Source organism: Adlercreutzia sp. ZJ154 (assembly GCF_011039055.1).
Taxonomy (GTDB): domain Bacteria; phylum Actinomycetota; class Coriobacteriia; order Coriobacteriales; family Eggerthellaceae; genus Adlercreutzia_A.
Genome location: NZ_JAAKEF010000008.1, coordinates 1 through 57671 on the forward strand (window position 1 = coordinate 1; position 57671 = coordinate 57671).

At 48.3% G+C, this 57671-nt stretch carries 57 protein-coding genes, 1 tRNA gene and 1 pseudogene (1 of these 59 running past the window's edge); 46 read left to right on the forward strand and 13 right to left on the reverse strand.

The features are described 5' to 3' along the window. Positions 1-149 precede the first annotated feature (149 nt). From G7Y37_RS04675 to G7Y37_RS04730, 12 genes are all read left to right on the forward strand, one after another. A complete protein-coding gene (locus G7Y37_RS04675) occupies positions 150-677 on the forward strand; it encodes a hypothetical protein (protein WP_206214098.1) in 528 nt (175 codons plus the stop codon). 187 nt (positions 678-864) lie between these two features. After that, complete coding sequence (locus tag G7Y37_RS04680) at positions 865-1077, forward strand: hypothetical protein (protein ID WP_165062316.1); 213 nt, start codon at positions 865-867, stop codon at positions 1075-1077. Positions 1078-1086: 9 nt separating this feature from the next. Continuing rightward, on the forward strand, positions 1087-1872 hold the full coding sequence (locus tag G7Y37_RS04685; protein ID WP_165062317.1) for a restriction endonuclease subunit S: 786 nt from the start codon (positions 1087-1089) through the stop codon (positions 1870-1872). Positions 1873-1874: 2 nt separating this feature from the next. Then, a complete protein-coding gene (locus G7Y37_RS04690) occupies positions 1875-2351 on the forward strand; it encodes a hypothetical protein (protein ID WP_165062318.1) in 477 nt (158 codons plus the stop codon). An 83-nt stretch (positions 2352-2434) separates the two neighbouring features. Beyond that, complete coding sequence (locus G7Y37_RS04695) at positions 2435-3394, forward strand: hypothetical protein (RefSeq protein WP_165062319.1); 960 nt, start codon at positions 2435-2437, stop codon at positions 3392-3394. A 20-nt stretch (positions 3395-3414) separates the two neighbouring features. Then, complete coding sequence (locus G7Y37_RS04700; RefSeq protein ID WP_165062320.1) at positions 3415-4455, forward strand: 3'-5' exonuclease; 1041 nt, start codon at positions 3415-3417, stop codon at positions 4453-4455. After that, positions 4452-5951, forward strand: a complete 1500-nt coding sequence (locus tag G7Y37_RS04705; RefSeq protein ID WP_165062321.1) for a hypothetical protein — start codon at positions 4452-4454, stop codon at positions 5949-5951. Before G7Y37_RS04700 ends, G7Y37_RS04705 begins: the two co-directional genes overlap by 4 nt. A gap of 13 nt (positions 5952-5964) precedes the next feature. After that, positions 5965-6930 carry a DUF1848 domain-containing protein gene (locus tag G7Y37_RS04710; RefSeq protein WP_165062322.1) on the forward strand — a complete coding sequence of 322 codons (966 nt, stop codon included), beginning with the start codon at positions 5965-5967 and terminating at the stop codon, positions 6928-6930. A 108-nt stretch (positions 6931-7038) separates the two neighbouring features. Continuing rightward, the gene (locus tag G7Y37_RS04715; RefSeq protein ID WP_206214099.1) at positions 7039-7284 is read left to right on the forward strand and encodes a hypothetical protein; all 246 of its coding nucleotides are present in this window, start codon (positions 7039-7041) and stop codon (positions 7282-7284) included. Between the two features lie 79 nt (positions 7285-7363). Continuing rightward, the gene (locus G7Y37_RS04720; RefSeq protein WP_165062323.1) at positions 7364-7636 is read left to right on the forward strand and encodes a hypothetical protein; all 273 of its coding nucleotides are present in this window, start codon (positions 7364-7366) and stop codon (positions 7634-7636) included. After that, entirely contained in the window at positions 7633-8124 is a 492-nt protein-coding gene (locus G7Y37_RS04725; protein WP_165062324.1) for a hypothetical protein, read from the forward strand. The genes G7Y37_RS04720 and G7Y37_RS04725 overlap by 4 nt, the downstream gene beginning before the upstream one ends. A 289-nt stretch (positions 8125-8413) precedes the next feature. Beyond that, positions 8414-8716 carry a hypothetical protein gene (locus G7Y37_RS04730; protein ID WP_255463933.1) on the forward strand — a complete coding sequence of 101 codons (303 nt, stop codon included), beginning with the start codon at positions 8414-8416 and terminating at the stop codon, positions 8714-8716. A 44-nt stretch (positions 8717-8760) separates the two neighbouring features. On the opposite strand, the gene G7Y37_RS04735 is transcribed toward G7Y37_RS04730, so the two are convergent. After that, positions 8761-9693, reverse strand: a complete 933-nt coding sequence (locus tag G7Y37_RS04735) for an ORF6N domain-containing protein (RefSeq protein WP_165062325.1) — start codon at positions 9691-9693, stop codon at positions 8761-8763. Positions 9694-9774: 81 nt separating this feature from the next. After that, positions 9775-10434 (reverse strand): phage integrase SAM-like domain-containing protein, encoded by a 660-nt coding sequence (locus G7Y37_RS04740; RefSeq protein WP_165062326.1) that lies wholly within the window; start codon positions 10432-10434, stop codon positions 9775-9777. A 553-nt stretch (positions 10435-10987) separates the two neighbouring features. Between G7Y37_RS04740 and rhuM the strand changes: the two genes are divergently transcribed. Continuing rightward, entirely contained in the window at positions 10988-11773 is a 786-nt protein-coding gene (gene rhuM / locus G7Y37_RS04745) for a RhuM family protein (RefSeq protein ID WP_165062327.1), read from the forward strand. A 325-nt stretch (positions 11774-12098) separates the two neighbouring features. Here the strand turns inward: rhuM and G7Y37_RS04750 are convergent, their stop codons facing one another. Beyond that, complete coding sequence (locus tag G7Y37_RS04750) at positions 12099-12707, reverse strand: CDP-alcohol phosphatidyltransferase family protein (RefSeq protein ID WP_206214101.1); 609 nt, start codon at positions 12705-12707, stop codon at positions 12099-12101. 184 nt (positions 12708-12891) lie between these two features. Here G7Y37_RS04750 and G7Y37_RS04755 point away from each other — a divergent pair, with 184 nt between their 5' ends. The 6 genes from G7Y37_RS04755 (at position 12892) to G7Y37_RS04780 (ending at position 17114) form a co-directional block, all read left to right on the forward strand. After that, positions 12892-13458 (forward strand): DUF6323 family protein, encoded by a 567-nt coding sequence (locus G7Y37_RS04755; RefSeq protein WP_165062328.1) that lies wholly within the window; start codon positions 12892-12894, stop codon positions 13456-13458. After that, on the forward strand, positions 13442-14086 hold the full coding sequence (locus tag G7Y37_RS04760; RefSeq protein WP_165062329.1) for a DUF6179 domain-containing protein: 645 nt from the start codon (positions 13442-13444) through the stop codon (positions 14084-14086). Before G7Y37_RS04755 ends, G7Y37_RS04760 begins: the two co-directional genes overlap by 17 nt. A 147-nt stretch (positions 14087-14233) precedes the next feature. Beyond that, on the forward strand, positions 14234-15235 hold the full coding sequence (locus G7Y37_RS04765) for a DNA cytosine methyltransferase (RefSeq protein WP_165062330.1): 1002 nt from the start codon (positions 14234-14236) through the stop codon (positions 15233-15235). Positions 15236-15237: 2 nt separating this feature from the next. Beyond that, positions 15238-16197 carry a HaeIII family restriction endonuclease gene (locus G7Y37_RS04770; protein ID WP_165062331.1) on the forward strand — a complete coding sequence of 320 codons (960 nt, stop codon included), beginning with the start codon at positions 15238-15240 and terminating at the stop codon, positions 16195-16197. A 266-nt stretch (positions 16198-16463) separates the two neighbouring features. Then, on the forward strand, positions 16464-16907 hold the full coding sequence (locus G7Y37_RS04775; RefSeq protein ID WP_165062332.1) for a helix-turn-helix domain-containing protein: 444 nt from the start codon (positions 16464-16466) through the stop codon (positions 16905-16907). Between the two features lie 21 nt (positions 16908-16928). Then, a complete protein-coding gene (locus tag G7Y37_RS04780; RefSeq protein ID WP_165062333.1) occupies positions 16929-17114 on the forward strand; it encodes a hypothetical protein in 186 nt (61 codons plus the stop codon). A 159-nt stretch (positions 17115-17273) separates the two neighbouring features. Here G7Y37_RS04780 and G7Y37_RS04785 read toward each other — a convergent pair whose 3' ends face one another. Both G7Y37_RS04785 and hdcA read right to left on the reverse strand, forming a co-directional pair. Continuing rightward, the gene (locus tag G7Y37_RS04785) at positions 17274-18857 is read right to left on the reverse strand and encodes a basic amino acid/polyamine antiporter (RefSeq protein WP_165062334.1); all 1584 of its coding nucleotides are present in this window, start codon (positions 18855-18857) and stop codon (positions 17274-17276) included. 63 nt (positions 18858-18920) lie between these two features. Next, a complete protein-coding gene (gene hdcA, locus G7Y37_RS04790) occupies positions 18921-19871 on the reverse strand; it encodes a histidine decarboxylase, pyruvoyl type (protein WP_165062335.1) in 951 nt (316 codons plus the stop codon). Between the two features lie 485 nt (positions 19872-20356). Here hdcA and G7Y37_RS04795 point away from each other — a divergent pair, with 485 nt between their 5' ends. After that, a complete protein-coding gene (locus tag G7Y37_RS04795) occupies positions 20357-22588 on the forward strand; it encodes a molybdopterin-dependent oxidoreductase (protein ID WP_165062336.1) in 2232 nt (743 codons plus the stop codon). Positions 22589-22603: 15 nt separating this feature from the next. After that, complete coding sequence (locus G7Y37_RS04800; protein WP_165062337.1) at positions 22604-22942, forward strand: oxidoreductase; 339 nt, start codon at positions 22604-22606, stop codon at positions 22940-22942. Between the two features lie 144 nt (positions 22943-23086). Here G7Y37_RS04800 and G7Y37_RS04805 read toward each other — a convergent pair whose 3' ends face one another. After that, the gene (locus G7Y37_RS04805) at positions 23087-23986 is read right to left on the reverse strand and encodes a LysR family transcriptional regulator (protein ID WP_165062338.1); all 900 of its coding nucleotides are present in this window, start codon (positions 23984-23986) and stop codon (positions 23087-23089) included. Positions 23987-24220: 234 nt separating this feature from the next. On the opposite strand from G7Y37_RS04805, the gene G7Y37_RS04810 reads away from it, so the two are divergent. The 8 genes from G7Y37_RS04810 (at position 24221) to G7Y37_RS04845 (ending at position 33466) form a co-directional block, all read left to right on the forward strand. Further along, the gene (locus tag G7Y37_RS04810) at positions 24221-24955 is read left to right on the forward strand and encodes an electron transfer flavoprotein subunit alpha (protein ID WP_165062339.1); all 735 of its coding nucleotides are present in this window, start codon (positions 24221-24223) and stop codon (positions 24953-24955) included. Positions 24956-25001: 46 nt separating this feature from the next. Then, a complete protein-coding gene (locus G7Y37_RS04815; RefSeq protein ID WP_165062340.1) occupies positions 25002-25907 on the forward strand; it encodes an electron transfer flavoprotein subunit alpha/FixB family protein in 906 nt (301 codons plus the stop codon). A 55-nt stretch (positions 25908-25962) separates the two neighbouring features. Continuing rightward, on the forward strand, positions 25963-27450 hold the full coding sequence (locus tag G7Y37_RS04820; protein WP_165062341.1) for an FAD-dependent oxidoreductase: 1488 nt from the start codon (positions 25963-25965) through the stop codon (positions 27448-27450). 122 nt (positions 27451-27572) lie between these two features. Next, positions 27573-28865, forward strand: coding sequence for an FAD-dependent oxidoreductase (locus G7Y37_RS04825; RefSeq protein ID WP_165062342.1), 1293 nt, complete (start codon positions 27573-27575; stop codon positions 28863-28865). Then, the gene (locus tag G7Y37_RS04830; protein WP_165062343.1) at positions 28862-29158 is read left to right on the forward strand and encodes a ferredoxin family protein; all 297 of its coding nucleotides are present in this window, start codon (positions 28862-28864) and stop codon (positions 29156-29158) included. Before G7Y37_RS04825 ends, G7Y37_RS04830 begins: the two co-directional genes overlap by 4 nt. 374 nt (positions 29159-29532) lie before the next feature. Next, entirely contained in the window at positions 29533-30756 is a 1224-nt protein-coding gene (locus G7Y37_RS04835; protein ID WP_255463938.1) for a CynX/NimT family MFS transporter, read from the forward strand. A gap of 112 nt (positions 30757-30868) precedes the next feature. Continuing rightward, on the forward strand, positions 30869-33115 hold the full coding sequence (locus G7Y37_RS04840) for a molybdopterin-dependent oxidoreductase (protein ID WP_165062345.1): 2247 nt from the start codon (positions 30869-30871) through the stop codon (positions 33113-33115). Positions 33116-33127: 12 nt separating this feature from the next. Next, positions 33128-33466, forward strand: coding sequence for a 4Fe-4S dicluster domain-containing protein (locus tag G7Y37_RS04845; RefSeq protein WP_165062346.1), 339 nt, complete (start codon positions 33128-33130; stop codon positions 33464-33466). Positions 33467-33733: 267 nt separating this feature from the next. Here G7Y37_RS04845 and G7Y37_RS04850 read toward each other — a convergent pair whose 3' ends face one another. The 3 genes from G7Y37_RS04850 to G7Y37_RS04860 form a co-directional block, all read right to left on the reverse strand. Continuing rightward, positions 33734-34096, reverse strand: a complete 363-nt coding sequence (locus tag G7Y37_RS04850) for a nitrous oxide-stimulated promoter family protein (RefSeq protein ID WP_165062347.1) — start codon at positions 34094-34096, stop codon at positions 33734-33736. A 63-nt stretch (positions 34097-34159) separates the two neighbouring features. Then, positions 34160-35074, reverse strand: coding sequence for a helix-turn-helix domain-containing protein (locus G7Y37_RS04855; protein WP_165062348.1), 915 nt, complete (start codon positions 35072-35074; stop codon positions 34160-34162). Positions 35075-35246: 172 nt separating this feature from the next. Continuing rightward, entirely contained in the window at positions 35247-35984 is a 738-nt protein-coding gene (locus G7Y37_RS04860) for a flavin reductase (protein ID WP_165062349.1), read from the reverse strand. Positions 35985-36105: 121 nt separating this feature from the next. Here G7Y37_RS04860 and G7Y37_RS04865 point away from each other — a divergent pair, with 121 nt between their 5' ends. Both G7Y37_RS04865 and hypF read left to right on the forward strand, forming a co-directional pair. Next, positions 36106-37902, forward strand: a complete 1797-nt coding sequence (locus tag G7Y37_RS04865; protein WP_165062350.1) for a glucose-6-phosphate isomerase — start codon at positions 36106-36108, stop codon at positions 37900-37902. Continuing rightward, positions 37859-40363, forward strand: a complete 2505-nt coding sequence (hypF, locus tag G7Y37_RS04870; RefSeq protein ID WP_370514602.1) for a carbamoyltransferase HypF — start codon at positions 37859-37861, stop codon at positions 40361-40363. The genes G7Y37_RS04865 and hypF overlap by 44 nt, the downstream gene beginning before the upstream one ends. A 3-nt stretch (positions 40364-40366) precedes the next feature. On the opposite strand, the gene hypD is transcribed toward hypF, so the two are convergent. Both hypD and G7Y37_RS09220 read right to left on the reverse strand, forming a co-directional pair. Then, the gene (hypD, locus tag G7Y37_RS04875; protein ID WP_165062351.1) at positions 40367-41461 is read right to left on the reverse strand and encodes a hydrogenase formation protein HypD; all 1095 of its coding nucleotides are present in this window, start codon (positions 41459-41461) and stop codon (positions 40367-40369) included. Between the two features lie 124 nt (positions 41462-41585). Next, positions 41586-41822, reverse strand: a pseudogene (locus G7Y37_RS09220) (HypC/HybG/HupF family hydrogenase formation chaperone); the annotation flags it as partial. Between the two features lie 103 nt (positions 41823-41925). On the opposite strand from G7Y37_RS09220, the gene coaD reads away from it, so the two are divergent. The 7 genes from coaD (at position 41926) to G7Y37_RS04915 (ending at position 47910) form a co-directional block, all read left to right on the forward strand. Further along, on the forward strand, positions 41926-42414 hold the full coding sequence (gene coaD / locus G7Y37_RS04885; RefSeq protein WP_165062353.1) for a pantetheine-phosphate adenylyltransferase: 489 nt from the start codon (positions 41926-41928) through the stop codon (positions 42412-42414). Positions 42415-42488: 74 nt separating this feature from the next. Further along, the gene (locus tag G7Y37_RS04890) at positions 42489-43760 is read left to right on the forward strand and encodes a glycosyltransferase (protein ID WP_370514603.1); all 1272 of its coding nucleotides are present in this window, start codon (positions 42489-42491) and stop codon (positions 43758-43760) included. Between the two features lie 33 nt (positions 43761-43793). Further along, positions 43794-44636, forward strand: coding sequence for a sulfite exporter TauE/SafE family protein (locus tag G7Y37_RS04895; protein WP_165062354.1), 843 nt, complete (start codon positions 43794-43796; stop codon positions 44634-44636). 14 nt (positions 44637-44650) lie between these two features. Further along, on the forward strand, positions 44651-46018 hold the full coding sequence (locus G7Y37_RS04900) for a histidine kinase (RefSeq protein WP_241156011.1): 1368 nt from the start codon (positions 44651-44653) through the stop codon (positions 46016-46018). 57 nt (positions 46019-46075) lie between these two features. Next, positions 46076-46723, forward strand: a complete 648-nt coding sequence (locus tag G7Y37_RS04905; RefSeq protein ID WP_165062355.1) for a hypothetical protein — start codon at positions 46076-46078, stop codon at positions 46721-46723. Between the two features lie 21 nt (positions 46724-46744). Further along, positions 46745-46972: a DUF6724 family protein gene (locus tag G7Y37_RS04910; RefSeq protein ID WP_241156012.1), complete on the forward strand. Its 228-nt coding sequence runs from the start codon at positions 46745-46747 to the stop codon at positions 46970-46972. A gap of 11 nt (positions 46973-46983) precedes the next feature. Beyond that, a complete protein-coding gene (locus G7Y37_RS04915) occupies positions 46984-47910 on the forward strand; it encodes a bifunctional hydroxymethylpyrimidine kinase/phosphomethylpyrimidine kinase (RefSeq protein WP_165062356.1) in 927 nt (308 codons plus the stop codon). Positions 47911-48214: 304 nt separating this feature from the next. On the opposite strand, the gene nagA is transcribed toward G7Y37_RS04915, so the two are convergent. Continuing rightward, positions 48215-49369: an N-acetylglucosamine-6-phosphate deacetylase gene (nagA, locus tag G7Y37_RS04920; RefSeq protein ID WP_165062357.1), complete on the reverse strand. Its 1155-nt coding sequence runs from the start codon at positions 49367-49369 to the stop codon at positions 48215-48217. Between the two features lie 112 nt (positions 49370-49481). Here nagA and G7Y37_RS04925 point away from each other — a divergent pair, with 112 nt between their 5' ends. Further along, on the forward strand, positions 49482-50135 hold the full coding sequence (locus tag G7Y37_RS04925) for a hypothetical protein (RefSeq protein WP_165062358.1): 654 nt from the start codon (positions 49482-49484) through the stop codon (positions 50133-50135). Between the two features lie 124 nt (positions 50136-50259). On the opposite strand, the gene G7Y37_RS04930 is transcribed toward G7Y37_RS04925, so the two are convergent. Beyond that, positions 50260-52023: an MFS transporter gene (locus G7Y37_RS04930; RefSeq protein ID WP_165062359.1), complete on the reverse strand. Its 1764-nt coding sequence runs from the start codon at positions 52021-52023 to the stop codon at positions 50260-50262. A 416-nt stretch (positions 52024-52439) separates the two neighbouring features. On the opposite strand from G7Y37_RS04930, the gene G7Y37_RS04935 reads away from it, so the two are divergent. The 7 genes from G7Y37_RS04935 to G7Y37_RS04965 all read left to right on the forward strand — a co-directional run. After that, positions 52440-52514: transfer RNA gene (locus G7Y37_RS04935), tRNA-Val, on the forward strand. Positions 52515-52549: 35 nt separating this feature from the next. Then, positions 52550-52693, forward strand: a complete 144-nt coding sequence (locus G7Y37_RS04940; protein WP_165062360.1) for a hypothetical protein — start codon at positions 52550-52552, stop codon at positions 52691-52693. A 310-nt stretch (positions 52694-53003) separates the two neighbouring features. Further along, positions 53004-53807: a Flp pilus assembly protein CpaB gene (gene cpaB, locus G7Y37_RS04945; RefSeq protein WP_165062361.1), complete on the forward strand. Its 804-nt coding sequence runs from the start codon at positions 53004-53006 to the stop codon at positions 53805-53807. A gap of 1 nt (position 53808) precedes the next feature. Beyond that, on the forward strand, positions 53809-55194 hold the full coding sequence (locus G7Y37_RS04950) for a P-loop NTPase (protein ID WP_165062362.1): 1386 nt from the start codon (positions 53809-53811) through the stop codon (positions 55192-55194). Beyond that, entirely contained in the window at positions 55191-56519 is a 1329-nt protein-coding gene (locus G7Y37_RS04955; RefSeq protein WP_165062363.1) for a CpaF family protein, read from the forward strand. The genes G7Y37_RS04950 and G7Y37_RS04955 overlap by 4 nt, the downstream gene beginning before the upstream one ends. Further along, a complete protein-coding gene (locus G7Y37_RS04960) occupies positions 56492-57460 on the forward strand; it encodes a type II secretion system F family protein (RefSeq protein ID WP_165062364.1) in 969 nt (322 codons plus the stop codon). Before G7Y37_RS04955 ends, G7Y37_RS04960 begins: the two co-directional genes overlap by 28 nt. Before the next feature lie 5 nt (positions 57461-57465). Beyond that, on the forward strand, positions 57466-57671 hold the beginning of the coding sequence (locus G7Y37_RS04965) for a type II secretion system F family protein (RefSeq protein WP_165062365.1). The gene runs 730 nt beyond the window's last position; only the first 206 of its 936 coding nucleotides appear in the window; the start codon lies at positions 57466-57468; its stop codon lies off the right edge, out of view.

The following is a 57671-nucleotide window of genomic DNA, read 5'->3' on the forward strand; positions in this document are numbered from 1 at the left end:
GATGTTTGGCGCGCGTGAGGTCGTCTCGGATATCTTCCAGCACGCGGGAGAGATCGCGGGCGCCTTCGGTCTCCACATCCGGCACGAACACTTCCACGATATTGTGCGCCATAAGCTGTCGCGCCAATGGTCAGATCAAGGCGTTCCGCGTGGCACTGCAGATGCTTGGCGACCTCACCGGCTTCGGCATCAACTACTTCGACATGGACGACTCGCGCGGGTATGTCAAGACGACCACCGAGGTGTCCTCGGACAACTCCGCGCTCATGCGCAACATCAGAAGGCACGAGAACAGCTTGGAGGGTGCTCTTGTCGGCATCAGCAAGGCGGTCATGTTCGCGTCGCGATCCTTCGGCGAAAGCATCCCCGACGAAGGCGAGGTCAAGGTTCAATTCGACGACAGCATCATCCAGGACACGGCTGCAGAGAAGGAGCAGGACATGCGCGAGGTGGGCGTCACTATGGGCGCCTGGGAGTACCGGTGTTGGTACGGCGAGGAGGAGAGCGTGACCGGGCCAGCGGCCAGGACCGGCGGCACAGATAAATTCAACTACGTGATGCTCACGGTCTCGGCGATTTGCAACGGCGAACGACTCGCAGGTTCGTCGGTTGGGATAGGGATGCAAGCTTCGGGTCCACGGTCTTCTCGCCGCCTTCTGTCTTCGCCTTCTGCCTGACTTCCTCTTCGACAACGATCTCTGCTGTTAATGCTTCTAGGAGCAATCTTCTCATCAGCGTGTTCCTCGCGAACGTTGTTTCCGCCTTCCGCACAGTATTAGCTGGCAGCTAAGTTCTGAACTGTTGTGGTCTGCTAGAATGTGACTCGTTGTGTATTTACGTTCGATTTACTCGGTAAGGATTCTTATGGGCTACAAGGATCTCGTCGAATCGGGTGCCTCGACCCCGGAGATGCAGTCGTACCTCACTGACTCGGAGCTGGTCACAGTCACCCTCCGGCTTCCGCGTACGATGCGCGACTCTGCCAAGGAGTACGCAACGCTCAACGGGCTCAACTTCACCTCACTCGTAAAGCAGTGCCTGATCGAGAAGCTCACTTCCTCGCGCGACCGGAACTAGGTGATTGGCATGTTCGACAACAAGGTTACCATTGAGTACGCATCGGTCTCCATGCCGATGAACGAGGACTTCTACGAGCAGGTGATAATCGAGCATCTTAGGGACGAGCACGGCTACGAGTACCTGCACGGTCCCGACGTGCCCCGCACCACGCCCGACTATTGCGACGTCTTCCTTCCTGCGGTGCTTCCGAGCAGCCTCAAGCGCATCAACCCCAGCCTCCCTGCTGACGACTCGCTTCCGTATAAAAGCAACGGAGGCGCATTAAAGGAGACAGACTATGGCATTATTCCCGAATCTTGGGAGTGCATGCCAATGGGCGGTTTCTTAACTGTTCGAACCGACAAGGTCGGCGATCGTGAGGACATCCCTGTCTATTCGACAACCAATAATGGCGTGTTCCCGCGAAGCGAGAAATTCAATAAAGCGCTCAGCTCAAGCAACAGCAAGAATAAGATCATTGAGCAGGGTGATATTGTGTTCGGGATGAGCCGTGAAATATTCAATTTTGGCGTCATGAAAGAGGCTATAGGCTCTGTGAGCCCCGCATACCACGTCTATTACGTAAACGAACAAATCATAAACGCAGAGTTTCTTGAAATATTCATGAGATACTGCCCTGACTATTTCCGTTCACTAATTAGGCCTGGAACACGCGAAGGACAAGTCCTTGATAAGGCAGAGCTCGCGAACAGACCTGTAATGATTCCGCCCCTTGCTTTACAAACAGCATTTGTCCTGATAAGGACGCAGCTTGCAGATAGCGTCATGAATCTTACCAAGGTCGAGAATTAAACATGAGACAGATGGACCTCATAAAGAGCTTCATTTCTGGCTCTACGAGTGGTGACGCCCTCAGCCTGCATATACGTGGTGAACAACTCGTGCATTACAACACTGCAATACTCGAACGGCATGAAGGCAAGTACATTTTGAACTACACCCGGTACTCTTTAGCTACGGGTAAAGTGCAGAAGATGATTACTAACACGATTGAGCCGGGGAATCTCGTCTACGTGTCTGGCGTGCCATCTGATACGCGAAGCTCCCTTGCAGACTTCCTAAGTCCCGAAGATGGCGAAGAGGATACGGAGCCTAATCACTATCTCATGGAAATAGAACACAGCTCTTTCGGACATGGCTACGTTACGAACATTACGCCTGGTTTAATGGAATGTAGATTTGGAAAGCAGTTAAAAAAGCTCATATATCCACAGACGATCGAGAGCGGAATCGTACGGGTCATCATGGATTGCCGCGACAACAAGGATTGATTCTGATGGACCAAAGTAATCACAACAATGGAAACAGAGCCCCTAATCTTTACCCCATGGTCAGAGACCAGGGTGGAACCATCATGGTTACTCTTTCTGAATGGGTCAACGCGCTCGTGTTCGATCACTATGACGCAACTCATAACCCCGCCGGAAGGAAGAGGACCTTCGACAGCAACCTCGATTCGGACAGGGCTGGGGTGCTGACCTATCTGGGGACATACTTTCCACGAAGCCTTGCCGAGACATTCGTGATATTCGATAGCCTGTTATCCGACAAGAGCTTGGCAAGCTCGCTCGCATGCGAGCCAAGCATCAATATCTGCTCTGTCGGAACTGGCACCGGTGGTGATCTGCTCGGCCTGATACTCGCAATAAGCAAGTGGATACCTAACGCGATGCAGCTAAACATCGTCTCCATAGAAGGAAATGCGGAGGCGCATAAGGTGATGCGCGGTGTTATCGGCGAAGCACAGACGCGCGTTGGAATAAACATCGATCTAAATTCAGTGAATCACGTGTTCGAGGCACCGAAGCCCTTTGACCGCATCAGAGACATTTTGCCACAGTACCCTCAGTCTTTCGACTTCGTAATCAACTCGAAGATGCTTAACGAGCTCGATAAGGCGCATGTCTCCGAGCAGCCCTATCGTGAGTTCTGTTCTGCCTTCACTGCAACGCTTAAGCCTACGGGCATGCTTATGGTCTTGGATGTGACCTCACCCAACGGAGCTGGCGGACGATGGACGCCAGCTCTCCTAAACGGTCAAGTCAATGAGTTCCTCGCCGGTAATGCCCGTTACAAGACAGTACTGCCCCTCTTATGCAACAGATTCGAGGGCGAATGCGGACGCAGCTGCTACACACAGAATGCAATCTACGTCAACTATAGGAGTGTAGCGAACGAATGTTCTAAAATCTGTTATCGTGTCATTGGGTCTGCCGAACTGGCCGAAAAACTCTCCGGCTCAGTCGCCCTCTGGAATTGTCCGATAACGGAGGACAACAGGACACACTGCCAAGAGTTCAATGAGATAGACTAGCCGGGAAGGGGCCATAGATCGTGAGTAAGAAGAACTTCTACATCAGGGAATCGGAAATGGACGACTTCCAACGCAAGGTCGTCAACCGTAGGTCGGAGAACTCCCTCATCGTCCGCGGATGCGCCGGAAGCGGCAAGTCGGTGATAGCGTTCTGGCGCCTGCATGACATCGTATCCAACAACAAGGGTACCGTTCAGATTGTCGTGTACACGAAGGCGCTCAAGGATTACTTCGTCGAAGGCTGCCGAGGCGAGGGAATCGACCCGAGGCTGATTGACTATTGGTACCACTGGAGACAGAACCCGTACCCGACAGACTACATTCTGGTAGACGAGGCCCAGGACTTCTCCGAGCGAGATATTGCTATGTTCAGAAGTTACGCGCAGAAGGCGCTGCTTCTCTACGGCGACTCTTCTCAGCAGATTTACGCGTTCAGAAAGGGTCCGGATGCGCCCGCCAACATGGAGGAGATTCAGCGCTTCACTCAATTTCCGACCGAGCAGCTCGTGTTCAACCACAGGCTGCCCGCCCAGATCGCACGTGTGGCCGAGTTCGTGAACGCGGAGAATGACGACCTAGTGAGCAGATGCAAGGACGAGGGCGACGAGAAGCCCTACTTCTTGAGCTTCAATTCGAGGGAAGAGCAGCTTAACACGATTATCCATATCGTTCGCTCCAGGGGTTTGGACGACGTTGGGATTCTTCTCCCGAAGAATGACCAGGCACGTGCGACCGCTCAGTACCTGAGCGGCAACGGGCTGAATGTCGAGGCGAAGTACAACGAGGGCCAGAGCTCGCACAACACCCTCAACTTCGCGACCACCAACCCGAAGATCATGACCTACCACAGCGCGAAGGGACTTCAGTTCAGGGCAGTGTTCCTGCCGGAATGCGAGAATCCGGCGCTTGCAGGATTTTTGGAGCCCTTCTACGTGGCCATGACGCGGTCTTACCAATCCCTCTACATCCTGTACACCGGGCAGATGCCGGCAGTCCTGCAGAGGATACCAAGAGACCTTTACGAAACCGATATAAGAGCAAGGGAGACTGAGGTACTGTGAGCTATTACGTACTTACACTCGCATCGAATCTCGGCAACATCCTTTCGACCGAGACGATCTCACCTGCCTCGTTATACGCCAGGCGCAATTACGGGTTCAGATTCTTCGAGACTATTGGCGAGGACGACGATGCGGACCTCATTCGCCTTTACGCCAATCAACCCGCAGCCCCGAGCGTTGATGAGGACAGCATCGCCATGGTTCTCGAGCTCGACGAGAGTCTGGTAAAACATGTGATCGACGGCCTTGATAGTGGGTTCTGGACGGCCGAGACCATTCGCATCGATCCTATGAAATGCAGGTTTGTCTTCTACTCGGAACAGGACCTGAACGCGGCATTCAATGGCGTCCAGAGGAGCATTGAAGCGAAGTTCTCCGGCAAGTATCGGGCGAAGGCAAAGGTTATGATGCCCGAAGAGCCGGGCGCGACCTTGTTCGACATGGCTGAGCAGCCCCTAACCGATGACATTGAGACAAAGCTCGATTGCTTGGAGGCGAAGCCTGAGGACATTGACCGATTTGAGAGGCTCGACAGGATGAAGGGGGCGATATTCGGCTACTGTCTCGGGTTCTACTACTCGCTTCCTAAGGCGGGAGAGATTCGAGATGATTATGTCGAGTATCTCGGAGTCGTCGACAACCTGATCAATTCCGTCACTCAAGCGCATACTGAAGAGCTCGAGGCTTACCGATGCACTCTGGAATACGTGCTTTACCGATTTGGCATGAAAGCCATGTCTACGAAGGCAAAGCCCATCGGACGGATGAAGGAAGCCGACGTAAAGTCGTTTAACCTCGAAGAGGAGCTGCGAAGCCTGCGCAGGATGGCAGCAATAGACCTGTCCGCCGGAGACCGTAACGACTCTTTCGCACTAAACATGTATAGGACGGATCTCGAAGAGAGGATTCGCAAGGCAAAGGACGACTGCACGAGGACTACTCCGTTCAAGGCGGATCTCAAGCCCTCTGTCGACGAAGGAAGCAACGGACCTATGCTATGCCTACCGGAAAAAGACGGTGAGCTGGCACAAGCGCTGATCAATCACCTGATACGCGCCGACGTGTTGGGCAAGGCAAGACGCAGCCTCGGATACCAATTCGCGCTTGAGTGCGGCAAGGAGATAAGAAACCGCGTTGGCGACCGCTGGGAAGGCAGCGGCGAGCGCGAATACGTCAACCGGCTGTTGCCTCATCTGAACAACATGGATGAGTTCGATCCCAACGACAATCCCGGCATCGAAGATGAGAGTTCCTTCGAGGCGCTGAGGATACTTGCGTTGTTATGCGAGAGACAGGACAGCGAGGAACTTGACAGCTTCTATCGGTACCTGCTGATCAAATGCCAAGTGGCGGATCTCTGCCTACCCTTTGCGCTCTGGGGTGCGGCGTTCGGATTTTCCGCAATCCCAAAGACCCTATGCGATTCGATGTCCAAGGCCACGGAAGACACTGCCAGGGAGCTTTTTGGCGCTGTCCTTGCGTTGCTCGAAAAGTAGGACTGGTGCGGCCATGATCATCAGCGCAAGTCGCAGGACAGACATCCCCGCTTTCTACTCTGAGTGGTTCTACAAGCGCCTTGAGGAGGGATTCGTCGTCACTAGGAACCCCTTCAATGCCAATCAGCTGACAAAGATTAGGCTGGATTCCGACGTTGTCGACGCAATCGTCCTATGGACCAAGAACGCTAGGCCAATGCTGGAAAGACTCGACGAGCTCGATGCGACCGGCATCCCTTACTACTTCCAGTTCACGATCACGCCCTACGGGCAAGATCTCGAGCCTCATCTGCCCGCCAATAAAACTGGTCTTATCGAAACGTTCAAGGTCCTCTCCGAGAGGATAGGACCCGAGCGGGTGATCTGGAGATACGACCCCATTCTCTTCAGCGAGAAGTATTCCATGGGTTTCCATAAAAGCGCATTTGCCAAGTGTGCCGACCTCCTCGAAGGCTCGGCTACTCGCATCGTGATCAGCTTTCTCGACATGGACTACAACAACACCAAGAACATCCAGAGTCTTGGCATAAGCGACGGGTCTGCGGATGAGAAGAACGAGCTCGCCGCTTACATCGCAGATGTCGCGCGAGGATATGGCATGACGGTCGAGACCTGTGCCGAAGAGATTGACCTCGATGCCTGCGGCATAAAGCACGGTCATTGCGTCGATGCTGACCTTATCGAGAAGATTGCCGGAAAATCCCTGTCATCTAGGGGCAGAGGTAAGGATAAGAACCAGCGGCTCCTTTGCGGCTGCATCGGAAGCACGGATATCGGCGTCTACAACACCTGCTTGCATGGCTGCGCATACTGCTACGCAAACTACTCGCAAGGTTCCATCAGGGCGAATTGCGAAAAGCACAATCCCGAATCCGCAGTGCTCATTGGAACCTGCAACCCCGAGGACCTACCCTTCAAGAAAGATCAAAAGAGCTTTTTCACCGGACCACTTGAGCCAGAACAAATGCAGCTACTCTGAGGCTGCGCCACCACCAGCTTGTGACACGCTGCGACAATGCCCGTACCGGTAAAGGTGCGGGCATTGTTCGTCTCTGCCTGCCTTACGAGACGAAAGGCAGGCAGGAACATGGACGGTGAGACCAATGGCAGCCAGGAAGCCACGCAGATGTTCTCGAACTGCGCGAGCCTGGCGACGATCTACGCCGATGCGGACTGGGCGCTGCCTTCGAGCGGCTTGACCGGCGCGCAGTACTTCTACAACTGCAAGGCGCTGGTGGGCGGCGCCGGCACGGCGTGGACGAGCAGTAAGACGGCGTACACCTACTTCCGCATCGACACGGCTGGTACGCCTGGGTACCTGACGGCTGCATAACAAACGCTTTCGATTCGTTTATGTCCACCTCCAGCGGTAGAATTGTTGTGTTCAACAAAGCTATCGTTGAGAGGTGGACATGGACGATCTGTCTGTTCAAGTGGCACTAACTTGCCCAACGTGTGGGTTTACTGAATTTGCGTACGAAACGCCAGCTCCCGGCCAAGGTTTTACTGATGACTGGGTTTTTACCTGCGGTCATTGTGAAAGATCACTTTCAAGGGCGGAGCTTATAGAGGCAAATGCCGAGTCAATTGATACGACGGTTAGCGACATGGGCGACGACATCGTTGACGCTCTTGCTAAAGACCTTAAGAAAGCGCTCAAGAAGCAGGGCTGGGAGATTAGATGACAATAGATCCGACTTTTACCACCTTGGCACCCATCGTAATATCAAGCCTCAGCCTTATAGTCGCTACCGTCAGCTTTGTTATGAACTATAGGCTCAATAAGCGAGACAAGGAACGTAGCGAACAGCTGGCCGAGATGCAGCTACGTCTTCATGAACTTCAACTGCAGAAAGAAGAACAGGCGGCGGAGAAGCGTGAGTCGTCGAAAGTGGAAGCTCATCACGTGCTGGTTGGACTGAAGAATCACTACATACGTATTGCCAACACTGGCGGAACCACGGTGACTAACGTTACTTGCGAATGCGACGATGATAATGCGCCTTACGCATTCATACAGGACAAAGAACCTTTTGAAAGGTTGGAGCCAGGAGAGAGCTTTGACGAAACAGTGCTCTTTGTTAGCGGGTCGCCAAGCAAATTTGTGATTACGACACGTTGGCTAGGAACCGATGGCGAAGAGCACAGTAGGGACAACATCATTACTTGGTAGCTAGGAATCACAGAGTTACAGCCCACTAATAACTGAATTTGTGACGCAGTCAGACACTGCCTCCCGAGGACGAACAACGCGATCTCGGGAGGCAGTTCTTTATGGAGTCAATCATCGTCGCGTGCATCACGGGGGCGGCCGACCTTCTGGCTGAGTTTTCCATCAGCGAGACCGGGGGCGTCGACGGCGAGCCCGGCGACCAGACTGGGCGCGAGAGCCGGGTGCGCGGCTACTATAGCGGCCACTGGGACGGGATACTGCACTACAACGGCAGGGCGGACGGGGTGGTTTGCCTTCCGACCCTTCCCCTGATGGCATCGACGATCTGGCACGGCGTGTGCTCGCTGGAGAGTTCGGGAACGGCGACGAGCGCAGGACGGCTTTGGGCGATAAGTATTCTGACGTTCAGAGCCGTGTTAATGAGATCTTTAGCACTGGTTTGCCCTCTGGCTCTTCTAGTCCTTCAGCTGACATCGACGCGCTTGCCCGTGCCGTAATCAATGGCGACTACGGCAACGGAAAAGAACGAAAGCGGCGTTTGGGTTCGAGCTATGCATCCGTGCAACGACGCGTGAACGAGCTGCTGGCGTAGGGCTTTTGGTTAAGGTCGCGTTTGTGGGCTTTAGTCGATGGCGTTCACGGTCTTTCGAGACGCGAGAGGATTGTACCCACCAACTCCTCGCCCTCGATGCGCGAGATGGCGAAGCTCTTCTTGCCGGCGTCCTTGAGCGATGCGCCGACGAAGAAGCCCTGCACGCCGTCCAGGATGAGGAACCTGTCGTGGAAGGCCGTCGTATGCCGGATCTCCAGCCGCGGGTACTGCGCGTTGAAGGCGTCGACGTCGTGCTGATCGAGGCGCGTGTGAGGGTGGGTCCAAACAACGACATTTACGCCGCCTTGCTTCTTTGCAAGGATGCTGAGCGTGTCCGTGTCCACGTAGCCGTCGATCAGCACTATCTCGTGCTCGGCTCGCCGCACGAGCGACACCAGGAGCTCGAAGGCGTCCCACACCTGGCCGTCGAAGAACACCTTCTGCTTCGGCGCCTCGTGCGTGTCCATGTAGTCGAACACCCGCTCGAAGCGCTCATCGGTGGTCTTCTGGTACTCCAGCAGCTTTAGCTCCACGTCTCGCACCTGCTCGAACATGGCGGCGTTGCTGGCGATGAAGTGGCGCATCTCCACGAAGGCATCCATGATGCGCACGCTCACGTTTACAGCAGTGTCGCTTCTGAGCACGGCGGAGAGCATCGAGACGCCCTGTTCGGTGAACACTCGGGGCATGTACCGCCACCAGGATATCTGTTTTCCCAGTTCGGGGTGTAAGGTCACAATCTGTGACCTTAGATTTTCAGCCTCATCTCGCGTGAGTCTAAAGCAGAAACGCTCGGGGAAACGGTTAGGATTCCTTGTGACGGCTTGGTTGAGCACTTTGGTCTCGACCTGATACAGCTTCGCCAGGTCGCTGTCCAACATAACCTGGGTACCACGAACCGTGTATATAAGGTTGCGTATAGCCGGCTCGTTCGCGGGGACGATTGCGACCGTCGCATTTTCCTCTTCTTCTGTCATGGTTCCGCCTTTCTTTTTCAGTGGGTCGAATTGTATCAAGCGGAGAGGGCGCCTGCAGCAAGAGCGCCTTCCCGTCGGTCTTTACCCGATTTCCGCCGCCCGCCGCATGCCGGTGGTGAGCGCGAGTTCCACGGCGACGCCCAGGGGCTGGGGCTGGGATGCGCGGGCGAGCTGCAGCATGCGCGTGCGCTCGGTGCGGTTGAGCGCGTTGATGGGCGTCTTCACCCGCTTTGGCGGCTTGCAGAAGTCGCAGGGGTTCTTGGTGATGAGGTCCTGTGCGACTCCCCACTTCATGACCTGCTTGAGCAGGCGGAAGGGCTTGGCCACGCTCTTCGGCGCGTATCCGTCGCGGGTCATGCGGGCCATCCAGTCGTTGACGGTGGCGATGGTCACCGACGTGAGCTTTTCGGCCCCGATGTATTTGGCGATGATGCGGGATTGGCCTCGGTAGTCGCGCACGGTGGAGGGCTCAATCGTGCCGGACTCCTCCTTGTAGTCCACGAATCGATCCATGAACTCGCGCACGGTAACGCCCGCGGCGAGCGCGCCTCCCTTGCGCTCGAGGTTAAGGATGAGTTCATCGCGCTTCTTTTCGGTCTGCTTGCGGGTTTTTGCCTCCACCTTGTGGTAGGTGCGCACCACCTCTCCGGTGAGGGGGTTACGATGCGAGAGTGTGACTTCCCACATGCCCTCTGCCCCTCGTTGCCGGATGTTGCGCGTAGTGTAATTGAGCTCTGCCATGGTCTTGCCTTCCTTTCTTCCGAGCTCGAAGGCAATTCAATTGCCACCATGGTTGCCACCATAATTGCCACCAACTGGAAGCTGGGAAGGTTGGAAAGGCAGATTTTGAGCGGAAACAGTGATTAGGAAAACCACACGCCCACCACATTTACCAGCGGTTTCTGGAAACGGTGAGAGCGGTGACTTGAACTATGACACCCTCGGGGTCGCTCATAACCCGGAGGTCGTTGGTTCAAATCCAGCCCCCGCGACCAACTTCAATAGCAGGTTGGATAATCCGAAAAGATTATCTGACCTGCTTTTTTGTTGTCAATTAGTCCGCTTGAGCAATCGCTTTCAGTCGTTTCAGTCTGCGAAGTATAATGCTTTGCATCTGAAAAGGGGCAGGAAACTGTGATCAGACTGAATGGGGATGCAAAGCAACAGTAGAGAAAAAGCTGAACGCGAAGAGATAGACAGGCTCTGAACGCCGAAATTTTACACATCGTTGCACGTGAGGATCAGCTTGTCAGAAGATCGATACCATAGTCGTAGACATGAAAGGCGCTGTTTGATGCCAGATAAAAAGAAAAGTGTAGACATCGTCCGCTCCAGCGCTGCTGAATACCTGACCTTCATCGCTGCCGCAGGCGACGGTGACATCAATGCAATCTACGCAGATGAAAATGTCTGGCTTACTCAGAAGATGATGGGCGTTCTTTATGACGTGACAACGCCGACTATCAATGAACATCTCAAGAAGCTTTATATGGATGGCGAGATAGATGAGGGTTCAACTATTCGGAAATTCCGAATAGTTCAAGCAGAGGGCTCACGCGAGGTGTCTCGTGAGGTGAATCACTACAATCTTTCGGCCATCATAGCTGTAGGTAACAAGGTCGATTCTCAGAGGGCGGTTCAGTTTAGGAAATGGGCAAACGCGGTTATTGAGAAGTTCACCATCAAAGGATTTGTGATGGATGATGAACGCCTTAAAAATGGCGGCAGCATTCTTACAGAGCAGTATTTCGAAGAGTTGTTGCAGCGCGTAAGGGAGATAAGGCTTTCTGAGCGTAAGTTTTATCAGAAGATAACCGATATATATGCTACGAGCGTCGATTACGATTCGACCGCCGAAACTACACGGCAGTTCTTTTCTAAGGTCCAGAACAAGCTTCATTGGGCAATTCATGGAGAAACAGCTGCAGGAACGATTTACAATCGCGCAGATTCTGAAAAAGAGCATATGGGCTTGACCATATGGAAGGATGCTCCAAAGGGAAAGATCCAGCGCTTCGATGTGGTCATTGCGAAGAACCATCTATCCGAGGATGAGCTAAGAGCAATTGCCCAAGCATGAAGCGGAAACTGAGCCGGGTGATTCCGATGAATAAGATCGAGGAGATGGATTGAGCGTCTTTGCCCTGATGGGGTGAAATATGGGGCGCATGTTCAGCAGTTCTAGGTGGTGGTTACGGGAAACTGGTTTGCGGGTAAGCCAGCGGGAAAAGGGAAATTTATGTCAGTGTTCTTCATTGAGTATCGCTCTCGGCTAGTTCTCTTTGCTCCGCGACTAAAAGGAGTGGAGGCTCGTGCGGGCATTCATAGCACTAGAACTGTCAGAGAGCTTGTCAATGAGGTGGCAGGCATGATGCGGGTGTTGAGCGATGTGCTGTGCTTTCTCGTCATTGTCGGCTTTCCGGGTTGGCGGAACCTGTTCTAATGAAGTGTCCTTCTTGGACTGCCGCGAATGTTGCTGCGGCGCACGCGGGGATAGCCGGGGCTACAATGCCAAAGAACGGGATGGCGAAAGGCACAAGAAACGTTACGAGTCCTGCAACTTTATTGGCGGTGGTATGGAGCATGACCATGCGCTTTGCAACCACAAAGCCACTTATCACATTTGCTATTTTCACAACAGCTATCGCTGCGACCCAAATCCACAGCCACGGCGGCATCGAGACAACGGGCAGTATCTTAACCAAACAAACGATGACGAGAATAAGATCCGCAACACTGTCGAGCATAGCGCCTAGCTTACTTTCCGTCCCCGTCCTTCTCGCCACAAAACCATCGAGCATGTCCGTTAGACCGGCAATGGTGTAGATGATAAGGAAGGCGGGCGAGAGAGCAGCCGGTATTAGCAGCGCGACGCTAAGCGCGATCCTGCATATGGTGAGCGCGTTCGCCAAACCCCTCGCCTTCCAAACTTTTGCCTTGATCTTCTCAATATTGTACGGCACGGGGCTGTTTATGACGCGGGCATACAGCTTTTCGCTGGTGACGATTTGCACGTATATGTACTTCAGGATTGACGCGGCGGGGGCGGCGGGTATTTGACCATTGCGTAAGTTTTTGTGGAGAAGTTCTTCTTGACGAGTCTCACATTACCATATTTTCGTCTGGATTTGCAGTCTTGAACTGGGTACCTCTTCGCGGTATTAGACATTGACCGCGATTTGGGAAGGGGCTGTGCGTATGGGCGCAAACGCTTGGCTCGCCATGAGGATGGTGGGTGGAACAGAGGATATGCTGGACGAGTTGAACAGGCGGCTCGCCGTAAGCGATATGGCTATCACGGGCGAGGATGTCCGTATTCTGGCGGAGCGTAGAGCTGAGTCTCTTGCGGAAACAGAGCGTGTGGAGTTCGGCACGCCTGCCGTTTTCATGATCGCTGAGGCTGTTGCTTCCTCTCCGAGTATCGCTCAGGACGTAGTGGCGGACACGCTTGCCGACCTGCAGGATGCGTTCTATATGCTTCGGGACGAACTGCCGGTTGACGTGCCTGACGTGGAGATTACCGAAGCCCTGCGCGGCTGTCTAGACGAATGGGGTGATGCCGCCGTGATCGCCTCGATGTCGGCGGATGAGGTCATGGGCTTTTCTGCTGAATATGTGCGGGCAGCTGAAGCAGAAGGATCTGAGGCGTACCGCATAGTGGATGACGAAGGGCACGCTTACACATTCGATGCTGCCGAATGGGACTACAACGAGCAAGCCGACGGATGGGATGGAGAGAGGTGGGCTGATGGCTGGGACGATTAGCAGATATGGGCTCACCCCCGACATTGACAGGGCAAGGGAAAACTTCGCCCGCCTGATGATGCACGTGGTCGATTTGTACTGCGCAGGTGGAACATCGAGTATATCCGCCTACGAGGCGCACGAGCTGGCAACGTCGGTGGTCTACGCGCTGGGCATCGCAGACGCCACGCCCGAGGAAGCCGCCTGCGTTCTTGACGCGGACGACCCCGTTGCGCTCTGGCATGAAGCTATTCGAGAGCTGGAAAGACGGATGGATGATGCGCTCATCCTCTGGCGCGAGGCTGTAACCATTATGCCGCCCATTCGCAACATCGCCCTGAGGGATACGTTGGCTAGTCTGGGCGAAATAAAGAGACGCTACGACGTATATTTCGCCGCGCACGAGATTCCCTGCGACATCGATTATCAGCTGAGCGCGCCCGTGAACTCAAACCTCATAGGCATCGACTACGTGGAGGCGTGGCTTGCACAGCTTCTCGTCGAGGTGCGCTGGATCACGCAGTTCGACGTGGGCAGTTGCATCTCTGTGCTTGAGAGAATTTGTCCCGACTACCGCGGCTTGCACGTAAACCTCTACGACCTGCTGTTTCCCCACAAGGACGAACTGGCGCCCGCGATGGTCTTCTAGCATTCCAGCTGTCGGAGTTTAATGGGTTTAATGAATTTACATCACGAAATAATGCAGCTATTGCTATCAATGGCTCTGTATTTCATCATCTCATCTATACGGAATATAATAATTACACGCTGTAAAACAGTATAGAGAGTGAGATGTATGAAGGTTATCAGTCTGTTCAGTGGTTGTGGCGGATTAGACCTTGGTTTTGAAAAAGTGGGTTTTGAGATACCCATTGCCAATGAGTTTGATAAAACAATTTGGGAAACATTTAAAATAAATCACCCCAACACCAAACTATTGAAAGGCGATATTAGAGATATTGACGCAGCGGAATTTCCTGACAATGTTGATGGAATAATTGGTGGACCACCGTGCCAATCGTGGTCAGAAGCAGGCTCTTTAAAAGGAATTAACGATGAAAGAGGGCAACTTTTTTATGACTACATAAGAATTCTAAAAGAAACAAAGCCTAAATTCTTTTTAGCGGAAAACGTTAGTGGAATGCTTGCTAATCGCCATTCGGACGCTGTTCAAAGTATTATGGATTTGTTCGAAGGGTGCGGATACGATGTTTCAAGAACTCTTGTAAATGCTAAAAATTACGGAGTTGCCCAAGAGCGTAAAAGGGTTTTTTATATTGGGTTTAGAAAAGACCTTGGTATTGACTTTACATTTCCAAAAGGTTCAACAGAGAACGACAAGGATAAACTCACACTAAAAGATGTAATTTGGGATTTGCAAGAAACTGCTGTTCCTGCTAATGAGAAGAACAGACATAATCCCAAAGCAATAAATAACAATGAGTATTTTATTGGTGCTTATTCGCCAATTTTTATGAGCAGAAACAGGGTTAAAGGATGGGATGAACAAGCATATACCGTTCAGGCATCTGGAAGACAATGTCAACTCCACCCGCAAGCGCCTAAAATGAAAAAGATTGCAACGAATAAATGTGTTTTCGAAGAAGGAAAAGAAGACCTGTATAGAAGAATGACAGTGCGGGAAGTTGCCCGAGTTCAAGGATTTCCAGACAATTTTCAATTCGTTTATCAGAATGTCAACGATGCGTATAAAATGATCGGGAATGCTGTTCCAGTAAATTTAGCCTACGAAATTGCACAAGCTATAAAAAATTCACTAAACAAAGAAAACAAATAGTTATGACAAATAGAAGCAACGATTTTGGTAGAGCCTATGAGTTTGTCTTCATAAATTTGCTCAAAGAGGAAATACAAAAATTTAGACCTGTTGAACTTGAAGAAAATAGCAGTTATTTTGCTGCTAAAAGTTCTTGGGGGAAAATTGATGGCAAGCTAAAAAGGCTTTTAAAAATTAGTGCCTCTGTTGTCATTCCGACACTGTTTGATATGGAGCCACTAATCGTTGAAGATGGATTAGATTGTTTAGAACTAAAAATTCAAAAGGATAGTGAAGGAATTATTGGTGACGTTAGAGATATTCTAATCATTAGAAGAAATATCAACTGGGAAATTGGGTTAAGTCTAAAACATAATCACTTCGCTGTGAAACATAGTAGATTAAGTTCAAATTTAGATTTTGGGGAGAAATGGTTTGGTGTTCCCTGTTCTAAGTCTTATTGGGATACTGTAACTCCTATCTTTGATTACCTGAAAAGGGAGAAGCAAAACGGAACAAAATGGAAGGACTTGCCGTCAAAAGAAGATAACGTATATATTCCCTTGTTACTTGCCTTCATTGAAGAGATAAACAAATCATATTCTGTTGACTCTGAACTCCCTGCTAAATTAGTTGAATATCTTTTAGGTTTCTTTGACTTTTATAAAATTATTTCTCTTGATAATAGAGAAATATCGCAAATTCAAGCTTATAACATTCACGGTACATTGAATAAATCCAGTTCGATATCAGCGCCTAAAATTAATATTCCTGTTAGCCAACTTCCTACTAGAATAGTAAGCCTTGCTATAAAACCGGGTAGTAATAATACGGTTGAACTTTACATGAATAACGGTTGGCAGTTTAGTTTTAGAATTCATAATGCCTCTACGAAAGTTGAGCCAAGTCTAAAATTTGATATTCAAATTATTGGTATGCCTGTAACGGTAATTACAATAAATTGTTCTTGGGTTGATTTTTAGATTTCATGGCATTTCTGCTTTCATTTCTTCATTCCGAAAACCCCTATACAGCACACCGCGTATAGGGGTTATGTGCGATCCTTCTCCCATTCTTCTCGCGCGATGTATGCGATGTGCTTGGTTCGAAGTATTCGCACCATCACAATATGGATGCTGAGATGGCGCTGCATATAGAATGTCACTTGTAGGCGACAATACTGGTGAAGTGTTGCAACTTTCAATTGGTGGATTCGCAAGAAAAAGCCTCATAGAATTAACCGGGAGGTATGAAAGATATGATCAATCAGAACATTCTCGCGCTCAGAACAAGGCAGGGCATGACTCAAGAAGAACTAGCCCAGAAGATTGGCGTGGCAAGGCAGACCGTCGCGAAGTGGGAGGCGGGAGACGCTATTCCCGACCTAGACAACGCGACGCGCCTTGCGCAGATATTCGACGTAAGCATCGATTCGCTCGTTCATCACGATGAAGAGCAAATTGGCTACCCTGTACCGCCGCGCGGGCTGCACATCTTCGGTGTTGTGCGCATGGGCGAACGCGGGCAGATTGTCATCCCCAAGAAAGCCCGCGACGTGTTTGACCTTAACACCGGAAGCGAGCTACTCGTGTTGGGTGACGAGTCGCAAGGGCTTGCGCTGCAGCGCGTGGAGGACGCCATCGCCGAGTTGGAAAACTTCGGTCGTGCCATAAGCGAGAGAATCTCTGACTGACTACACGAAAGGAACCATATCATGCAGACCGAATTCGTAACTATGGACATGGAAAACAACCTCGCATGGAACGCCGAACTCGAAGGATATAAGCCTGTCATAAAAGAATGGGCAGCAAAGGGCTACAGCTACTGCGGCTTTGTTCCCGTGAAGTTTGGACCTACGGGAAAGACTCTTGTCATCGACTTGGTTTTCCAGAAAGCTTGATGATCCGCAGGCAACAACAATCGCCAGCAGTATAGCAATGGCTATATAGATTTTCCGACGGCTCTTTTTCGGCGCATCGCTATGCAGTGTTTTCGCTTTCATTGTTTAGTCCTTTGAAAAGTCATAAGAGAAGCCAAGAATGCATCTAACAAGCGCGCGCTACGCCGTGAACACGCCGCTTGAGATACTGTAGATGATTCCGACGATGCCCAAAACAATAACGATGGCGCAAAGAATCTTCTCGGGCGTGGTGAACATCTTCAGAATGTTGCCCTTCTGACCTGCCTGCCAACGACCAACAATGAAAATTGGAATGCCGATGGCATACACGAAGGCTGCAATCATCAGGTAATTCAAGCCCGCTGCATAAATAAGATACAACCCGAAAATCGTTCCAATGATGCCCGTAACCAGTCCGTTGGTCTTCGAAAAGCGCACTCCATTTTCGCCCTTCTTCCACGGTTCCTTAACAGCAACCTTCCATAGGAACAGCGCACAAATTAGGTAACAGGGCATAGCCATAACTGACGTGATGGATATCATGGTGTTCCAAGCATTACCGCTTGTGAAATGGCACAGGATTAGCAGCACCTGAATGATTATGGTGGTCCAAAGCAGAGAATAACTCGGTGCGCCCTTCGAGTTTTGCTTCGTGAATTTCTTGGGGAAGATTCCGTCGCGCGCTGCAAAAAGTGGCATCTGACCCAGCATAAGCATCCATACAAGCCATGATGACAGCACCGAGATAATAACGCCAACATTTACCATGACAGCACCCCAAGCACCGAACTTCTGCTGCATAATAGCCGCCATGGACGGGTCCGACATGCCTGCAATCTCGGCTTGAGTGTAGACACCCAGCGGAAGAAGGGACACTAACACATACAGCACTAATATGATGAGATATCCGATAGTTGTTGCTTTCGCCACATCGTTTTGGCTTCTTGCCTCGCCCGATACAACAACCGCGCCTTCTATTCCAATGAACAGCCAAAGAGTTACAAGCATCGTGCCCGATACCTGATTCATAACATCGCCGAAATTGAACGTAAGTGCATGTCCGTCTTTCGCCACTCCCCAGAAGGCATCCACGAACATACCGAATTGGAAAATGGTTATGATGAGCACGAGGAATACCAGTACGGGCAAAATCTTGCCGATGGTGCCAATAATATTGATGAACGCACCGCTTTTAGATCCGCGCAGCGCAAGCCAAAGCATCGCCCATGTAATAACCGTGGCACCGATGATAGATGGCCAATTATTGCCTCCCTCAAACATTCCCGGGAAGAAATAGTCCATAGTGGACATGATAAGCACTCCGTAAGCTACGAGTGCAAAGCAGTTGCAGATCCAGTATCCGTAGGCGATAAGGAAGCCCACGAATTTGCCGAACCCGCGTTCCGCGTAGGTGTACAGACCGTTCTTCAGGTCGGGTTTCACTTGCGCGAGCACGCGGAAGGTGTTCGCGATGAACCAAATGCCTACGCCGGTGATTGCCCAAGCGATAATCTGGCTTCCCGCTGACGCGCTTGCTGCCATATTCTGCGGCAAGTCATATATGCCCCCGCCCACCATAGCCGAGATGACGATCGCAATCAGTCCGATAAGCCCGACTTTCTTTGCGTCGGCTGATCTCTTAGCCGGTTTTTTGCCTGTTCCGATTGAAGCTGTTGGCGCTTTTGTCGGGGCGTTGGAAGGTGATGCCGGGGCGGCGACCGTGGTTGATTTTGTTTCAGCCATGGTAATCTCCTAACATCGAAACCGCTTGGTGCGACCGCTTGGTCGCACCGCACAAAACCAAACTTACTTGAGTCCTGTCAGTGACTCGAACTGCTGATCTTTCAACCATTCGCTAATGGTCATGTCGTTTAGCTTGCTGAATCCTTCAGCTGGGATAGCGTCTTTCGCCAACGTGACGTAAGGACCTACCGTGATAGCATTGCCGATCTGATTCGGCTCCATCATCAAATAGTTGTAAGAGATATAGGTACGATCGAAGAGCACACCGGAATCGTTCCCGCATTCCACGACAGACCAGACAATCTCGCGTTGGTGCTGATCAAGGAAATTTACCAAGTCTTGCTCGTTGTCGTTTTCGGTCCACACACCAGCGTCTTCTATGAATAGATTTGCTGCATAATCGGGGTCGGTTGTCAGCGATATAGCAATGAAGCACCACACGCCATAAGCCTCGCCGTCTTTGAGAGGCCGGTCTTCCTTTGGGCGATAGGCTGTTACTCCTTTGTTAGCGCATATAACGTGCGCGCCCGGAGCAGGATGATAACGGCGGTCGGAATCGGTGCCGAATAGTTCAATGCCTGCATGGATGAGGGGCTTACCGTCGTAGACTTCAAGCTTTGAGCCGTCGAATTGCTTCTCGGCGAAAAGCGGCTGAATCTTGCCATTCTTGATGTCGTCGTGCATGGCAAGGTCGTGCCCCCATATCTGCCCTTGGATACCGTTGAACGAACTTGCTGTCAGCATATTTATCTGACCGACGTAGGCATCGGCACATTCGCCCTTGTCGTAGGTAACGATTTCGTCGATTAGCGCGTCCTTGGTCTTGTCAACCGCGCCGCAAGAGACTTTCAACACGTTTACATAGCCGTTACCGTAAGCGCCGGGCATGCCATAGCCGTCGCACCACTGGTCATAAGGGCTTATGGCGGTCCTGTCGATGTGGGGTCTGCGCATTTCCTTATGCTTGCCAATTGCGGTTGCAATCATTCTGTTATCTCGTTTTTCAGAAACCATTTCGATATCATCCTTTCAAAAGGCGATGCTTTTTCTGTTGTAAGGTCATTTAACCTTCGCTTGTCATAATTGCGAGAGAGAGGATGGCATTGTTGCCTTTCTGGTAACGCAACGTTATGCGATTGAAGCGAAGCATGGTGCAAGCTGCCTCTACTTTATAAAGCCTGTATTTCTGAAGCGATTCTGAATTATTCCCTGAGTGAGTGGAAAATATGCTACGAAATTTTGCACAGGTTCGGGCAAGACCTCCCACCATTAGCCCGAAGCGCTCACATAGCTTCCGCCAGTACTCTGGTGAATAAATGGAGGGTTTGGAAATTGAGCTATCGGCGAATGTTGCCAGTACTTCGTATCGCCGCACATCGTATTTTTGAATAAAGGCATAAGAACTTTATATTAGCAACTGATTGTGTGGCAGTTACCATTCGAGGTGCCAGTCTCGTATTGATTTTACCTCTCACACGTAAATCAAAGAAGGGGGACGTATGGATCAAGAATGGAGAACCGTTCTCGAAGATGGGACATGTGTTACCAGAAGTTGTGCTTGGTCGCCTCCGGGTGATCATCCTGTGGGATGCGGTGTAAGGCTTTTCGTTAAAGATGGAAAACTCGTTAAGGTAGAAGGCGATCCGGATCATCCTGTTACGAAGGGTCGGCTGTGCCCTAGATGCCTGACATTGCCTGAGTACTTAAATCACCCCGACAGGATTCTCTATCCAATGAAGCGTAATCGTGAGGATCGAGGAAAAGATGCTTGGAAGCGTATTTCGTGGGATGAGGCACTTGATCTGATTACTGATGAAGTAGTTCGGGCGCGAGAAACTTACGGCGCAGAGTCTATTGTTGAGTTCACTGGTACTGGGCGCCAAGCCGTTATGTATTGCATGATGTTCGCAAACGGAATTCTTGGAACGCCCAATGTTTGCTACTCGCAGAGTGGATATTCATGCTATGGACCCCGTACAGTTGCGACAGCATACGTTATGGGTGTTGGGTATCCTGAAATTGACAATGCTTGCAGGTTCCCGGATACATATGATCATCCGGGGTGGCAGCGACCGAATTATATTATTTTATGGGGTAAGGCACCGCTTGAGTCGAACCCGGATGGTTTTTTTGGACATTCGATAATCGACCTAATGAAGCGCGGGACGAAGATTATCAGCATAGATCCTCGTATTAATTGGATCGGAACGAAGGCTGAATATCATTTACAACTTCGACCGGGCACCGATGCTGCTCTCGCTATGGCCATGCTGAACGTGATAATTGGCGAAGATCTTTACGACCATGACTTTGTGGAGAACTGGACATATGGGTTCGATGAACTTGCTGAAAGAGTAAAAGATGCTACTCCAGAATGGGCAGAGGAGATAACTTGGGTCAAAGCAGATAAGATTCGTGAAGTAGCTCGAATCTATGCGAAGAATACTCCGTCATCCATCGCATGGGGTCTTGCCATCGATCAGAATAAGAACGGTGTTCAAGCTGGTCATGCCATTATGGCGCTCATGGTAATTACTGGTAATTTTGATGTTCCGGGTGGTATTTCTGTTGGCATGCGCGACAACAATCTTGAACCGCTCCAGTCTCTAAACCGTTGGGAGATCCTTCCAGATGAGACACGAAATAAAATGATTGGTAAGCAGGAATATCCTGCATTGACCAATGTTCTCGGACAATGTCAGCCCGACCTTGTGCTAGATGCGTTAGAGACGGGAGATCCATATCAGCTTCATGTAGGATTCTTCGAAAGCTCGAATCTTCTTACTCCAACGGCGTGTGCTCAGCCGAAACGTTGGCGAGACGCTTTGCGAAAACTAGATTTTATTTTTGCGCTGGACACTTTTATGAATCCTACAATCATGGCTTGTGCAGATGTTGTGTTGCCGCTAGCAAGTTATGCCGAGGGTGATGGTGTTGTTCTCACTCATTACGGCCTCAATGTATCTTTTGTAGGTCCGATTAATAAAGCATTGAGCATGGGAGAATGCAAGTCAGAGATCGAGGTGATGCTCGATTTGGCAAAGCGGTTGAATCCAGATGAATGGTCGTGGAAAACACCAGAGGAAGTGCTTAATGCAAAACTAGGTGGGCTTACATTTGAGAAACTGAGAGAGATGGGTGTTTATCAGCCTCAGGTAGAGTATAAGAAGCATGAAAAGGGTCTTATTCGACCAGATGGACAACCGGGCGTTAACACTCCTACCGGAAAAATCGAATTGTATTCGACTGTGTTTGAGAGTTTTGGCGAGGATCCGCTGCCGTATTATACTGAGCCACCATATAGTCCTGTTTCGCAACCTGAGCTAGCAAAAGAATTCCCTCTGATTCTGACAACTGGTGCAAGGACTTTTGCGTCATTTCATTCAGAGCATAGGCAGGTACCGAGCCTTCGCAGGTTGGTTCCTGATCCCATTGTGGAGATAAATCCAGAAACGGCGGATGAGTATGGTATCAAGGAAGGCGATTGGGTTCTTATTAAAAACATGTTTGGCGAGGCGCGGGAGAAGGCTCATCTAACGCCGCTCATTAATAAAAACGTGGTTCATGCCCAGCACGGTTGGTGGTATCCCGAAGAGGATCCGGAGGAGCCGAATTTGTTTGGTAATTGGAAATCAAACGTCAATAGTCTTATGCCTCATAAACAAATTGGTCATCTTGGTTTTGGCTCCAACTACAAAAGTACGATTTGCTCTATTGAGCTGGCTGATTAGATGAAGGGAGGAGAAATGCATCAGAATGCGCTTTTAGTCAATTACGACTATTGTACTGGGTGTAAATCATGCGAGATTGCATGTCGTAATGAATTGGGTTTGTCTGCTGATCAATGGGGCATTAAAGTTACTGAAGTTGGACCATTTCAAATTGATAATGAAAAATGGGAGTGGGATTATGTCGCTGTTCCCACGCAGCTTTGTACACTTTGTGAAAATCGTGTCGCTGAGGGCGCAAAACCCGCGTGCGCACTTCATTGCCTTGCTTCGGTTATTGAATATGGTCCTGCAGAAGATTTGGTAAAAAGAGCCAAGGATAGAGGCTTAAAGAAGAGCGCCATCTATCTCATATAACATAGATGTTCTTTTTAGCACTTGGCTTAATTTAATGAAACAAAAATTGAGTCTCGTTTCTATTGACATGATTATATGGAGACGAGACTCATGTTTTTATTAGTCAAAACTATATTAGGATGAACAAAAAGCAGTGTTATGTAGCTATTTAACGTGGTCTTTTCCTAATAGTGTAATAATCTCAGGGATAATCGGATTCTTATTATCTGAGCGGAAAACAAGTCCAATTATACTGGAAGGAAGATTAAGCTTCAGTGGACGGCTTTCGAGGGAAAACGACTTTGCATATTCTTCTTCAGCTTCCAACCCTATATATACACCAAGATTTGAAGCTGCCATGATAATGCCCGTTGCTGCATCTTTTACAGGTAAAATATCAGAGAACTTTATGCCTCCGCTCACAACTGAAGAGAAGCCTTTGCCGAGCTGTTTGCGAACTCCGCCACCACCTTCATAGACGATAACGCTGCGGTCTTCAAGATCCCTTGGAGATATGGTGTCATGGGATGTAAGTGTATCGAAAGCAGGACAAAATAAACGAAATGGTGTACTGAAAATTGGAGTAAAAGTTAAATTTTCAGAATTTTCCAATTCGTTTTCGATACAAATGGCTGCATCAAGAGCATGTGTCTCCACAAGTGCGGGGAGAGCTAGAGCATCATCGCTTCGAATAACAACTTTGCCTTCTTTGTGCTGTATATTGTAAGTTCCTATTGCAATGCTGAGCCATTTCGATATCAGCGACGGACTGCATCCGAGTGAAAATATAGTAAACGGTCTGGCTTTCGAATGTTGGACTTGTTCTATTGTTCGTTTGAGCGAGGGCAGAATGGAGGAAAAGCCTTCTCTAAGCTCGATTCCTGCAGGAGTAAGCGAGAGACGATGTCCATTTCTTTTGAAAAGTTCGACTCCTATTTCCGTTTCTAGGTTTTTCATTTGGTGAGTGACCGCTGGTTGGGTCATATAAAGCTTTTTTGCAGTTATGGTGAAGTTAAGGGTTTCGCTGGCAAGCATGAAGCATTCGAGTTGCTCGATAGTAATCATGTGGCTGCACCCTTCAGTTGAGAAATTGCGCTTTGAAATCATAGCAACACGTGAAATATATAAATATTTTAACAGCTAGTGAAAGCTTTCGGGCTGTTTTTATCTATGCATAACAGACAAGAATAGTTACATAAATATGGTTTATTTTGTGCTGTCAACACGGATGGTATCTTTAGAAAGAACTCTGTAAAGAGGAGTTCCAGAAAATTTAACCCATAAGAGAAATCAAGAAATATGAAAACAGTAGTTGTATTCAAATGGTGCCGAGATCCGCAAGATGCTCGCGTGCTATCAGACGGAAGTGTGTCTTGGGATGGCGTAAAGATGTCGGCATCAGATGACGATCCAGCTGCTATGCAAATCGCGAAAGCCTTGTCGTCAGAAGCGGAAATTGTGGGCTTAACAGTAGGTGATGGGAAAAAGGATTGGGCAGCAGCGCGTGGTGCCGATAGTACGGTCGTTGTTGAGGATGTTAACAGTGACGTTGACGGTGCAGTTATGGCAAGTGTTCTTGCGGCTTCGATTAAGCGTATACCCAGCGTGGACGCTGTGGTAATAGGGGACTCAGATTGGGATTATTCGGTTACAACTGCTCTTATTGGAAAGCTTGGATTGACGGCTTATGCGGGAGTAATCGACGCTGCTGTGGATAACGGGGAAATCAAACTTACTACAAAGGATGTTGATGGTGTTAGAGTTGTTACAACCAGAACGCCTCTTTTGATAATCGCCAAAGCACTGAGTGGAGAGGTTAACCCTCCCGGAATGAAACAGACATTGGCGGCTCGAAAGAAACCGGTTGAGAGCTTCTCGGTTTCCGATTTAGATATCGAGTTTTCAAGTAGCGCGCTTTCAGTTGGGACCCGTCTTTCCGAGAACAAAGCAGCCACTATCTTTAATGAAGATGACTTAGCTACTTCTGTGAATCGGTTACTTACTGCTCTACGCGATGAAGGGGTTCTGGAATAAATGCCGAACTATAAGTTTCGACAACATCTCCGAAAATGAGGAAGATATGATTGACAAGAGTTGGGTTATCGTAACAGATTTACGTCGAGCGGGTGGTATGTTGGCGGCTGCTCAATCCGCTGGTACAGAGCCAATCGCTATAGTCATTGGGGATGAGAATTTAGCTCAGAGAGTAATTCCGATGGGTTTTTCTCATGCAGAACTATTTATTACGCCAGAAAAAGTTCCTCCGGAGGCTTTAGCGCCGGATGTTGCACGTAAGGCGTTAATTGAAAAGCCTAGGCTTGTTCTTGGAAATGATTCACCCTCAACGCGAGTCATATTAGGACATATTTCGGGTGCAATCGATTCCTCTGTTTTAAGCGCGGTTCAGAGGATCTCTCGCGAGGGCGATGATATTGTTGCAGAATGCCAGATTGCCAATGGAAAGGCTATTGAAACCATTAAGGTGTCGGGTGCCATCACGCTAATTTTTAATGGCCCTGATAAGGAAGTCAATATAGCTACAGAAGCCAATATAGAGACAATTAAGAGCGAAGGTACCGGAGATAAGGTTATCGAAAATAACCGTTCAGGTAAAACCGGTTTGTCTACTGCGGATTGTATTGTTGGTGTTGGTATGGGGCTTAGAAGCAAGGATGATCTTGCCATCATAGAAGAACTAGCAAGAGCATTGGAAGGTGAGGTTGCGTGTACGCTTCCGGTTTCGGATAGCGTTCACTGGTGCTCATCGGACAGAGTATTGGGGTCATCTCACAATACTGCTGCTCCCGAACTTTACTTTGCAATTGGGATATCTGGCTCGCCAAATCATACATCTGGTGTTCGTGATGCAAAAGTTGTTGTGGCGATTAATAATGATCCAGATGCTGAGATATTTAGATTCAGTAAGTACGGCATCGTAGGTGATTTGTATGAAGTTGTGCCAGTTATTACTTCGGCTTTGACATAGTCCATTACGGACTTTAAGGAAACAAGGAAGATGGTAATTTGAGGTAGGAGAAATCATGGAATTCGATGTTGAATATGATGTTGTCGTACTTGGAAGCGGTGCTTCTGGAAAATCCGCCGCCTACACCGTTGCCTCTGAGAGCGATCTTAGTGTTGCTATTCTTGAAAAACGTGAGGTGACAGGAGGAACTTCTGTGTTTGCAGAAGGGCATGCTGCTTCGGAATCGAGTGAAGCCAAAGCGCGTAAAGTTCCTGATTATCCCGGTGAATTGCCTGAGGGTGCTCACTTTCCGACATGTGAAGAGCATGCGAAGCGCTATTTGGAATTTAGCCACTATCGCGCTAATCCTGATGTTGTGAAAGCGTTTGTTTACAATTCAGCAGAAACGATTGATATTCTTAAGTCGCTTGGTGTGGAGTATACAGATGTGAGCATCTATGCTTATGATCAGCCAAATGAACTATATACGTTTCATCGACCTGATGGCTTGGGGGCTCGTGTGCAAGAATTACTGCTACGTGCCTGCGAGAATGCAGGTGTTGACATCTTCACCAAGACTCCGGGTAAGGAATTAATTATTGAGGACGGTAAAGTTGTAGGGGTTATTGCTGAAGATGCTGATGGAGAATTGTTGCACATTGGAGCGAAGGCAGTCATTATTGCGACTGGCGGTTTTGGTAATAATCCCGATATGGTGAGGGAATATTCATGGACACCCCATCTTCCCGATTTTTGGTATTGTCCCATGACTTTTGAGAACACTGGCGATGGCGTTAATATGGCTCTAGCTGCTGGTGGTGATACTCGAAATATCGGAACGATGATTATTGGGAATTGCGCTTGGGGTAAAACGCCAGATTCTCATCTCAATGGTGGGGGTTGCCAACCTGTTCTTTGGGTAGACACTACTGGGAAACGTTTTGCTAATGAGGGTCTTGCTGCAAATAATATTTACTTCCCTAATACTATTGCTCAACGCGATGATGGCATTATATATGTTCTTATGGATTCCGATTGCTTGCAATATTATATGGAGGTAGGATCTGATATTGGTCTTGGCGATTTCGTGCATTATCATACTCCGCTCAGCCGCCTAAAGACAGAGATAGAAGAATCGGTAAATTCAAATGATGGTGCCGCATTCAGTGCTGATAGCATTGAAGAGTTAGCTGAGAAGCTCAATATTGATCCGCATACTCTAAAAGAAACTGTGGACATTTACAATGGCTATTGCGATGAAGGATATGATGGGGATTTTTATAAGCTCAGTAAGTTTCTTTACCCTGTTCGAACTGCTCCTTTTTACGCAATTCGTCAAGGAGTTGGTCCGCTAGTTACTTGTGGCGGAATTCGTGTAAACGGAGATTTCCAAGTTGTAAATGAAAAGTCAGAAGCGATTCCGGGACTTTACGCTGTAGGCAATGACGCGTCGGGTCTTTATGGAGATACATATAACATGGATTGCCCGGGATCTGCCAATGGTTTTGCCCACACTTCTGGTCGCTTGGCTGCTCGCCACGCTATTAGTCAAATAGGGGCATAGGTTTAGCTGATAAAGCGAGTTTTTTGCAAGTGAATGTGGATCTGCCACCTTCACTTCGCTTGTAAATTATGCTCTTTTGTGTGCCTCGATGCATGGAGTGTAATTATTGAGAGGAGAGCGCAATGGCTGATTTTGATGCCATTATCGTTGGCTCTGGCTGTGCGGGTCCGATTGCGGCATATGAGTTGGCAAAAGCAGGAAAGACCGTTCTTGTGGTTGAACGGGGTAATTTCGCTGGGGCTAAGAATATGACAGGTGGGCGCATCTATGCGCATTCAATCAAAAAGGTGTTTCCGAATTTTGAAGAGGAGGCACCTGTTGAACGTCGCATAACAAGAGAGCGCATCTCGCTTATGGCACCCGATTCTAATTTCACTTTTGATTTCACTTCTAATCAGATGGAGGTTGAAGGTCAGGACTCATACTCTGTTTTGCGGGGTCCTTTTGACCAGTGGTTGGCTTCGAAAGCTGAAGAAGCTGGTGCCGAGTATATTTACGGAATTGGTGTTCAGCAACTTGTTAAAGATGAATCTGGGAAAGTGTGTGGGATTCGTGCTGAGGATGATGAGATTACTGCTGAGGTAACGATACTTTGCGATGGTGTAAATTCGGTATTAGCGCATCAAGCTGTGGATTTTAGTCAACTCTCTACTTCTCAAGTTGCTGTCGGTATCAAGCAAGTGTTTGCACTACCTGCAGATGTAATTACAAATCGAGTTTTGGCAGCTTCAGATACGGAGGGAACTTCGTGGCTGTTTGCCGGTGATGCTACAAAGGGTCTGTTTGGTGGCGGCTTTATGTATACCAATAGGAATTCTATTTCTTTAGGTATAGTTGCAGGGATTGAAGCTGTTGCCAGTGGTATTTATCCTATTTCTCAAATGATGGAAGACTTTAAAGCGCATCCAGATATTGCTGCGTTAATAAAAGGCGGCGAAATGGTTGAGCATTCTGGTCATATGGTGCCAGAAGGGGGTCTGAATAGCATGCCTCCACTTGTTGGTGACGGCGTTATGTTGGCTGGAGATTCGGCAATGATGTGCGTTAATCTTGGGTATGTAGTGCGCGGTATGGACTATGCTATTGCGGCAGGTCAAATGGCTGGTCAAGCGGCAGTAAGAGCTATTGATAAAGGCGACACTTCAGTAACGGGATTGCAATGCTACGTGGATATGTTAAAGGATTCTTTTGTTTTGAAAGATTTTGAAAAATTCAGCAATGCCCCAACTTTTATGGGAGGTTTCAATCGAATGTTTGAAGCATATCCCACAATGATTGGCAATATTATGAACGGTATGTTTGTGATCGATGGACAACCAATTTGTCATGTTAGAGATATTGTAAAGACAGAAATGAAAGAAATTGGTGTATTTAACCTTCTCAAAGATGCAAGAGGAGCTCTGAAGGCTTTATGAGTGTTATAAGTTCAAATGTAAACATTGATAAATATTTGAGCTTAAACAAATATGATGTCGATAACAATCATCCTCATATTGTGCTTACAAGTGACCCTGATGACGAAGAGTTTGATAAGCTCGTTCGTGTTTGTCCAGCCGCATTGTATAAGCGTAGAGATAACGGTTTGAAGTCTTTTGACTATTCTGGCTGTCTTGAATGCGGAACTTGTCGTGTTGTGTGCGGGGATACCATTTTAGAGAAGTGGGAATATCCTCGATCAGGGATGGGCGTAGAGTACCGATATGGCTAATCGAGAAAATGGATGCGATATTTATAGACACCTAATTTAAGAACAGCTTAGGATAAGCTGTTCAAATAGGTTACAGCAATATAACTTGTTTTGTTTCATATTGGAAATGCTAATAATCAAATAACAGTAGCTTATGTTGCGATAGCAAATACGATGCTATTGTTTAATCATCCCTAACAGGGGATTCATGTAATGCGGGGGTGCCGTTGTTGCTGCCGCGCGAGGCGGGCTGGAGTTGAGGTGAGAGGCAGCTCCAAACTCGGCAACATCCATTGTGCTCCGCCGATTTTCGGGGAGGAAAAATGTCTACAGATGTTCAAAGGCCGCGTTATTCTGCGGCAAAATCTTGGGCTGTTGCGCTTATCTGTTTTGCTATGGCTGTTGTATTTATTGCTGTACGTTTTAAAGTTGCTCCGACAATGGTTGACCTTATGACTCAATTTAACATAGGTACGGCTGCTGGCGGTTGGCTTATGTCGGTTACTACATTTGCCGGCATTATTCTAGCTATTCCAACAGGCATGATTATGCTGAAGTTTGGACCTATTAAAATTACTGTAGTTGCTATTGTTGTGACGCTTGTTTCGACAATTGTTGGAGTTTTTGCGCCGTCGTTTGAAGTTCTTCTGGCTACACGTATTTTTGAGGGACTTGGAACTTCGCTTGTTTCAATTTGCATGCCAGCAATTATTGCTCCATGGTTTCCAAAAGAAAAACTTGGTTTTCCAATGTCTATTTTCTCGACGTTTGTTGGTGTTGGTATGCTCATCATCTTAAACGCATCTGTTCCGCTTATGACAACTTTTGGCGGCGGATGGCGTACTGTATGGTGGTTCTCAGCAATTATTCTTGCTGTGGTATCTATAGCCTTTTTAGTTTATGTCCGTATGCCAAAAGTTCCTTTCAATGTGGACGATGACGAAATCCACGAAATGAAGGATTCTGAAAATGCCGCACTTGGTTCTGCAAAGGATTTCTTTGAAGCTTTGAAGAATGTTAAAGCATGGACAGTTATTCTTTGTATGACGGTGTTTGCTATTTGCTCTGGCAGTATTCTTACTTATGCACCGACGTTTATGAATCTGCAACTTGGTATTGAAATCGGTACGGCAAACAGCCTGAGCAGTATCATGAATATTGCCATGATTGCTGGCGGATTCATTATGGGTGTGGTACTAAACAAAGGCAAGAAGCATTGGGGTATCATCCTTGTGATTAGCTGTGTGTTATCTGCTATTGCTTTTACGACAGAATACATGTTCACTGCTGCGACAGCATTGCTTTATATGATTGTCGCTGGTCTTATCTTCCAAATGATTCCTGCTTGTACTTTCACGATGACACCGGCTTGTGCGAATCGGCCTGCTGTTGTTGGTGTGCTGATGGCTCTCTTTACTTTTGCTGAGAATATCGGCGCAGCGATTGGCCCAGCTGTTACAGGCGCGATGATTGAATCAACGCCGGGGACCTTTGTTTGGATGAATGCAACACCGTTTTTGGCAATACTTGGTGTTTCGGCAATTGTTTTAAGTATCGCTTATATGGTTCTAGACAAGAAGCAGAAAGAGCAGAAGGCTTCAGCTGCGGATGCTGATTAACCTACGTTGAGAACAGCGTGGTGTTTGCAATATTAATAACTTTTTGATGCTTATTGATCCGTATTTGCGTTTTCGCAAATACGGCTCTAGCTTGAAAGAAAGGTGTATGTCGATGACTGAAAATAAACCATGGAAAGAGGTTCTTGACGATGGCACTACCGTCATAAGAACCAATGCATGGTCGCCTCCCGGATGTCATCCGGTTGGATGCGGCATAAAGGCATTCGTTAAAGATGGAAAACTTTTAAAAATCGAAGGTGATCCTAATCACCCTATAACAAAAGGTCGTTTGTGCCCGAGATGTCTTGCGTTGAAAGAGTATGTCTATCATCCTGATCGCATCACGTATCCGATGAAAAGGGCACGTGAAGATCGCGGTCTTGATAAATGGGAGCGCATCACATGGGATGAGGCGTGGAGCCTGATCAAAACCGAAACAGAAAGAATCAAAGAAAAATACGGTCCCGAAGGTATTGTTGTATTTGAAGGAACAGGTCGCCAGCCCACAAAGACAATTCATCCGTTTTCGACTGGAACTCTAGGCACGCCAAACATTGCGTACACTCAGAGTGGGTGGTCATGTTATGGTCCAAGAGTTACCATTACCGGATTTGTATTTGGAGCGGGCATTCCCGAGATAGACTATGCAGGAGGTACTCCTCTTCGCTACGATGACCCGGATTTTGTCTTGCCGAAATACATCACTATATGGGGTAAGGCTCCTCTTGAGTCTCTGGCCGATGGATTTTGGGGATATTCAATTGTTGAGATGGCTAAACGTGGCACTAAACTGATAACTATAGATCCCTGTATACGTTGGCTGGGAACGAAGGCTGAGTATAATCTACAGCTCCGTCCCGGTACCGATGCTGCTCTAGGTCTTGGACTGCTGCACGTTATCATCAATGAAGATCTTTATGACCATGATTTTGTTGAAAAATGGTGCTATGGTTTTGACGAACTAGTAGAACGTGTAAATGAGCATTCTGTTGAATGGGCTGCTGAGATTACCGGATGCGATGCGGAAGATATTCGTGCTGTGGCGCGTATTCTTGCAACTGAGCACCCAAATAGTTTCACATGGGGTCTTGCCATGGATCAGAATCCAAACGGGCAACAAGCTGCTCATGCAATGATGGCGATTGTTGCTCTTACTGGAGACTTTGATGTTCCGGGCGGTACTTATGTAGGCGTATTCAACGATCGTAACAATGAAGTTGGTGGACGTTTGCCAGCTGAGTTGATGGCTAAAGCGGTCGGTGTTGATGAATATCCAGCTCTGCCGGCGTTATTGGAAAACGCTCATCCTGACATTATGCTTGAGTGTCTTGAAACGGATAAACCGTACCCTATTCGTATGGCATGGTATTACAGTACCAACCTAATTGCACCGACTAATTCTGCTCAGCCGCATCGATGGCATGATGCTTTACAGCAGAAAATGGAGTTTGCTGTAGCTACAGATCTTTTTATGACTCCGACAACTATGGCTTTAGCAGATCTATTTCTTCCTCTTGCGACGTTTCTTGAGCAGGATGGTATGGTAGCACCACACTACGAGATGAACCCCGGTAGTATTTTTGCTATTAACAAGGCGATTAGCGTTGATGAATGCAAATCTGATGTTGAGATTATGTTGCACATGGGGCATATGCTTAACCCTGAAGGATGGGAAGGGATAGAGAAGCCAACGGATTTTTGGGCTAATGGACTTGCTAGAGATGAGGATATCTCTTACGAACAGCTGAAAGAACAGACATATTACTTGCCCGGTTTGGTTTATCGTAAGCACGAGAAAGGTCTTTTGCGTCCAGATGGTCAACCTGGATTTAATACTCCAACAGGTCTAGTTGAGTTGTACTCGACGATCTTCGAGCATTTTGGAGAAGATCCACTACCGTACTATATGGAACCGGCATTCTCTCCGATTTCGCGCCCCGATCTAGCGAAAAAATATCCTCTGACTTTGACAACAGGAAAACGCAAAATCACGTCTTTCCACTCCGAGCATCGTCAGATTCCATCTCTTCGATCCATCGATGAAGATCCTATTGCAACAATTCATCCTGATACTGCTGCTAAATATCACTTGAAAGACGGGGATTGGATTTGGATTGAAAACGATTGGGGACGTGCAAAAGAGCGCGTTGAAGTTTCACCGATTGTTTTGCCATATGTTGTTAGTGCTTCGCATGGCTGGTGGTATCCAGAGGAAGATGGTGAAGAGCCGAATCTTTACGGAAACTGGAAGTCAAATATCAATAATCTCATTCCGCACAAAGTTATAGGCAAGCTCGGTTTTGGTGCTCCGTACAAGAGTGGTGTTCCTTGTCGAATTTATCTTGCGGAAACGGAATAAGAGGAGCCATAAATGGAATATGGGCTATTAATTCATTTTGAGTGGTGTACTGGTTGTCATGCATGTGAAGTTGCTTGTCGAAATGAGCATGATTTCCCTATTGGCAAATATGGTATCAAGCTCACGGAGCAAGGTCCTTGGCAGTACGGAAAGAACGACTGGGAATGGGATTATGTTCCCATTACTACTAATCTATGTGATATGTGCAAAGATCGAATTGATGCTGGAGAGAAGCCGGCGTGCGTTCATCATTGTATGGCAGAGGTTATGGATTTCGGAACCAAAGAGGAGATTCTCAAAAAATCGGCTGAGCTTAAAGGGAAATGTATGGTGCTATTCAATAATAAGTAGCATAGTTTCTGTATTGTGCAATTTTGTGAGTAGAGCAACGCTGCGTCATTTTAATATTTGAGGTTGCTAATGTTTGAGGTTGCGGGATACTGATTTTACCGTATGTCTATTGATTTATCCCCTGTGATTGGATTACGTAACAGGTCAGAAGGTAATTCTTCTGACCTGTTTAAGTATGCACACTGGCGGGTCTTCTTTATGTCAGACATTTTGACGTGATACTTATTGTATCGTTTGCAAGGTGTCGCATCCCATTCGATAACTAGGCTATTTTCCTAGCAAGTGTCGAATGGCAGCTATGGGGTGTTTGGAAATCATGCGCGGACCGGAGAAGCGCATAACGGTGCAGATACGTTCTCGTTCGGACGCTTGATAGCATCGGTTCTCGCAGTTTTCGCAGGAAGTTTTTACATCCATCTTGCGGCAATTTTGCGTGCGCGCTACGGCATAGGCATCTAGCTCGGCGCATTCCGCACATATTGATTCGCCGCAGTATGCGGTTTTGCTGCGTATAGCAGCGCTGTGATTCTTCGCGCAATAAATAGCAATCATTTGAGATATAGTACGCATTTCGCGTTTGCGGCGCTTTGCCGTTTGGGGCGTATCGCTATTATGTGGGGCATTATTCATGTCGCGAATTATAACAAAGCTCGTTTGGGGTCGTGCCCGATAGCTAACTAAAAGGAAGCCTCCCTATGACGGCTTCCTTTTGCCAATAACGTGCCCTGCCCATGCAGCCAGCGCACACACTAAAGGAATAGTCAGCAACACAACCCACGCTGGGTGTGGCTGGTTAAGCACAAATGCCATGTAGCAAAACCAAGCTATAGCACCTGTTGAATATAAGCCGCTTACTAGGGAACTTATGCTGCGCGTTCCTATAAAAGTGCCTATTATGTAGTAGATTGGTATTGTGAACACGATAAACAATCCCTGCAGCCACATATTTGTTGCAAGCCCGATAAGTATATAAGCCAGAATTGCTAATACAGGAAAAGGAAAGCGCATCCACGCCTTAGCGACGGGCGATTTTTTGTCACCTTTGCAGTTGGTGTACTGCGGAAATTCTTTGTGAAAATCTTTTAAGTTGTCGTAGTGCTGGTCGTTGACGTGAATGCCGTCCCAGCCAACATGTACCGTGTCTCCCTTTTTGCTGTCTATTACATGTATTCCTTCATGGCTTATGCTTACGTGATCTCTTCCGTCTTGAACAAATATTCCATCAGGACCTATATGGAAATTGTCCTTTTTGTCTTCGGAATTTTCGGAATTGCTTTCGCTTTCGTTTTCGCTTTGTGCGTCCGGTTTGCCTGCTTCGGTATCGGCGCTATCAGTCGCATTTTCTGTGCTTTCATTATGTGCATCCACGTCAATGCCATCGTCGTCTTCAACGGCGGCATCTTGGATTTCTGCATATAGTAAATCGTCTAGCGATACGCCATATAAATTTGCCAATGCTATTAGGTTATCTGTATCGGGAGACGATTCCGATCTTTCCCATTTTGAAACTGCTTGTCTTGTAACACCTAGCTTTTCTGCAAGTGCTTCTTGTGAAAGTCCAGCTGCGCGACGTCTGCGTGCTAGCCTGTTCGCTACGTCTACGTTCATTCTCTAAATTCCTTCCGTTTGTGCCATCGAAAAGCAAGGTTAGACGAAAAGTTATAGGTTGCGCTATCAATTCTAGTTGGAATTTTATAGCAAATATTGGTTGCTAATCCCAGCGTAGGCACACTATGGGGTAATTATCATGATTCCTACACCGCATTAAAACAGCTGATATTTACTCAATTTCTATGCGTTCAAAGAAGCTTTTATCAACGCCGCATATTGGACATACGAAATCGTCGGGCAATTCATCTACATATTCAATATGTCCGCATAATGTGCATCTCCAAGCATGGCGCGTGCTTTTTGCCGACTCTTGTGGTTCTTGCGATTCTCGCGTCTCTCGCGGCTCTTGCGCCTGCACCTGCACCTGCGTCTGCACCTGCGATTCAGTCTTCTTTTCGATGGGCTGATAATTAGCGGCTTTTGGCGGAGTTTTCCCACGCAAAACATTGCGATAGTAACTGTAAGTTATGGGCGAATCGTCAGATATTTTGCGCGCCTCTCTCACCTTTCCAACGAATAGCAGATGCGACCCAGCATCAATAGTTTGCTGCACTTCAATAGAAAAATTGGCAACGGTCATCTGCGTTATGCAGGGCAATTCCTTGGAATCAAGTTCGTATTCTGCAGATTCAAACTTGTCAATATCTAGGCTGCTGTGAAATCCGAACGCGCCTATTAGATCCATTGTGCAAGTTTCGCTTAGCACGCTGACAGTAAACATGCCAGTTTCTTGAATGGCAGCAGTTGTTGCATTCAGCTTGTTTAGCGAAACGCACACCAGTGCCGGCTCGCTTGCAATTTGCTGAAATGTATTAGCCACGCAGCCGACTTTACGCCCAGCCCCGTTTTTTGACGAAATGATGAATAATCCATAGCTAAGAGTATGGAAAGCTTTGCGATCTATCATATTTTCCTCCCAAAATTACATAACTTATTAAGTGTTGGCTTGTTTGTGTCCCTCTTAGCAGTTCTTTTTAGCATTTTACGGTAGAATCTGCTGAAATGCATTCGAAAGGAAAGCGAATCAAATGATATCCGGAGATATGGAAAAACTGTATCCGTCAGCCAAAACGCTGGTGAAAGAACATATAGCTAGCCGCATCTTTGAGCAAGATGGCAGCGTGTATGACTTTTCTGAAAGCGCACAGCAATGTGCGGGCGATTTCATGGGCTGGGCGCGCTTGGGCAGTAAGCCTCAGTGCGATGTCGTGCAACTTATGAAATTTGCTGACGAAGTAATTGCCGAGGGAATAGAGTCGGTTGTGTTGCTGGGTCAGGGCGGTTCAACTCAGGCACCTATGACCATTACAAAATACAACAAACCCGACAATAACCGAGTGTTGTTTAAAACCTTGGATAGCGATTCTCCTGTGCGTATGCGTGCTATGTTCGCATCGTGCAATCCCAAGAACACGCTTTTCATAGTAAGCAGCAAAAGTGGCGGCACGATAGAGCCGCGCACGCAGCTACGCGCCATTCGCGAACATTTTAGCGAGGCGCTAGGGTCTGATTTCCCAAAGCATCTTGTGGCTATAACCGATCCGGGCACCGAATTGGAAAAGCTGGCGCGCGAAGAAGGTTGGCGTGCGGTGTTTTTGGGTGAGCCGTCTGTTGGCGGTCGCTTCAGCGCTCTTTCGGTGTTTGGACTTTTGCCCGCAGCGCTGGTTGGTATAGATTTGAACGATTTTTTGGCACATGCATGCGAAGCTGAGCGTCGTTGTAGTGAAGATGCCATAGACAATCCGGCGGTTAATTTAGCGGCGTTTTTGTTTGATAATTTCTGTCAGGGGCGCAACAAGTTCAGCTTCCTTACGCCTAAACGCGGGCGTGTATTAGGTCTTTGGATTGAACAGTTGGTGGCGGAAAGCTTAGGTAAGGGCGGACAGGGCATTCTGCCTAATATTGAGATTGACACGCTGCTTCTGACGGAAGATCCGGGCGATAGGTCGGTAATTATGTACAAGACCGAAACCGATCTGTGGGATGAAAGTCGCAATTTCGAAATGAGTTTAGCTTACATCGACCCGAACATTCCGCGTCAAAATTATCGCATCAAGAATGTGAACGAGCTTGCTGAGCATTTTGTGATGTGGGAATACGCCATAGCAATGTGCGGTTATTTAATGCGCGTTTGTCCGTTCGATCAGCCTGACGTGGCTTCCACGAAAGCTGCGGTAGTGAAAATTCTTGACGAAGGAATTTCTGATCCCGATTATGTAGAAACTTTCACATCTGGTTTAGATATGGGTCTTGTCGAAGTGCGCCAGTCGCACAACTTGAAAAGCCGCACGCATTTGCGCAGCACGCTTTATGGCTTGATAGATGGCATATTGCCGGGCGACTATTTTGCTCTGAATGCGTTTTTGCCGTTTACCGGTGAAGGTAGGCGCGAGGCACTAGAATGCATTCGCCATGATATAGCTGAGGCGTTTGGCATAGTGTCGTGCTTAGAGGTAGGACCGCGCTATTTGCATTCCACGGGGCAGCTTCAAAAGGGCGGTCCAGATTGTGGCGTGTTTTTGATACTTTCAGCTGACGAACTGAAGGATATTCAGTTGCCCGCCGATTCGCAAGCGCCTTCACTTGGCAGCTTGGCAAAGGCGCAAGCTGTGGGCGATGCGCTTACGTTGGCAGATCGCGGTAGGCGAGTGGTGCATCTGCATCTTCCCGATAATTCGGCGGTTACGCTTCGTATGCTTGCTGCAGTTATAGCTGATGTAATAGGTGAAGTTTTGGTAAATCGCGAATTGGAATTCGCCGAAGATATAGACGAGTTTTCCGATGATGCGCTGGCAAATGCGGCGGAGGCTGATGTGCTTGCTTAGTGCGCTTGATATATGGGTAAAAGGCATAGTGCAAGGGGTGGGTTTCCGCCCCTTTGTTTATAGGTTGGCAAAGCGCTATCTTGTGAATGGATGGGTGCTGAACGGCGCTGATGGTGTGCATATACACGCCGAGGGCGAAGAAAAGCTGGTGGATGAATTTGTGCTGGCTATTTCAGACAGCGCGCCCGCTGCTGCGCAAATAACTGAAATAGAAATGCACGAGGTTCCAATAGAGGGTTACAATTCGTTTGAAATTCGCACGTCGGATGCATCTGCGGAAGGGGAGCACACACTTGTGTCTCCCGATTTAGCTACTTGTGCCGATTGCGAACGTGAATTGTTTAATCCGGAAGATAGGCGTTTTCGTTATCCGTTTATAAATTGTACGAATTGCGGTCCGCGTTTCACTATCATAGACTCGCTTCCATACGATCGTGCGTCTACTAGCATGTGTGAATTTAAGATGTGCGATGAATGTGCTGCGGAATATGCCAACCCGGTTGATCGTCGCTTTCATGCGCAGCCTGATGCGTGCTTTGATTGCGGTCCTTGCGTTTCATGGTATGTGCCCTCGGGGCTGTCCGATTCTGGCGATGCGGAAGAGCTACGTTCAGAAGCTTCGCAGCCCTCACTTCGCCCCTCTGGGTCATCAGATGCGGTGTTTGCGGCGGCGGTTGACATGCTCTGCGATGGCAAAATACTGGCTGTAAAGGGTTTGGGCGGTTTTCACTTGGTATGTGATGCAAATAACGCGCAGGCTGTTGCTGAATTGCGTCGGCGCAAGCGGCGTCCCGCCAAAGCATTTGCGGTTATGTGCAGTCGGCTAGACGATGTGCGTGCAATTTGCCAAGTGAACGATTCCGAGCGGAAACTTCTTGAAGGTAGTCAACGCCCAATAGTGCTGTTGCGCAAGTTGCCCGGCATAAAAACTCCTAAGGGCATAGCTGATGGTTTGCCTGAATTAGGGGTTATGCTGCCTTATACGCCTGTGCAGCACATTCTCCTGAATGATTTTTGTGCAGCTTATTCGCGCTTGAGAGCAAAAGACGCGCAGCGCAGCGGGCAGGGCACCAATGTTCCCATGTTGGTTATGACTAGCGGGAATCTGCATGACGAACCAATAGTAATAAATGATGAAGAAACCTACGAAAAACTTGCAGGTATAGCTGATGCGTTTCTTGGTAACAATCGCGAAATTTTATCGCGATTCGACGATTCTGTTGTTCGTGTCATAAATACTGGCGATTCCGATGCTATACAGTTCGTGCGTCGAGCGCGCGGGTTTGCTCCTATGCCTATTTCGCTGCCGCCTTCGCAAGTGTCGCGCGAAGACGACTCGGTAATTTTCGCCACAGGACCAGAGCAGAAAAACACGTTCACATTCGTGCGCGGTGCAGACGCATTTGTGTCGCAGCATATAGGCGATGTGGAAAATGCGGAAACTTTTGATGCATGGCTGCAAGCAAAAGCGCGCTATGAAAAGCTATTCGATCTTGCCGCAACTGCGCTAGCATGCGATATGCATCCTGAATATATCACTTCCAAATGGGCACATGAGCAATCCGAAAAATGCGGTTTACCGTTAACGCTTGTGCAGCACCATCACGCGCATATAGTAGCGGCTATGGCAGAAAACGGTCTGTCGGATGCGGTGTGCGGAATTGCGTTTGACGGCACCGGGTACGGACCTGATGGTGCCATTTGGGGCGGCGAAGTGTTGCTATCAAATTTGAGTGCGTTTGAGCGATTCGCCAATTTTGCATATGTGCCTATGCCCGGAGGTCAGGCATGCGTAAAGCATCCGCTGCGCATGGCATACGGTATTTTGTGGGAATTTGATTTGCTGGAACACCCCGGGGCGCAACTTGCGCTTCAAGCGCTTGGTGCCGAGCAGGCAAAAGTATGCGAAACCATGATAGAAAACGGGCTGAATACGCCCTACACATCGTCGGTCGGTCGTCTGTTCGATGCTGTAAGCGCGCTTTTGGGAATTTGCACCGAGCCTACCTATGAAGGTGAGCCAGCCATAATGTTAGAGGCGGCAATAAACTTCACCACCTCTGAAAATTCCAATAACGCTGCTTATGAAATTGCAGTTGTTAAAAATACAGCTACAGCACAAAGTACAGCTCAAGACACATCTGTAGTTTTGCTAGATGCCGAACCCGCCATTCGTGCCTTATTGGACGACTTTGCCGCAGGCGTTGCTGTGTCTATAATTGCGCGGCGTTTTCATGATGCAATTGTTGATGCGGTTATAACTGTTGCGCAACTTGTAGCAGCTACTTACGACATACGAACTGTGGTGTTATCGGGTGGCGTATTTATGAATCGCTATCTGATAGAACATGCGTTGGCGGCAATACAGCGTGAAGGTTTTACGGTTGCAATCAATCGCGATTTACCGCCAAACGATGGTTGTATATCTCTTGGACAGGCTATAGTGGCAAGCAAGAGTTAGCAACTAGTAATATCTATAGTACGCAGCACAGCTTCCTTCGCTACTAACCATGCATGGACCAATGGGGTTTTCCGGTGTGCACACTTTGCGAAACAGCGGGCATTCGTCGGGGCGCATGTGCGCACGCAATACGTCTCCACAGCGGCATCCGGCATGTTCTACAGTAGGCTCTACTTCAGGCTGGAAGCGCTGCATGGCATCAAATTCCGCAAATTCGTCGCGAAGTTTATAGCCGCTGCCATCTATCGGTCCTAATCCGCGCCATGTTGCGGTACATGTTTCAAACACTTCATCTATGGCTGCCAGCGCCACCGTATTTCCTTCAGACATTACGCCGCGCGCATAAGCTATTTCTATGTCAGATCGCCCTTCGTGCAGCTGCCGCACAATCATAGCTATACCCTGCAGAATGTCATTTGGCTCAAACCCGGTTATAACCCCCGGTATGCCATATTTTTGCGCCAAAAACTTGTATGGTTCAGCGCCGATTATGGTGCTAACGTGTCCCGGCAAAATAAGGGCATCTATGTGTAGCTGAGGGTCGGCAACTATGGCTTCTAGCGCTCCGGGCATATTTTTATGCGCGCCGTACACGGTAAAGTTATGAAGCCCCATAGCCTTTGCGCGCTTTATTGCCATGGCGGTTAGCGGTGTTGTGGTTTCAAACCCCACGCCTACAAAAATTACTTGCGAAGTTGGGTTTTCTTGCGCTAGACGCAGCGCATCAAGTGGGGAATACACTATGCGCACATCGCGTCCGGCGGCTTGTTCGGCTAAAAGGCTGCTTGTAGAGCCCGGTACGCGCGTCATGTCGCCGAAGGTGGCTATTATTGCACCCGGTACGCGCGTCAGCGCTATTACCTTGTCTATATCGTGGTTCGATGTAACGCATACGGGGCATCCCGGACCAGATGACAATTTCACCCCGTCTGGCAACAAATTGCGTATGCCATTGCGCGCAATTGAAACCGTGTGTGTGCCGCACACTTCCATTAGTGTTGCGCCGCTTTTGGGCGCTAGTTCGCGAATGGCATCAATTAGCCCGTGTGCAAGTTGCGGGTCTTTGAATGCTGCTAGTTCGGTTTGCATATCGTCCATGTTATTCACCACGTTTGGGAACATCGCCGAATTCTGCTGCAAATTCCATAGCCAAACTTGCGCCGTGCGCAACGGTGCCGATGCTGTTGTCTTCATTGCTAATGTCAATGCCGCCAGATGCTTCCGCGCTTAAATCTTCAGCTGCCAATTCTGGGAATTCGCGAATTAAATCTATTGTTTCTTGTGCAAATTGCTCGTCAACAACTTCTATTGCGAAACCTGCGTGTACAAGCACGTAGTCTCCCACATTGGCTTGCGGGGTTAGATCGAGCGATATTTGGCGCTGCACTCCAAGTATGTCAACTTCGGCTAACCTATCTGCATCTAGCCGTGTAACTTTTGCCGGTATTGCAAGACACATACGCTATCCTCCTGCATTCATTGTTTAATACATGATAGCCTCAATCGCCGAATTGGTAGAATGACTACGCTTATAAATCGGCATAAGTCGGAAAGGAAGTTAAATGACTCGTCGCGCAATAACGCCGGGAACGTTCGACCCTATAACTCATGGACACCTAGATATTATTACGCGCGCATCATCGCTTATGGATGAAGTTATTGTGGCGGTGGCGGCATCTGCCGGAAAACACCCGCTGTTCAGTTTAGAAGAACGCACGCGGCTGGTGCGCGAAGCCACTAGTCATCTTCCCAATGTTAAGGTAGAGCCATTTTCGAATTTGCTGGTCGATTTTGCACGCGAACGCGATGCGAAGGTTATCGTGAAGGGTTTGCGCGCTATAACCGATTTTGAGTATGAGTTTCAGATGAATGCGCTAAACAATCAGCTTTACTACGAACTTGAAACTATATTCATAATGAGTCCGCCGGAATTTATGTATCTTTCATCTTCCATTGTGCGCGAAATGGCATCGCTAGGTGGAGATGTGGCGCAGTTCGTACCCGAATGCGTGCAGCAAGCGTTGCGTAAGAAATTTTCTGCGGTGCAGTAGTTGCAGTAGTGTTGTCGTTGCTGGAGTACAATTGACATGTGCACTCTGCAATCCGATGCAAGAGGAAAGCGTATATGAAACTGAATCCTGTAGTTATTGTGCCAACTTTTATAACATCAAGCCGGCGGCGCGGTGAAGTGAAAGGCGTTGTGGCTAACTACGACCATACCACCGATATAAATGAGCCCGGTGAATTGGGGCGCTGCTTAGAGTCGTTGCAAAATGTGGAAGATTTAGGCGTGGTTATAGTGCTGGTGGCAGCAGACCACAATATTGAAGCCGATGCAGTGAAGAAAGTTCACAATACGGTAGCGCAGTACCCGCAGTTAAGTGTGGTTGTTGCCGGTTCGGTTGAACTGGGGCTTGTTAGGCAGCGGATGGATCAGCTGGGAATAGATGGCGTAACAACGCAAGTTGGTTTGCGCGGTTATGGCGCAATACGCAATTTTGGTCTTGTGCTGGCTGATGTACTTGGTTTTGATGCTGTCGTTTTTGTTGACGATGATGAAATAATTGACGATCCGGCTTTCTTGAAAAAGGCAATGTATGGCTTGGGTAAGCTTACAAAAAAGGGCATTCCTATTCTGGCGAAGACGGGCTATTACTTAAACGATCAGGGAAGTTTTTTGTCGAAGTGGGAAGATAAGTGGTACAACCGCTTCTGGCAACAAGGCAGGGTTTTTAACCAATGGATTCGTAGCGCCATGCAAGGACCGCGCATTAGCCGCAGTAACCATGTGTGCGGTGGCTGTTTGGCTATACATAAGGAGGCTTTCAAGCGGCTTTCCTTCGATCCGTGGATTCCGCGTGGCGAAGATCTGGATTACATGCTAAATCTTCGCATGTACGGTAGCGATATATGGTTTGACAATCAGTGGCAAGTTCGCCATTTGCCGCCTTCGGGCAAAAGCGAAGGTAATCGCTTCCGGCAAGATATTTTCCGCTGGATGTACGAGCACGACAAAATGGAATACAGCAATTCGCTTATCGACCTACAAAAAATAACAGCGCAGTCGCTTTTGCCTTATCCGGGCCCGTTTCTTGAAAACGGATTGCGCAAGCGCATTCGCCTAACTGCAATTTTAAGAAGTTTTGGACGACCTGATAAAAAGGCTTACAGGGCAGCTGCGCGTGTGGCGACAGGCGAAGCTACACGTTATGCGCAGGAAAATTGCACCAAGTATTTTGAATTCCAATACATTTGGTCCGACATTATAAGTGCGCTAGATTCCGACCGAACGCTTACATCGGCTGTGGTGAATTCTAGTTTAGAGCACGGGCTTTCCGAAGCACATCCGATAGACGCGGGACTAACCAGTGAAATTCGGCTAGATATAGCGGAATAGTGTAAACATTGATAGTGAGAATATTAGCTTAGGATGATTTCTGCCGTTTCCATACTAGCTTCGCTTATTGTCGGGCTTGTTATTGGTGTGTTTTCGGGCATGCTAGGCATAGGTGGTGGCACCATAATGGTCCCTGTTTTTAAGCTGGGGTTCGGCATGGCGCCAGCGATGTGTGCAGCTACATCGTTGTTTGCTGTAGTTCTTACGGCAATTTCGGGCAGCATTACTCATATACGCAATAAAACGTGTGTGCCTAAGTTAGGATTGGCGCTAGGGCTGGGCGGCGCGGCAACTTCACCGCTTGGAGTATGGCTTGGTGCTATATCGCCCGATTGGGCAATTATGGTGGCGGCAACTTTGGTTATAGCGTATTCGGCTATAACGATGTTTCAGAAGGCTTGGAAGATGAAGCCTGCTAAGGCGGGGCAAATAGACGCTAAAATTTCTGCACCTTCTGCTAGCGAATCTGCCGCAGATGAATCTGCTGCCGACCCTGCAATATCGGCGCGCGAAATGGCAATAGGTGTGTGCATAGGTATTGTGGCTGGTGTAGCTTCTGGCTATGTGGGCATAGGCGGCGGTTTTCTAATGGTTCCCATGCTGATGCAGCTGCTGAAGCTGCCGATGCGCCTTACTTCGGGAACATCGCTTCTGGCAGTTATGATCTTGCCTATTCCCGGCGTAATAATGCAAGGGTTTTATGGAAATGTGCATTGGATAGCGGGAATCCTTGTGTCTCTTGGCACTGTGCCGGGCGCTTTTATTGGTGCCCGTTTAATCAATCGCATTCCCGAACGCGCTCTACGTTTTCTTTTTAGTGGCTTTCTTATGGTGGCTGCTATTTTGTTATTGGTGGATCAGCTGTATGCATTGTAGGAGAAGAGGTTGGAATGGAAACGCTAGATAGGAAACGTAAGCGTTGGTATACGCCAAGTGCACGCGGTATTGAAATGTTAGCGGTGCTTGTTGCAATTTTGGCTGCATGTGCCATGGTATGGGCAACAATATCGAAGGTTCATATGGTGTCTATTATGGTTGTGGCTGGCATCGTATTTACGCTTTGCGTAGTTGTAATAGTTCGTATGGTTATGGACCCCGATTCCGTGCGCGCCCGCCAAACCGAATCTATGTTGCAGCTGTCCAGCCAAATGATTGACTTAATGCAGGATGGCATGACCGACAAAGCCGCTCAGAGCATTTGCGAATTACTGTTGCCTAGTACTGCTGCTATAGCTGTAGCTATAACCGATCGCGAAAATATTCAGGGCTATGCTGGCTATTTAGAGTCAGAAAACCCTGCTGGTGCGCGCATTCGCACGCAAGCCACACACGACACTATTGCCGATGGTAAATCGCGCGTAATGTACACGGAGCAAGAGATTGGTTTTCCGCAAACTTCCACACATATAAAGGCGGCAATTTTGGTGCCGCTTATTGCTGGGCGCGAAATTCGCGGAACTTTGAAGTTTTATTTTGGAAGTGCGAAAAAAATTACAGAAACGCAGAAATCTATTGCGCAGGGTTTTGGCAAATTAATTTCTACGCAAATTGCGGCAGTAGAAATGGAAACGCAGCGCGAACTGGCTACTGCTATGGAACTAAAAATGCTGCAAAGTCAAATAAACCCGCATTTCCTGTTCAACACAATAAATACTATAGCGTCTTTTATTCGTACCGATCCGATGAAAGCGCGCACATTGTTGCGCGAATTTGCTGTGTTCTACCGATCAACTTTGGAAGATTCGCAAGATCGCATTCCGTTAGAGCGCGAGATACAACAAACTGCGCGCTATTTTGCATTTGAGGTGGCGCGTTTTGGCGAAGAGCGTCTGGAAATGGTGCTAGAGTCGGAAAATTATGTTGGAGTTTTATCTGGCAGTCAGTCGGTTCCAGAGGTTCTGAATTCTCCGCGTGGGGGCAGCATAATGGTGCCACCGTTTTTGCTGCAGCCTCTAGTGGAAAATGCGGTGAAGCACGCAATGCCTGCCGAGGGAAAACTTACGGTGACGCTGCGTGTATGTGTCGAGGGTTCAGATGTTTTGCTGGTTGTGGCTGACGACGGCACGGGCATGACTGAAAACGAGCGCGCTCGCATAATGCATCCCGAATCGCAAACCGGTCTTGGGATTGCTGCAAAGAATGTGCACGACCGGCTTCGTGGCTTCTTTGGCTCAAATGCTAATATGACGGTTGAAAGTCAGCCCGGATGCGGCACAACAATAACTTTGCGTCTCCCAGACTGCCTACAAAATGTATAATCAAAAAACGAGTAGCAGCGCGAAATTTTTGACCGCAAAGCGAAGTTAGGATTTCTCTTGTCGAACCTTTTGTCGTCTCAGAATGTTTTTATCCTAGCCGGGGTAGGAATTCTGGCGGTTCTTATTGTAATCTTGGCTATTTGGTTGGTAGTTATTAGCGTTCGCGCCAGCAAAGAACGCGCAAAAGCGGAGATAATGGAGCAGCGCCTAGCGCATGTGGAAGACTATCTTTCGCACATGTCGAAGCGCGATATGATTCCTATTAACTCAGACGAAGACGAGCCAATAAGCTCGGCGAATTTGATGCAGGCGAAAGCTGCAAAGCCTGCATCTCGGGTGAACCCCTCTAAGCAATCTGCTGCGGCGCGAATAAATGAAAGCCGTGAAACCAAATCGCGCCGCTTAAAGCGTCAGCCGGTAATTCCATATGGCGAGGCAAAGCCTTCTACTAACGAAGTTCATAGTGCAGCGAAGACTGTACCGTCTGCGCCTGTATCGCTTAGTGAGTCCGAGGCAAATCCGCCCGTGCGCAGCGCGCCTGTAGCGCCGCAGGGTCGTCAATCAATTAAGCATGATACTAGGCGGCGGCGCGAAGAGCGCAGGCAAGACCAAGTTCGCCGTAGGGCTGAAAGCATAGTGCAAGAGCATACAAGAAGCTTAGAGGCAGATCGTAGTCGTTCGTCAGGCAATGCGCATAGGCGCTAATAGTCGTTTCGAAGGATTCTTATGGAAAATATTGACATCGGAGAGATATACCATTTTCTGTTCGAGACTATTCCCGGTATAGGCGTGATGGTTGGTGCTGGGTTAATTATTAGCATAATTTGTTGTTTTATATTTGAGATTAAAACCCGCAAGCGTTTTCGCAATTACGAAGCTGAACAAGATGACGAATGGGCATTTTTAGACGACGAGAACGAAAACGATGATGAAGAAACTGGCAAGGAAGGATAACAAGATAACTAATGGAGAATGAATTGGGCTGTCAAAACAAAAATGCTAATTGCGCCGCTGATAATGTTTTTCTGTATAAACGCGAATCTGACTATATACCTCGCATAGCTGCTGTACACGACCTTTGCGGTTACGGCAAATGTTCGCTTGGGGTGGCTATACCGGTGCTTTCGGCTGCAGGGTGCGATGTGTGCCCGGTTCCTACAGGTTTGTTTTCGTCGCATACGGCTTTTCCCGGTTGGTATATGCACGATACTACCGACATACTTAGCGACTACTTAGATGCATGGCGCGGCATAGATGTGCAGATAGATGCTGTTTATTCCGGTTTTCTTGGTGCTCCTGAGCAGGTTGAAGTTATTCGTTCGCTGTATAAGCAATTCCCCAAAGCATTGCGCATGGTAGACCCGGTAATGGCAGACCATGGGGTGGTTTATCCTACGTATACACCACAACTTTGCGAGGCTATGGCGCAGCTAGCATGCGAAGCTGATGTACTTACACCGAATCTTACCGAGGCTGCCATAATATTAGGCGAGCCCATAGGCGATAAATGGGCTGGTGCCAACATAGACGATGCTGAGGCTAAGCGTTTAGTGAACGCGCTTCTGGCGCGTGGTGCAAAACATGTGGTACTGAAAGGTATTCAGCGCGAAGGCGAAAACACTATCCGTAATTTTGTTGGTGGCGTTGATATGCCAGAAATAGTGGAAGTTTCTAACGAATTTTTGCCATATATGTTGCATGGTACGGGCGATGTATACGCATCGTGTGTACTGGGTGCAATTATGGCGGGGCGCTCTCTTGTTGAGGCGGCAGCTTTTGCTGGCGATTTTGTGCATGACGCGATGATTGTTTCAAGCAAGCAGCCAAATTTCCGCGATCGCGGTGTAAGTTTCGAGCTTATTCTTGGCGAAGTTACCGAGTTATTGAGTTAAGTCTGCATGCCGCTCTCTGTTCGGCATCTTGTTCGTAACAACTACAGTTGTTGCCGCTGTTGCCACTCTATTTTCTCGTCGAAGAAATAGAGTGGTTCGGGCTTTCTGGTCTAAAAAGTCAGAAAAATGGTCAAAACTTTCGACTTTCCATGGTAAAAAAGGCAAACAACCCCTATTGGTGCATGGGTGGGAAGCTGTTTGCCCAGTGTTCTCCACAATTCAGACTGGTCATGTGACAATCTGACCGTGGAAAGTCGGAAGTTTTGACCATTTTTTCGTAAAAAGCGTTCTGCGCACTTCTTTTCTACAGAATGGCGTTACCGCGCAAAATTACTTGCTTTACCTCTAGGGTTTCCTTATCTAATAACACAGCGTTAGCTATGTGGTTTGGCTCTAAGCTGCCGTAGCTTTCTTCTATATTTAGGGCGCGTGCAGGGTTTACGCTGGCTGCTTTAACGGCGCTTACCAGTGGTATGTTCATGTCGTGTACGGCTACATAGAAGCAACGCATCAGATCGCTTACCGATCCAGCCAGCGCACCGTTATCTATTCGCGCTTCGTATCCTTTTACTGTTACATCTTGTCCGCCTAGGTCGTATACACCATCGCCTAAGCCTGCTGCACGCAGCGTATCGCTTATTAGTATCATGCGGTCGTCGCCAAACATGTTGAATGCTAAGCGCACCATAGATGGATGAATATGCACGCCGTCAGCTATTATTTCGGCAGTTATGTCGTCGCGTTCGGCAGCGGCAGGAATAGGACCGGGCTTTCTGTGGTGCATAGGATCCATTGCGTTATACAGGTGCGTTATATGTTTTGCACCTAAATCGAATGCGTGTGCTGCTGTGTCGTAGTCGGTGCAGGTGTGTGCGACTGATATTCGTACATCGTCTTTTAGAGTTTCTATAAAGGCATCAGCGCCGGGTTCTTCCGGAGCTATGTCCACCAACTTAATTAATCCGCCCGCCGCCTTTTGCAAACGCTGAAATTCCTCTACACCAGCATTTCGCACGTGTTGGGGGTTTTGAGCACCAACTTTGCTGGGCGATATGAAAGGACCTTCCATATTTATGCCTACCAAGTCGGCTTCGAATGGCGAAGGTGTATATTCGACGGCGGCTTTAGCGGCATCTGTTAGTTGCGCCTCAGACAAAGTCATGGTTGCGGGGCACATTGCGCATACTCCGCGCGAGGCTTCGTAGGCACCCATTTTGTGTAGTCCTTCAAGGCTGCCATCGCTTATATCGCCACCAGCGCTTCCATGAAAGTGCAAATCTATCAGACCGGGAATAACATAGCAGCCGCTTGCGTCTATGGCTTCGCCGGCAGAGTTGTTGCTCTCTGTAAAGTGGTCGTTTTCAATGTATACATCTTTATCGGTAAAGTCAGATCCGGTAAATATTAAGCCGCCTTTTATAGCGGAGATAGCCGTTGCGGTTTGTGCGGTGTTGCTCATGTCATCTCCTATTCGCTTCAAAAAATTTGTTTGGTTCATATTACGGCTTGTACGTTCATGTTTCACTGTAAAATGATAGATAAGATTTTTCGTAACGGTCGGGGGTAGTCTTTTGAAATTTAATAAGATTTATTTGCAGAAAGACGCTATTGCACGCCATGAAGATTTCGACACATGGTATGAAGATGGCGAGAGGTTTTATAGGTTTGAAAATAAAAATGGCTGGAAAAGCGAGAAAGATAAAGTATCTGTTATAGGGCGTATGGGTGGCGAAAACGGGCTAATTCGCCCGGATAACCGCTGCTTGAATTACTTTCTGCGTCTTGAGCGCTACGAATACATAATGCATCCCTATGTGTTGTTTAAGCATTACTACATTGAGGGAATGCTGTGGGATTTATACGGTTCGGCTGCCGAGCCGCCGTTCGACTTCGTTTGCGAAACAAAGACTAGTTACAACAAAAAAGATGTGCATGTGAAGGAGCGCCTGTTCAAAAATAAGGGGCTTTGCTACGAAATACATGTGCCCGATTTGACGAAGCTTCGCGTGGCGGTTATTGCGCTTGTGGCTATACTTATTAAAGAGGAGTGGAAAGGTCTAAGCGAATGCGAGGAAGTGCGTGGCGCTACTTGGATGGAGCGCTTGAAGAATCGCGTTTTTGAGAATAAAGGCTATACCTACGAGCAAGTGCTAGAACTAGAGCGCCAAGGTTCGCCTCTTGTGGAAGTTATTAAGCCGCAAGGTCGTCCGATGGATAACGTTTAGTTTCTTAAGGGTTTTTGAACTCCTTTCCTAGTTTATTCAGGCGATAAAAGAACCCCTCCGGATGGAAGGGTTCTTTTTAGGTTTAGATTGAACCAGTGGCTCAAATCGCTTTCCTGAAATTTGCTTACATCTTCTCGACGCCAGCAGCCTTCTCTTTCGACAGACCTTGGATACCGAAAACGAAGAAGTAAATAAACGGAAGAAGCATGGCAACAAGCATGATAGGCAGAGCCATAGCAGTCTTGGAGAATCCAGGAATAACCAACGGGCAAATGATGCAGCCGATGAAGTTGATAATAACCACAGCGATCATTATCCAGAAGCGTGCATTGCCGTCAGTCTCGGAAAGCGGATTTTCCTCTTGCATCTTCTGCAGTTGGTCCATGGTCTTACCACCAGTGTTCTTAACAAACAGCAATGTGCAAACTAGACCAAGAACGAACGGAATCAGAAGAACAAGAACAACCATCGACCAGTTGTTGGTCATGGTGCCGTTTACGTCGTGCTGGAACATTGCTAGACCAGCAGCAGCACCAAGAACGATGGAGGAACCGGAACCACCGAAACGAGCGAACGCTTGGCACCAAGAAGTACCAGTGTTGCGCAGCGTGGTGGGATATGCCTCAGGCATAAGAGGTTGTACGCAAGTAATAGCGTAGTTCAGGCAGAAGCCGAACAGCAGCATCAGGAAGATGCAAGGTATGAAGTTACCAGCAGCAGCGCCAGCCAGCGGTGCGCCATTTACAGGAGCTTCGCCCGGGAACATAGGTACGAACACGGAGCAAGCAATGATAGCTACGATACATGCTACCCAGCCGATCCATAGTGCGCGCTTACGACCAATGCCGTCAGAGATGAAGCCGCAAACAACATTCGAAGCGATAGCAGCAACATTGTTCCAAGTTTGCAGAGTAACCGACTCAGCAGCGGTGAAGCCATTGCCTTGGAACCAAGTGGGGATCCAAGCGTTCATGCCATAAACGCAGAACTGTCCAACGAAGTATGCAGACCATACAGCGCAAGTAGCAACAATGAACTTGCTGGAGAACAGAACTGCAGGACCGCTCTTAGCAGGCTTCGGAGGAACGATCAGCAGGTTGGGATCGAACTCTACGTCAACGTGACGGGTGGCAGACACGATCTGAGTAAGACGTGCGCAAGCCTTGTCTTTCATGCCATGGTTGGCATACCAGTGCGGAGTTTCATGCATGCAGAAGAACAGCACGATGCCATATGCAACCGGTAGAGCGCCAATCAGGTAGCAAAGACGCCAGTTCTGGTTAGCCTCGGTGCCATTAGCAAGTGTGATGGTGCCGTCGGTAAGACCCGGAATCATAGAAACAGGGTTAGAGCATACAGGTGCAGCAATCAGACCGGCGATAACCCAGCCAGCAACCATGCCAGCCATGCCGATAGTAACGAAGATGCCGCGCTGCTTAGAAGGCATGCTCTCGGAGAACACGGTGGTTACAACCGGGATGCAGGAACCTACGCCAAAGCCGGCGATCAGGCGGAATGCGCAGAAGAACGTGTAGTCGGGCGCAAATGCCTGAGGCAGCGTGAATAGACCATAGAAGATAACTGCGATAGTTAGAGTCTTCTTACGACCAATAGCGTCGGACATTATGCCGCCGACTGCGCCGCCAAGAACCATGCCTAGCAAGCCCCAAGTGGTCAGAGAGCCGGTAAGTGCGGCAATAGGCTGACCAGAAGCGATCTGCTCTGCAAAGAATGTAGGTGCAACATAAGTGTTAGTTGAATTTACGATCATGAAGTCATAACCGTCGAAGATCATGGCGAATGCTAGAAGAACAAACACAATCCATGTGTGAGTAGAAATACCAGCACGGTCAATAACTTCAGATACTGTGAACTCTTTACCGTCCATCAATACCCCCTAGATGAGTGAATTTGCAAGCGCGCCCGATGGATTAAGGCAACGCTGCCTAGAAAATGAATGGGATTGTCCAAACGCAGTAGCAAGACCGGAATGTGACGTGTTCATAGTAAGGATTACGTGTGCCTCAAATATCTAGGGTTGTTGAGGTACCTGTAATAAACAATGCAGAGGATGACCAGTCCGCCGCATCCCTTCAGGACTAACGACACAATCGGGAGAAACGACCGCGCGTGATCCTCCTTTCATACTTCTTCCCTTACGATTTGCGAACACGTGGGGTAATACATATCCGCATTACATCACGCAATCGTAAATCGCCCTGTGTGTAGGATATGTGATGAACCTTTTTGGGTCAACGATTTTTTACTGACAAAAATACTGCTATAATAGTCATCAACATACATGGTCGAGTGGCGCAGCGGGAGCGCAGGTGCCTTACAAGCACAAGGTCGGGGGTTCAAATCCCTCCTCGACCACCATTAAAAACCAACGCCCCTACAACGGGGCGTTTTTCATGTTTGAAAATATCCACATAGATTTGAACCCCGTGAGGGCAGAATGCGCCAGTGGCGCATTCTGGACCGAGCGCGCCAAGCGCGAGGTTTCCACGGATTCGCGAAGCGAATACGTGTCAAATCCTACTCCCGACCACCATTAAAAACCAACGCCCCTACAACGGGGCGTTTTTCATGTTTGGAAATATCCACATAGATTTGAACCTTGCATATTCAGCAAGATTTCTGCAAGGTTTTTGCAAGGTTTTTAATCATTTGATGCCAGATTTTTGTGACATATAGATAGGAATAGATTTCGCAAATATAAAGATTGCGAAGTAAATTGAACTTTCAAAAAAGTCATTACGCAGCGATTTTCTATGTAGCTCAATGTCGCAATTTTGATACGTGCATGACAGATTTAATAGCCACACTTGTTTTGCAGGCGAAAGCTGAAGGCGAGTGAGGTGACAAGTGAAATTATCAACAAGACGAAATAGATCGGCGTTAATAGCCATAGCGTGCGGTGTGCTATGCGCGATATGTGTGGCGCTGTATGTGTTGCAGGTTGATGAGCGGGCACATGCGGCACAGGATGAAATGCTGGCGCGTTATGGTGGCGATCAGGTAGAGGTATGTGTAGCTAAGCGTGATATTGCAGCTGGTCAGACCATAACTGATGGTGACTTAGAATCAAAAATGTGGATTGCAACACTGTTGCCTGCCGATGCCATAACATCTAAGGCGGACGCAGTAGGGCAGCAGGTAGGCTCTGCAATCTTGGCTGGTGAAGTTGTGTCTTCGGCAAGATTTGGATTTGAGTCATCTAGCATAGAGGTTCCTGATGGCATGGTGGCGCTAAGTGTTCCTGCTAGGGCGGTGCAAGCTGTTGGTGGCGCGCTTGGTCCGGGAATGAGTGTTGACGTATATGCGGTTGGGGCTAGTTCTACCGTTAAGATAGCGTCTTTTGTCAAGGTACTTGAGACATGCGCCGATGGATCTTCTAGTGGGTCTTCTAACTCGGGCACTTGGATTACGTTGGCGCTACCTCCAGAAAAGGTACCAGAAATGGTTAGCGCTGCTGAAAATACAGAGCTATATTTCGTTTTGCCTTCTGAAAGCGTTGTGTCAAATTCAAGCTCGTCTTCGGCAGCAACCTCGGCGCGAAATTCATCTTCTGCAGCGTTGTCTTCGGATGCGTCTTCATCTAGTAAAGCTAGTTCTAGCAGTAAATCGTCATCCGCTGCATCGGCGGACAAACGGAACGGCGGTGCATAAGATGAGGCGGATTCTTCTATGCGCACCTGCTGAAGTGTTTTTGCATCCTGAGATTTTAGGATTCGGGGATATAAATTTAAGTAGTATAGATTGGCTGTTGTTAGAGTCAGATGCTAAGACAGCGCGCAATATTGCACGCAATTCAGAAGATGTGTGTAAGGTTTGGATTGTCGGAAGCGATGATGTTGAAGCTATAAATCTAGCAGCGGCTATGCGCACAGATAACTTGCAGTTGCCAGTATATGTAGTGGCGGATAGCGTCAGCGGGTCTTTGTGCAGCAGGGCTAAAGCTGCAGGGTTAAGTGGTGTTTTGGCGCTAGATGATTTAGTGCAGCGGTTTTTAGAAGAGCGCGATACGCGCGGGCGCTTGCTGGATTCAGCTAAGAGTTTAGAGGCGAATGCGTCTACTCCGACTGAATTGTGTTCTGACCAATCTTTTGAAGCCCAGCACAGAAATGCACAAATTGCCGCACAACAACAAAAGTCAAAAGCAGAAGGCAATGCTTATGTGTTAACCGTGCTTTCGGGTAGCGGTGGCGCTGGGAAGAGTACGGTTTCGGCTGTGGCTGCAGATGTGGCTGCATCTCAGGGTTGTAAAGTGCTTCTATTTGACTGCGACTTACAGTTTGGAGATTTGGCTTATCTAACAGGAGCAAATGAGCCTATTACGGCTGACGACATTTTGTCTGAAATGCAGATGCTGGAAACTTTAGCTTTGCAAGTGCAAGAAGGTGGTGTGGCATTGTTGGCTGCGCCTAAGCGGCTTGAGCAGGCAGAAGTTGTGGGCGCGCATATATCGGATATATTAAGCGAGGCTTCTAAATTATTCGATATGGTAGTTGTGAATACTGGCGCTAGTTGGGCTGAGTATCACGTTTCGCTTATTGAACATAGCGATTGTGCATTATTTCTTATAGATCAGAAGGCATCTAGTGTTCGCGCGTGTAGGCATGCAGTAGAACTGTGCTCTAGGTTAGGTATAGCTTCAGGAACTTTCGCCTACGCAATAAATAAATGCAAGCGCGGCGCTTTATTTACATCTATGGATGTTGCATGTGCCATGCAAGGTGCTCATGTATATGAGCTTAAAGATGGCGGCGTGGATGTTGAAGAGCTTTTGGGTGCTGGTAGTTCACATGATTTATTAGCCAGTAAAAATGCTCTTTGCACAAGTGTGTCTGAAATGCTAGACGAAATGTTGCCTAGCAGCCTTAGCGGCAATGACAAAAAACGCATACGCAAAAGCAAAGCATCTAATGCGAAGACCGTAAAAACGAAGACTACAAAAGTAGGCAAGCGCACTTCTCGTAGACGTTCATATGCCGAGAATGCACTAGAGCTGCCTGCACCGCATAGATCGCATGTGGGTAAAGGAGTACGCGCATGAGCCTTATGGAACGTGTACGCGCGGTTGCCGATGTAAATAGTGCTACAGCTAATGGGCGTGCGCCGCAGCGCTTAACAGTGGAAGATTTGCGCGAAGATGTGCGCGAATGGACTTCGTTTGAAACTATAGCTGCAATAATGGCTGATAATCCGCAACGCGCGCGCAACGAGCTTCGCACGGCATGTCGTCATGCACTTTCTGAATCGAAGTGGGACGCTTTTTCCGGTGCCGATAAACGTTTACTAACAGAAGAACTTATAGATGTTGTATTCGGCATGGGTCCGATAGAGAGTCTGATTGCTGATGAGAGTGTTACTGAAATAATGGTTAACGGTGCGTACAGCATTTTTTATGAACGCGACGGCAAATTAATTGAATGCGACTTGCATTTCGATAGCGATGAACAAGTGCGCGTTCTGATTGATCGCATAATTGGACCGCTTGGTAGGCGCATAGATGAATCTTCACCTATGGTGAACGCTAGGCTTCCGCAGGGACATCGTGTTAATGCTGTAATTCCTCCTATAACGCCAGATGGACCGCATTTAACAATCAGAGCATTCACGCGGCATGTAATGACGCTTGAAGAGATGGAACAGCGCGGATCATTCGATGAATGTATGGGTATTTTTCTAAAATGGCTGGTGGTTAGCCGTAAAAATGTAGTGGTATCAGGTGGTACTGGTAGTGGGAAAACTACGCTGCTGAATGCGCTGTCGTGCCATATTCCTAAAGACGAGCGAATTATAACAATAGAAGATTCTGCGGAATTGAAATTCAGCCCGGGGCTTCATGTGGTGCGTATGGAAGCGCGCCCGATGAATGCGGAAGGCGAGGGCGAAATAACAATACGTGATTTAGTGGTAAATGCGCTGCGTATGAGGCCAGACAGAATAATTGTCGGTGAGTGCAGATCGGGCGAGACGCTAGATATGTTGCAAGCCATGAATACTGGACATGATGGGTCTTTAACCACTTTGCATGCAAATTCGCCCGAAGATGTGCTGGACAGAATAGTAACCATGGTTAGGTATGCCGTAGATCTTCCGGTAGATGCTATAGAAGCCCAGATAGGAAATGCTTTCGACTACATAGTACAGGTTAGTAGACACTGTGATGGCTCTAGGTTTTTGTCGATTGTGTCCGAGGTTAGTTATGCCCGCGAATCGCGCACTTGCAGTATAAGGCGCTTGTTTTACAGATCGGCACCCGATGCAGATGGTGTGTGGGAATACAGGCCACAGATATTGGATGAAGTAGTGCAAAACGACATTGCAAACAGCAAGGAGGTGCAGCGATGGAAGCGTATGGCGCATGTGGAATAGCGGCAATTGTTTTGGCGGCTGCATGCGGTGTGGCGCTAGGTCTAATACTGGATGGCGCTTGGCGCAGGAGGAATGCAGCTGCTAGCGCATTAGCGCCGAATAGACGAGAGCGCGTTTTGCTGCGCATATCGAAAGGAATTGAACCTTTTAGACCGTTGGCGGCAAAAATTGTTGGTATTCCCAGTATTAAAAAGGTAGCTGAAGAAAGTGTTGAATTGCTAGAAGGGCGCGATATTCCTACTACACCGCAGGCGTTGATTTCGCTGATGTTGGTTGTTGTGGCTGGTGTGGGTGTGTTGGCTGGCTTAATTACAATGTCTGTCGTGTGCGGTGTTGCGGTTTCATGTTTGTGCGTAGTGGCTTTATCTGTGTATGTGCGTAACCGTTTTGAGAAGCGTAGTTTGGCGATGCGCGAACAGATACCAGATGCACTTAGATGCATGGGAGTGTGCTTTAGGTCGGGGTTGTCTCTTTCGCAAACGCTTCAACAAACGGCTAAAGAATGCAGTGGAGCGCTAGGAAAGCTGTTTGGCGTAGCTGCACGAAGACTTCAGATGGGTGCATCTGTTGAAGAAGCGCTGTCTGTTATGCGGTCTAGCGACCATGTACCCGAGTTGTCGTTTGTAGCTGTTGCTTTAGATGTGCAACATCAAAGCGGCGGCAGTATTGCACCCGTTTTGGAAACTGCGCGTGAATCGGTTGTAAATGAATTGGATTTGATGCGTTCGCTTCGGGTGCAAACAGCACAAGCAAGGCTTTCCGCCAGTATAGTAACTGTTATGCCGTTTGTATTGGTAGCAATTTTTTCGCTGGTAAGTCCGGGATTTCTAACACCATTTTTCACAAGTTTAGCGGGTATGGGTTTGCTTGCGGTGGCTTTAATTATGCAGCTTGTGGGCGTGCTGACGGTAAGACATATGCTTCAGATAGGCAGGGGGTAATTCAGGTGTCTACTTTATCAGCCGTTACGGTTTGCGCTGCGATGGGATTTGCCAGTGGAGCTGGCTATAACGCATATATTTTCGTGAAGCATCTTCAGCAGCGTTCTCGACATAAAGATAAAGTGCGAGTTCGGGAAAACGACAATTTGAATATAGCGGAGAGCGGTTCAGCTATAGATGCAAAAGTGATTGAATTATTGCGCCGCGAAAC

What these genes read in the sequence shown, in the direction of transcription:
- G7Y37_RS04680 (WP_165062316.1), top strand. Translation starts at nt 865, where the DNA reads ATGGGCTACAAGGATCTCGTCGAATCGGGTGCCTCGACCCCGGAGATG.
- G7Y37_RS04685 (WP_165062317.1), top strand. Translation starts at nt 1,087, where the DNA reads ATGTTCGACAACAAGGTTACCATTGAGTACGCATCGGTCTCCATGCCG.
- G7Y37_RS04690 (WP_165062318.1), top strand. Translation starts at nt 1,875, where the DNA reads ATGAGACAGATGGACCTCATAAAGAGCTTCATTTCTGGCTCTACGAGT.
- G7Y37_RS04695 (WP_165062319.1), top strand. Translation starts at nt 2,435, where the DNA reads ATGGTTACTCTTTCTGAATGGGTCAACGCGCTCGTGTTCGATCACTAT.
- G7Y37_RS04710 (WP_165062322.1), top strand. Translation starts at nt 5,965, where the DNA reads ATGATCATCAGCGCAAGTCGCAGGACAGACATCCCCGCTTTCTACTCT.
- G7Y37_RS04715 (WP_206214099.1), top strand. Translation starts at nt 7,039, where the DNA reads ATGGACGGTGAGACCAATGGCAGCCAGGAAGCCACGCAGATGTTCTCG.
- G7Y37_RS04720 (WP_165062323.1), top strand. Translation starts at nt 7,364, where the DNA reads ATGGACGATCTGTCTGTTCAAGTGGCACTAACTTGCCCAACGTGTGGG.
- G7Y37_RS04725 (WP_165062324.1), top strand. Translation starts at nt 7,633, where the DNA reads ATGACAATAGATCCGACTTTTACCACCTTGGCACCCATCGTAATATCA.
- G7Y37_RS04735 (WP_165062325.1), bottom strand. Translation starts at nt 9,693, where the DNA reads ATGACAGAAGAAGAGGAAAATGCGACGGTCGCAATCGTCCCCGCGAAC.
- G7Y37_RS04740 (WP_165062326.1), bottom strand. Translation starts at nt 10,434, where the DNA reads ATGGCAGAGCTCAATTACACTACGCGCAACATCCGGCAACGAGGGGCA.
- rhuM (WP_165062327.1), top strand. Translation starts at nt 10,988, where the DNA reads ATGCCAGATAAAAAGAAAAGTGTAGACATCGTCCGCTCCAGCGCTGCT.
- G7Y37_RS04755 (WP_165062328.1), top strand. Translation starts at nt 12,892, where the DNA reads ATGGGCGCAAACGCTTGGCTCGCCATGAGGATGGTGGGTGGAACAGAG.
- G7Y37_RS04760 (WP_165062329.1), top strand. Translation starts at nt 13,442, where the DNA reads ATGGCTGGGACGATTAGCAGATATGGGCTCACCCCCGACATTGACAGG.
- G7Y37_RS04765 (WP_165062330.1), top strand. Translation starts at nt 14,234, where the DNA reads ATGAAGGTTATCAGTCTGTTCAGTGGTTGTGGCGGATTAGACCTTGGT.
- G7Y37_RS04770 (WP_165062331.1), top strand. Translation starts at nt 15,238, where the DNA reads ATGACAAATAGAAGCAACGATTTTGGTAGAGCCTATGAGTTTGTCTTC.
- G7Y37_RS04775 (WP_165062332.1), top strand. Translation starts at nt 16,464, where the DNA reads ATGAAAGATATGATCAATCAGAACATTCTCGCGCTCAGAACAAGGCAG.
- G7Y37_RS04780 (WP_165062333.1), top strand. Translation starts at nt 16,929, where the DNA reads ATGCAGACCGAATTCGTAACTATGGACATGGAAAACAACCTCGCATGG.
- G7Y37_RS04785 (WP_165062334.1), bottom strand. Translation starts at nt 18,857, where the DNA reads ATGGCTGAAACAAAATCAACCACGGTCGCCGCCCCGGCATCACCTTCC.
- hdcA (WP_165062335.1), bottom strand. Translation starts at nt 19,871, where the DNA reads ATGGTTTCTGAAAAACGAGATAACAGAATGATTGCAACCGCAATTGGC.
- G7Y37_RS04795 (WP_165062336.1), top strand. Translation starts at nt 20,357, where the DNA reads ATGGATCAAGAATGGAGAACCGTTCTCGAAGATGGGACATGTGTTACC.
- G7Y37_RS04800 (WP_165062337.1), top strand. Translation starts at nt 22,604, where the DNA reads ATGCATCAGAATGCGCTTTTAGTCAATTACGACTATTGTACTGGGTGT.
- G7Y37_RS04805 (WP_165062338.1), bottom strand. Translation starts at nt 23,986, where the DNA reads ATGATTACTATCGAGCAACTCGAATGCTTCATGCTTGCCAGCGAAACC.
- G7Y37_RS04810 (WP_165062339.1), top strand. Translation starts at nt 24,221, where the DNA reads ATGAAAACAGTAGTTGTATTCAAATGGTGCCGAGATCCGCAAGATGCT.
- G7Y37_RS04815 (WP_165062340.1), top strand. Translation starts at nt 25,002, where the DNA reads ATGATTGACAAGAGTTGGGTTATCGTAACAGATTTACGTCGAGCGGGT.
- G7Y37_RS04820 (WP_165062341.1), top strand. Translation starts at nt 25,963, where the DNA reads ATGGAATTCGATGTTGAATATGATGTTGTCGTACTTGGAAGCGGTGCT.
- G7Y37_RS04825 (WP_165062342.1), top strand. Translation starts at nt 27,573, where the DNA reads ATGGCTGATTTTGATGCCATTATCGTTGGCTCTGGCTGTGCGGGTCCG.
- G7Y37_RS04830 (WP_165062343.1), top strand. Translation starts at nt 28,862, where the DNA reads ATGAGTGTTATAAGTTCAAATGTAAACATTGATAAATATTTGAGCTTA.
- G7Y37_RS04835 (WP_255463938.1), top strand. Translation starts at nt 29,533, where the DNA reads ATGGCTGTTGTATTTATTGCTGTACGTTTTAAAGTTGCTCCGACAATG.
- G7Y37_RS04840 (WP_165062345.1), top strand. Translation starts at nt 30,869, where the DNA reads ATGACTGAAAATAAACCATGGAAAGAGGTTCTTGACGATGGCACTACC.
- G7Y37_RS04845 (WP_165062346.1), top strand. Translation starts at nt 33,128, where the DNA reads ATGGAATATGGGCTATTAATTCATTTTGAGTGGTGTACTGGTTGTCAT.
- G7Y37_RS04850 (WP_165062347.1), bottom strand. Translation starts at nt 34,096, where the DNA reads ATGAATAATGCCCCACATAATAGCGATACGCCCCAAACGGCAAAGCGC.
- G7Y37_RS04855 (WP_165062348.1), bottom strand. Translation starts at nt 35,074, where the DNA reads ATGAACGTAGACGTAGCGAACAGGCTAGCACGCAGACGTCGCGCAGCT.
- G7Y37_RS04860 (WP_165062349.1), bottom strand. Translation starts at nt 35,984, where the DNA reads ATGATAGATCGCAAAGCTTTCCATACTCTTAGCTATGGATTATTCATC.
- G7Y37_RS04865 (WP_165062350.1), top strand. Translation starts at nt 36,106, where the DNA reads ATGATATCCGGAGATATGGAAAAACTGTATCCGTCAGCCAAAACGCTG.
- hypF (WP_370514602.1), top strand. Translation starts at nt 37,859, where the DNA reads ATGATGCGCTGGCAAATGCGGCGGAGGCTGATGTGCTTGCTTAGTGCG.
- hypD (WP_165062351.1), bottom strand. Translation starts at nt 41,461, where the DNA reads ATGGACGATATGCAAACCGAACTAGCAGCATTCAAAGACCCGCAACTT.
- coaD (WP_165062353.1), top strand. Translation starts at nt 41,926, where the DNA reads ATGACTCGTCGCGCAATAACGCCGGGAACGTTCGACCCTATAACTCAT.
- G7Y37_RS04890 (WP_370514603.1), top strand. Translation starts at nt 42,489, where the DNA reads ATGAAACTGAATCCTGTAGTTATTGTGCCAACTTTTATAACATCAAGC.
- G7Y37_RS04895 (WP_165062354.1), top strand. Translation starts at nt 43,794, where the DNA reads ATGATTTCTGCCGTTTCCATACTAGCTTCGCTTATTGTCGGGCTTGTT.
- G7Y37_RS04900 (WP_241156011.1), top strand. Translation starts at nt 44,651, where the DNA reads ATGGAAACGCTAGATAGGAAACGTAAGCGTTGGTATACGCCAAGTGCA.
- G7Y37_RS04910 (WP_241156012.1), top strand. Translation starts at nt 46,745, where the DNA reads ATGGAAAATATTGACATCGGAGAGATATACCATTTTCTGTTCGAGACT.
- G7Y37_RS04915 (WP_165062356.1), top strand. Translation starts at nt 46,984, where the DNA reads ATGGAGAATGAATTGGGCTGTCAAAACAAAAATGCTAATTGCGCCGCT.
- nagA (WP_165062357.1), bottom strand. Translation starts at nt 49,369, where the DNA reads ATGAGCAACACCGCACAAACCGCAACGGCTATCTCCGCTATAAAAGGC.
- G7Y37_RS04930 (WP_165062359.1), bottom strand. Translation starts at nt 52,023, where the DNA reads ATGGACGGTAAAGAGTTCACAGTATCTGAAGTTATTGACCGTGCTGGT.
- G7Y37_RS04940 (WP_165062360.1), top strand. Translation starts at nt 52,550, where the DNA reads ATGTTTGAAAATATCCACATAGATTTGAACCCCGTGAGGGCAGAATGC.
- G7Y37_RS04950 (WP_165062362.1), top strand. Translation starts at nt 53,809, where the DNA reads ATGAGGCGGATTCTTCTATGCGCACCTGCTGAAGTGTTTTTGCATCCT.
- G7Y37_RS04955 (WP_165062363.1), top strand. Translation starts at nt 55,191, where the DNA reads ATGAGCCTTATGGAACGTGTACGCGCGGTTGCCGATGTAAATAGTGCT.
- G7Y37_RS04960 (WP_165062364.1), top strand. Translation starts at nt 56,492, where the DNA reads ATGGAAGCGTATGGCGCATGTGGAATAGCGGCAATTGTTTTGGCGGCT.